The sequence below is a fragment of the Microbulbifer harenosus genome (assembly GCF_005771435.1).
Taxonomy (GTDB): domain Bacteria; phylum Pseudomonadota; class Gammaproteobacteria; order Pseudomonadales; family Cellvibrionaceae; genus Microbulbifer; species Microbulbifer harenosus.
Window position 1 is genome coordinate 1 of record NZ_VANI01000020.1, and the last position, 57,671, is coordinate 57,671.

44 protein-coding genes and 4 tRNA genes (1 of these 48 running past the window's edge) are annotated in these 57,671 nt (G+C 60.1%); 15 read left to right on the plus strand and 33 right to left on the minus strand.

The genetic code is table 11. The annotated features are described in order from the left end of the window. From FDY93_RS17005 to FDY93_RS17060, 12 genes are all read right to left on the minus strand, one after another. A partial coding sequence (locus FDY93_RS17005) for a GTP-binding protein (protein WP_246068627.1) occupies positions 1–218 on the minus strand: 218 nt, incomplete at its 3' end. Between the two features lie 169 nt (positions 219–387). Continuing rightward, positions 388–462: transfer RNA gene (locus tag FDY93_RS17010), tRNA-Thr, on the minus strand. 104 nt (positions 463–566) lie between these two features. Further along, positions 567–640, minus strand: a tRNA-Gly gene (locus FDY93_RS17015). 79 nt (positions 641–719) lie between these two features. Then, positions 720–803: transfer RNA gene (locus FDY93_RS17020), tRNA-Tyr, on the minus strand. Between the two features lie 108 nt (positions 804–911). After that, a tRNA-Thr gene (locus FDY93_RS17025) sits at positions 912–987 on the minus strand. 169 nt (positions 988–1,156) lie between these two features. After that, positions 1,157–1,879 carry an SPOR domain-containing protein gene (locus FDY93_RS17030; protein ID WP_138236954.1) on the minus strand — a complete coding sequence of 241 codons (723 nt, stop codon included), beginning with the start codon at positions 1,877–1,879 and terminating at the stop codon, positions 1,157–1,159. A gap of 205 nt (positions 1,880–2,084) precedes the next feature. After that, entirely contained in the window at positions 2,085–2,855 is a 771-nt protein-coding gene (locus tag FDY93_RS17035) for a type III pantothenate kinase (RefSeq protein ID WP_138236955.1), read from the minus strand. After that, positions 2,852–3,886, minus strand: a complete 1,035-nt coding sequence (birA, locus tag FDY93_RS17040) for a bifunctional biotin--[acetyl-CoA-carboxylase] ligase/biotin operon repressor BirA (protein WP_246068628.1) — start codon at positions 3,884–3,886, stop codon at positions 2,852–2,854. Before birA ends, FDY93_RS17035 begins: the two co-directional genes overlap by 4 nt. 33 nt (positions 3,887–3,919) lie before the next feature. Beyond that, the gene (gene alr / locus FDY93_RS17045) at positions 3,920–5,047 is read right to left on the minus strand and encodes an alanine racemase (RefSeq protein ID WP_138236956.1); all 1,128 of its coding nucleotides are present in this window, start codon (positions 5,045–5,047) and stop codon (positions 3,920–3,922) included. Positions 5,048–5,080: 33 nt separating this feature from the next. Next, positions 5,081–6,274, minus strand: a complete 1,194-nt coding sequence (locus FDY93_RS17050) for an ABC transporter permease (RefSeq protein ID WP_138236998.1) — start codon at positions 6,272–6,274, stop codon at positions 5,081–5,083. Between the two features lie 5 nt (positions 6,275–6,279). Further along, positions 6,280–7,035 (minus strand): ABC transporter ATP-binding protein, encoded by a 756-nt coding sequence (locus tag FDY93_RS17055; RefSeq protein WP_138236957.1) that lies wholly within the window; start codon positions 7,033–7,035, stop codon positions 6,280–6,282. Then, entirely contained in the window at positions 7,032–8,594 is a 1,563-nt protein-coding gene (locus tag FDY93_RS17060; protein ID WP_138236958.1) for an alpha/beta fold hydrolase, read from the minus strand. Before FDY93_RS17060 ends, FDY93_RS17055 begins: the two co-directional genes overlap by 4 nt. Positions 8,595–8,765: 171 nt before the next feature. Between FDY93_RS17060 and FDY93_RS17065 the strand changes: the two genes are divergently transcribed. Further along, on the plus strand, positions 8,766–9,722 hold the full coding sequence (locus FDY93_RS17065; protein WP_138236959.1) for a hypothetical protein: 957 nt from the start codon (positions 8,766–8,768) through the stop codon (positions 9,720–9,722). A 402-nt stretch (positions 9,723–10,124) separates the two neighbouring features. Here FDY93_RS17065 and FDY93_RS17070 read toward each other — a convergent pair whose 3' ends face one another. The 3 genes from FDY93_RS17070 to FDY93_RS17080 form a co-directional block, all read right to left on the minus strand. Beyond that, positions 10,125–11,039, minus strand: a complete 915-nt coding sequence (locus FDY93_RS17070) for an aldo/keto reductase (RefSeq protein WP_138236960.1) — start codon at positions 11,037–11,039, stop codon at positions 10,125–10,127. 94 nt (positions 11,040–11,133) lie between these two features. Further along, positions 11,134–13,068 carry a phytase gene (locus FDY93_RS17075; protein WP_171019026.1) on the minus strand — a complete coding sequence of 645 codons (1,935 nt, stop codon included), beginning with the start codon at positions 13,066–13,068 and terminating at the stop codon, positions 11,134–11,136. A gap of 182 nt (positions 13,069–13,250) precedes the next feature. Then, a complete protein-coding gene (locus FDY93_RS17080) occupies positions 13,251–15,404 on the minus strand; it encodes a TonB-dependent receptor plug domain-containing protein (protein ID WP_138236962.1) in 2,154 nt (717 codons plus the stop codon). Positions 15,405–15,608: 204 nt separating this feature from the next. Between FDY93_RS17080 and FDY93_RS17085 the strand changes: the two genes are divergently transcribed. Beyond that, a complete protein-coding gene (locus FDY93_RS17085) occupies positions 15,609–17,558 on the plus strand; it encodes a PhoX family protein (protein WP_138236963.1) in 1,950 nt (649 codons plus the stop codon). A 361-nt stretch (positions 17,559–17,919) separates the two neighbouring features. On the opposite strand, the gene msrQ is transcribed toward FDY93_RS17085, so the two are convergent. Beyond that, the gene (gene msrQ / locus FDY93_RS17090) at positions 17,920–18,534 is read right to left on the minus strand and encodes a protein-methionine-sulfoxide reductase heme-binding subunit MsrQ (protein ID WP_138236964.1); all 615 of its coding nucleotides are present in this window, start codon (positions 18,532–18,534) and stop codon (positions 17,920–17,922) included. Next, the gene (msrP, locus tag FDY93_RS17095; RefSeq protein WP_138236965.1) at positions 18,534–19,541 is read right to left on the minus strand and encodes a protein-methionine-sulfoxide reductase catalytic subunit MsrP; all 1,008 of its coding nucleotides are present in this window, start codon (positions 19,539–19,541) and stop codon (positions 18,534–18,536) included. The genes msrQ and msrP overlap by 1 nt, the downstream gene beginning before the upstream one ends. Positions 19,542–19,784: 243 nt before the next feature. Here msrP and FDY93_RS17100 point away from each other — a divergent pair, with 243 nt between their 5' ends. Next, positions 19,785–19,931, plus strand: coding sequence for a lmo0937 family membrane protein (locus FDY93_RS17100; RefSeq protein ID WP_138236966.1), 147 nt, complete (start codon positions 19,785–19,787; stop codon positions 19,929–19,931). A 9-nt stretch (positions 19,932–19,940) separates the two neighbouring features. On the opposite strand, the gene FDY93_RS17105 is transcribed toward FDY93_RS17100, so the two are convergent. The 3 genes from FDY93_RS17105 to FDY93_RS17115 all read right to left on the minus strand — a co-directional run bounded on the left by FDY93_RS17105 (position 19,941) and on the right by FDY93_RS17115 (position 24,103). Next, positions 19,941–21,587, minus strand: a complete 1,647-nt coding sequence (locus tag FDY93_RS17105; protein WP_138236999.1) for an MFS transporter — start codon at positions 21,585–21,587, stop codon at positions 19,941–19,943. A 109-nt stretch (positions 21,588–21,696) separates the two neighbouring features. Further along, on the minus strand, positions 21,697–23,439 hold the full coding sequence (locus tag FDY93_RS17110; RefSeq protein WP_246068629.1) for a cation:proton antiporter domain-containing protein: 1,743 nt from the start codon (positions 23,437–23,439) through the stop codon (positions 21,697–21,699). A gap of 55 nt (positions 23,440–23,494) precedes the next feature. Further along, entirely contained in the window at positions 23,495–24,103 is a 609-nt protein-coding gene (locus tag FDY93_RS17115) for a MarC family protein (RefSeq protein ID WP_138236967.1), read from the minus strand. Positions 24,104–24,164: 61 nt separating this feature from the next. Between FDY93_RS17115 and aceK the strand changes: the two genes are divergently transcribed. From aceK to FDY93_RS17130, 3 genes are all read left to right on the plus strand, one after another. Continuing rightward, a complete protein-coding gene (gene aceK, locus FDY93_RS17120) occupies positions 24,165–25,928 on the plus strand; it encodes a bifunctional isocitrate dehydrogenase kinase/phosphatase (RefSeq protein WP_138236968.1) in 1,764 nt (587 codons plus the stop codon). 130 nt (positions 25,929–26,058) lie between these two features. Continuing rightward, a complete protein-coding gene (locus FDY93_RS17125; RefSeq protein WP_138236969.1) occupies positions 26,059–27,111 on the plus strand; it encodes an AraC family transcriptional regulator in 1,053 nt (350 codons plus the stop codon). A 75-nt stretch (positions 27,112–27,186) separates the two neighbouring features. Next, entirely contained in the window at positions 27,187–27,696 is a 510-nt protein-coding gene (locus FDY93_RS17130; protein ID WP_138236970.1) for a hypothetical protein, read from the plus strand. A gap of 72 nt (positions 27,697–27,768) precedes the next feature. On the opposite strand, the gene ppk1 is transcribed toward FDY93_RS17130, so the two are convergent. Beyond that, positions 27,769–29,817, minus strand: coding sequence for a polyphosphate kinase 1 (gene ppk1, locus FDY93_RS17135; protein WP_138236971.1), 2,049 nt, complete (start codon positions 29,815–29,817; stop codon positions 27,769–27,771). Positions 29,818–29,991: 174 nt separating this feature from the next. On the opposite strand from ppk1, the gene FDY93_RS17140 reads away from it, so the two are divergent. Together FDY93_RS17140 and FDY93_RS17145 are read left to right on the plus strand one after the other, a co-directional pair. Beyond that, positions 29,992–31,482 carry a Ppx/GppA phosphatase family protein gene (locus FDY93_RS17140; RefSeq protein WP_246068630.1) on the plus strand — a complete coding sequence of 497 codons (1,491 nt, stop codon included), beginning with the start codon at positions 29,992–29,994 and terminating at the stop codon, positions 31,480–31,482. Then, positions 31,479–32,963: a protein adenylyltransferase SelO gene (locus FDY93_RS17145; RefSeq protein WP_246068631.1), complete on the plus strand. Its 1,485-nt coding sequence runs from the start codon at positions 31,479–31,481 to the stop codon at positions 32,961–32,963. The genes FDY93_RS17140 and FDY93_RS17145 overlap by 4 nt, the downstream gene beginning before the upstream one ends. Positions 32,964–33,328: 365 nt before the next feature. On the opposite strand, the gene FDY93_RS17150 is transcribed toward FDY93_RS17145, so the two are convergent. Continuing rightward, positions 33,329–34,531, minus strand: coding sequence for an endo-1,4-beta-xylanase (locus FDY93_RS17150; RefSeq protein WP_220446233.1), 1,203 nt, complete (start codon positions 34,529–34,531; stop codon positions 33,329–33,331). A gap of 200 nt (positions 34,532–34,731) precedes the next feature. Here FDY93_RS17150 and FDY93_RS17155 point away from each other — a divergent pair, with 200 nt between their 5' ends. Together FDY93_RS17155 and FDY93_RS17160 are read left to right on the plus strand one after the other, a co-directional pair. After that, the gene (locus FDY93_RS17155) at positions 34,732–36,117 is read left to right on the plus strand and encodes a glycoside-pentoside-hexuronide (GPH):cation symporter (RefSeq protein ID WP_138236972.1); all 1,386 of its coding nucleotides are present in this window, start codon (positions 34,732–34,734) and stop codon (positions 36,115–36,117) included. Positions 36,118–36,179: 62 nt separating this feature from the next. Then, positions 36,180–37,784 (plus strand): glycoside hydrolase family 43 protein, encoded by a 1,605-nt coding sequence (locus tag FDY93_RS17160; RefSeq protein WP_138236973.1) that lies wholly within the window; start codon positions 36,180–36,182, stop codon positions 37,782–37,784. 125 nt (positions 37,785–37,909) lie between these two features. Here FDY93_RS17160 and FDY93_RS17165 read toward each other — a convergent pair whose 3' ends face one another. Then, positions 37,910–38,587: an NUDIX hydrolase gene (locus FDY93_RS17165; protein ID WP_138236974.1), complete on the minus strand. Its 678-nt coding sequence runs from the start codon at positions 38,585–38,587 to the stop codon at positions 37,910–37,912. 243 nt (positions 38,588–38,830) lie between these two features. Here FDY93_RS17165 and FDY93_RS17170 point away from each other — a divergent pair, with 243 nt between their 5' ends. Further along, positions 38,831–39,256, plus strand: a complete 426-nt coding sequence (locus tag FDY93_RS17170) for a DUF2147 domain-containing protein (RefSeq protein ID WP_138236975.1) — start codon at positions 38,831–38,833, stop codon at positions 39,254–39,256. 321 nt (positions 39,257–39,577) lie between these two features. Here FDY93_RS17170 and FDY93_RS17175 read toward each other — a convergent pair whose 3' ends face one another. The 9 genes from FDY93_RS17175 to FDY93_RS17215 all read right to left on the minus strand — a co-directional run bounded on the left by FDY93_RS17175 (position 39,578) and on the right by FDY93_RS17215 (position 53,904). Continuing rightward, positions 39,578–41,101 (minus strand): DHA2 family efflux MFS transporter permease subunit, encoded by a 1,524-nt coding sequence (locus tag FDY93_RS17175; RefSeq protein WP_138236976.1) that lies wholly within the window; start codon positions 41,099–41,101, stop codon positions 39,578–39,580. Between the two features lie 15 nt (positions 41,102–41,116). Next, the gene (locus FDY93_RS17180) at positions 41,117–42,211 is read right to left on the minus strand and encodes an HlyD family secretion protein (protein WP_138236977.1); all 1,095 of its coding nucleotides are present in this window, start codon (positions 42,209–42,211) and stop codon (positions 41,117–41,119) included. Next, entirely contained in the window at positions 42,208–42,654 is a 447-nt protein-coding gene (locus FDY93_RS17185) for a MarR family winged helix-turn-helix transcriptional regulator (protein WP_138236978.1), read from the minus strand. Before FDY93_RS17185 ends, FDY93_RS17180 begins: the two co-directional genes overlap by 4 nt. 186 nt (positions 42,655–42,840) lie before the next feature. After that, entirely contained in the window at positions 42,841–44,223 is a 1,383-nt protein-coding gene (locus tag FDY93_RS19520; protein ID WP_171019027.1) for an Lcl C-terminal domain-containing protein, read from the minus strand. Between the two features lie 2 nt (positions 44,224–44,225). Continuing rightward, positions 44,226–45,470, minus strand: coding sequence for a DUF1552 domain-containing protein (locus tag FDY93_RS17195; protein WP_171019028.1), 1,245 nt, complete (start codon positions 45,468–45,470; stop codon positions 44,226–44,228). A gap of 51 nt (positions 45,471–45,521) precedes the next feature. Further along, on the minus strand, positions 45,522–49,526 hold the full coding sequence (locus FDY93_RS17200; RefSeq protein WP_138236979.1) for a cellulose binding domain-containing protein: 4,005 nt from the start codon (positions 49,524–49,526) through the stop codon (positions 45,522–45,524). A 373-nt stretch (positions 49,527–49,899) separates the two neighbouring features. After that, positions 49,900–50,292: a hypothetical protein gene (locus tag FDY93_RS17205; RefSeq protein ID WP_138236980.1), complete on the minus strand. Its 393-nt coding sequence runs from the start codon at positions 50,290–50,292 to the stop codon at positions 49,900–49,902. Positions 50,293–50,629: 337 nt separating this feature from the next. Continuing rightward, positions 50,630–52,879 (minus strand): DNA topoisomerase IV subunit A, encoded by a 2,250-nt coding sequence (gene parC, locus FDY93_RS17210; protein WP_138236981.1) that lies wholly within the window; start codon positions 52,877–52,879, stop codon positions 50,630–50,632. Between the two features lie 122 nt (positions 52,880–53,001). Beyond that, positions 53,002–53,904: a LysR family transcriptional regulator gene (locus tag FDY93_RS17215; protein ID WP_138236982.1), complete on the minus strand. Its 903-nt coding sequence runs from the start codon at positions 53,902–53,904 to the stop codon at positions 53,002–53,004. A 112-nt stretch (positions 53,905–54,016) separates the two neighbouring features. Here FDY93_RS17215 and FDY93_RS17220 point away from each other — a divergent pair, with 112 nt between their 5' ends. The 4 genes from FDY93_RS17220 to FDY93_RS17235 all read left to right on the plus strand — a co-directional run bounded on the left by FDY93_RS17220 (position 54,017) and on the right by FDY93_RS17235 (position 56,636). Beyond that, entirely contained in the window at positions 54,017–54,697 is a 681-nt protein-coding gene (locus FDY93_RS17220; protein ID WP_138236983.1) for an FMN-dependent NADH-azoreductase, read from the plus strand. A 76-nt stretch (positions 54,698–54,773) separates the two neighbouring features. Then, a complete protein-coding gene (locus tag FDY93_RS17225) occupies positions 54,774–55,226 on the plus strand; it encodes a DUF2214 family protein (RefSeq protein ID WP_220446234.1) in 453 nt (150 codons plus the stop codon). Positions 55,227–55,239: 13 nt separating this feature from the next. Further along, a complete protein-coding gene (locus FDY93_RS17230; RefSeq protein ID WP_138236985.1) occupies positions 55,240–55,845 on the plus strand; it encodes an ABC transporter ATP-binding protein in 606 nt (201 codons plus the stop codon). Then, the gene (locus tag FDY93_RS17235; RefSeq protein WP_138236986.1) at positions 55,842–56,636 is read left to right on the plus strand and encodes an ABC transporter permease; all 795 of its coding nucleotides are present in this window, start codon (positions 55,842–55,844) and stop codon (positions 56,634–56,636) included. The genes FDY93_RS17230 and FDY93_RS17235 overlap by 4 nt, the downstream gene beginning before the upstream one ends. A 51-nt stretch (positions 56,637–56,687) precedes the next feature. On the opposite strand, the gene FDY93_RS17240 is transcribed toward FDY93_RS17235, so the two are convergent. Beyond that, on the minus strand, positions 56,688–57,671 hold the 3' portion of the coding sequence (locus FDY93_RS17240; RefSeq protein ID WP_138236987.1) for an acyl-CoA dehydrogenase family protein. Its footprint extends 771 nt past the window's final position; the window shows 984 of its 1,755 coding nt (coding positions 772–1,755); its start codon lies beyond the right edge, outside the window; the stop codon is at positions 56,688–56,690.

Here is a 57,671-nt window from a genome sequence, read left to right on the forward strand (position 1 = left end):
GGGGACTCGTATTCCACGTGGGAAGTGGAGATGGTGATACCGCGCTCGCGCTCTTCCGGTGCGTTATCGATACCGTCGAAGGCAACGGCAGCGCCACCCCACACTTCGGAACATACGCGGGTCAGCGCAGCAGTCAGGGTGGTTTTACCGTGGTCAACGTGACCGATGGTGCCCACGTTTACGTGGGGCTTGGAACGTTCAAACTTTTCTTTTCCCATTGCGGGCCTCCCAATATAAGCGTGAGCCGAACTAGCGACCTTACCTTAGAACAGCTCCCGCGCATCCACTCCAAAGAGCCCACTCGGGAACCGACGCATCCGACCCGCAAAAGCATATAAGCCGGATACAAATAACCGCGGAGACACAGGTCACCGCGGCCACGAATAATGGAGCTCATGGGCGGATTTGAACCGCCGACCTCACCCTTACCAAGGGTGTGCTCTACCCCTGAGCTACATGAGCTTACTCCGAATACCAGCACTCAGTGCCGGAGCAGGCGGGGCAGCCTGCGCAGCGCGACAACCAAAAGGTCATCACACACAACCAACCAAGCTCCGCACTAAAAATGGAGCGGGCAGCGGGAATCGAACCCGCATCATCAGCTTGGAAGGCTGAGGTTCTACCATTGAACTATGCCCGCGCTATCGCGTGCGAAACCTCCAGACAAAAGAGCAAACCTCTCTTTCATCTTCGATGCCAGCACATAGGCATCTAAATAATGGTGCAGGGGGGTGGATTCGAACCACCGAAGCTTGCGCGTCAGATTTACAGTCTGATCCCTTTGGCCACTCGGGAACCCCTGCCTCAAGGTGGTGCGCATTCTCCACACCATCCTTTTCGCTGTCAACATTTTTTCTTTCAAATTCACACACTTACCTGAATTTGTCAGTGCACTGCGCGACGGAAAGAAATGGAGCTGGCGAGAGGAATCGAACCCCCGACCGGCTGATTACAAGTCAGCTGCTCTACCTACTGAGCTACGCCAGCCTTTTCCGTATCGGCTCTTTCAAACCGACTCTTCCACCGGGGTAGTTGACACCCCCTTAAGTGGAGGCGGGATTCTAGGGGAAGTGTTCTCGACACGCAACAGCCTGTTGTCGCTTTTCTTCACCTCGATTGCAGGCATCAAAAATTGCGCAAGGCTGAACCGCCCGGATCACTCGATTTCTTTCTCGCGAATCTCACTGCACAGATTCTGGCGGCGGCCGATGTCCGGATAATCCAGCTGAAGCTGCTGCCAGAATGCTTCGGCAACCTGGCTGACACCGGTACTTTCCACAACCACCCAGCGCTCGAGGTAAGTCTGCGGCTCCTCGCGATACTCCGCTGCGAATCCGCGCCCCTGCAGATCCCTGGCCAGCGAGCGGGCGCGCTCCTCCTCGGAGAAAATCCCGAATGAAATCCCATTTTCCAGGGACCCCTTGGGAATTACGTAACTGTCGATACCCGCGGCCTGCAACTCCCGCAGCTTGCGGAAAGCCTGCTGGGATGAATTCAAGGGCGCCAGGTATACCCAGTAGCGCATCTGCCCCTGCATCTCGATTTCCTTCATTGCAGCGGGCACCTGCAATGCCTGCAGCCGCCGCGCCACCTCCTCGCCCTGGTAGGCCTCATCAAATGGTCCCACGAGGCTGCACAGCTGCGCGGGCGGAGTATCCGCCCTCTCTGCCGGTGTATCGCTGGGCGCCGCCGCGGGCTTCTGCTTTCCGGCTCTCAACTGTGCCGGGTCGGCCTCGCTCAACAGTATGATGCTGCCGGCACCCTCCTCTTCCGCCAACGGCACACTCTTCGCTGTCGGCGCAGGCGCAGATGTCGTGGTTACAAACCAGGCGAGCAGGCCGAGATTCGCAGCCGCTAAAAATAAAAATATCCAACGCATAGCCGTCAGTCAGTGGTACCTGTCAATTTCGGGATTTTTGCCGTCGACCCGACGTTATTCACTACCGGGTTACCCAGAGTGTGCGGCGCTGACGCTCAACACGTATATCTCATCGCCACAGAATTCGGGAAGTGCGGATTCTAGCCTTACTCCAGCAGCGCTGGCAGCGACTGGCGCACAGTCGCAACTGCCGCGCAACCGATCATCAGGGGTTGGTGAGCGCCAACCCCTCCATCACCAGATCGTGAAGCAGCAGGTAAGGTTGCGGTAGGAAAGATGCCAGCAGCGCGCCGTCGCCGCCGGTCAATATCAGTCGGGATGCCGAAACCCCACCTGCTGCGCAATGCTGACGCAGGAAATCGAGAGCCCGGTCCACCGCACCGAGAACCATCAGCGGCAGTCCGCGATTGACCGCATCCGCGGTATTCCTCCCGGGGGCGAGGGACATACCCGGCGCAAAACACTCGGCCACTTTGACCGCGTCGGTATCACTGGACAATGCGCGGCGCATCAAGCCGAGACCCGGCAGGATATATCCGCCTAGATGCTCGCCACCGATACCCAGCAGGTCCAAGGTCACCGCGCTGCCGCAGTCCACTACCAGTGCCGGTGCGGGCGAGCGGTGGTGCGCAGCGAGTACCGCCAGCCAGCGGTCGACCCCAAGCCGTTCCACCTGTGAATAGGCGCAGCGCACACCGCCGCACTCAGCGGTTACCCGCGCGAATTCCGCCGCAATGCCCAGATCCAGCTGCAGGCGCGCACTGATTGCACGCTCCACCTCGCCACCTGCCACATTGGCGATGCGCACCCGCGTGGGGGCGCGCTCTATCCAGGCCGCCGGTAACGCCGCCTCCCGCCACCAAGGCCCAGGGGCGAAAGTGCCGCGAGCAACAACTTCAGCTTCCCCCGCGGCAGACTGATTGCGAATCAAGCGCCACTTGCCGCGGGTATTACCCTGATCCAACTCCAGAATCACGGCGCACGGCTCCCGGCGGGACGCAGGGAGAGCTCACCGCCATGAAAAGCCCGACATTCACCGTCGATGTCCAGCAGCAGCGCGCCGCTGCCATCTACGCCGCGCTCTATGCCGCACCAGCGCTGCTGCGCCGACTGCAAACACACTTCAGCGCCGGCGAACTGGTCCAGCGCCTGCCACGCCTCGCGCCAGGCGCCAAAGCCGGAATCGGGGTAGGCCGACAACATCGGCAGCAACTCATCCAGCATCGCCGCCACCAGCAGGTTGCGCGAAATCCCCGGGCGCACCTCGGCGAGATCGATCCAGGGCTGCTCTATCGCCTCTGCCACCGCGGCGGGCAGGCGCATATTCAGGCCGATGCCGATCACCACCGCGCAGCGGTCGGTGAGATCGCCACTCAGCTCCAGTAACACGCCCGCGAGTTTGCGCCCGCGGCACCACACATCATTGGGCCACTTGAGGCGAAGGTCCGGGACATCAAACCGCGCCAGTGCGCGCGCCAACGCCACGCCAACCGCGAGACTCAAGCCCTCCAGCAACTGCACACCGCCGCTGAAGCGCCAGCCGATAGAAATACTGATGCCGGATGCAAACGGACTCTGCCAGGCGCGCCCGCGACGACCGCGGCCGGCGGTCTGCTGCTCGGCGAGCAGCACCTGGCCATGGCCGGCGCCGGCATCCAGAGCCGCCAGCATGCGCGCATTGGTGGAGTCCACCTGATCTACAACCTGCAAGCCACAGAGCAGCGGCGCGACGTCGCGCGCAAGCTGCCCGCGAATAGTGTGTTCGTCCAGCAGATCCAGCCCGCCGCACAGGCGATAGCCGCGGCCTTTCTCCGATATCACCTGCAGCCCCAGGGATTCCAGCTTCTGCAACTGTTTCCACACCGCGGCGCGGCTCACCCCCAGCACGTCGCCGAGGGATTCCCCGGAATGCACTTCGCCGTCAGCCAGCAGATTGAGCAGCGGCCGCAGGCGCCCGCCGAGCAGGTCGGTGCTCGACACAGAAGGTTCGTCAGATTTGCGTGACACTCGGTTCTCCATCGGTAAAACAATCGCGAACATTCAGCGATAGCGGCGGCCGTAGCGCCGGCCGAGGGATGTGAGGATTTCATAGCCGATGGTGCCGGCGGCGGCCCCCATATCGTCCACCGTCCAGTCGTCGCCCAGCAGCTCGAAGACTTCCAGCTGCGCGCGCTGGGCGGCGCTGAGCGCGGAGATATCAAAGACACAGGTATCCATGGACACACGCCCGAGCATGGATACAGCAATTTTTTCATCGCCCGCGATCGCGATAGCGCGCCCGCGACCGCTCTGGGTGCGCAGCATGCCGTCGGCGTAACCGCCTCTCACCACCGCCAGCCAGCTGCCCGCGGCAGCGCTGCCTGTAGCACCGTAGCCCACTGCGCAATCGCGGGTGATCTCGCGCTGCTGCAGCACCGGCACACGCAGGTTAACCACCGGACGCAAGGGGTTGTCGCTGCCAGGCAGCGGATTGATGCCGTATAGGGCTGAGCCCGGGCGGGCCAGGTCAAAGTGATAGGCGTCGCCGAGACAGATACCGGAGGAGTTGGAGAAACTTGCCTGTACCGGTGGACTGATCCGACGCAACGCACTGACAAATTCATTGAACGCGGCGAGCTGGGCCGGATTCTGCGGGTGCTCTGGCTCATCGGCACAGGCCAGGTGACTCAGGATCAGCTGCACATTCGCGCGCGTGAGCAGTTCCGGCGTCTGCAGCAGGTGCACAAATTCATCGGCGCCCATACCGAGCCGGGTCATTCCGGTATCCACTTTGAGAGCACAGGGCGCCGCGCGGGTATCGGTACCCGTGTGTACACACCACTGACGCAGCTGTTCGGTGGAAACCAACACCGGGACCAGGTTGGCCGCCGCGCACCGCTGCTCGCAGCCGGGGCGAATGCCGGTCAACACATAGATGGTCGCATCCGCAGGCAACAGCGCGCGCAGTTCTTCGCCCTCTGCCAGCGTCGCCACAAAAAAGTCCCGGCAACCACTGCGATAGAGCGCCGGCGCCACCTGACTGACACCGAGACCGTAGGCATCCGCCTTGACCACCGCCGCGCAGCGACAGCCGTCCGCCAGGCGCGCGCACAGCCAGGTGTAGTTATCGGCGATTGCGCCAAGGTCGACAGTCAACAACCCCTCGTGCTCAAGTTCCAATACGCTCACGCTTACCCGCCTTACTTTCCGATCAACCCGGATTCAACTGGCTGACAACAGACTTTCCCGCTGCAACGCGCGGGCACCTACAAGAATCGCCATCACCACCAATACCAGGGTCACGGCCGAGCCCGCCAGCATCCACAGGGGTGACACCCAGTCGCCGACCAACAGCCCTTTGAGCCATTGCTGCTGGCCGATCAGCGGCAACAACTGCCAGCTGTCGGCCAGCTTGATCTGCGCCATGTCCAGCACCATCAACAGTACCACCGGCGCAATCTGCAAGATGCTCAGTTGGGTCTGGGCATCTTTGAACGACTGCGAGCGCAGCGCCAGCAAAATCTGCAAGACGGCCACCAGCAGCGCCAGCGGCAACAGCACCAGCCCCATGGCAACGACGCCGGCCACGGTAGTGGCCTGTTGTATCCCAAACTCCGCCAGTGGCATCAACGGCATCAGCAATACCAGCGCGCCGATCGCCAGCAGAGATCCGAGCCAGCCGAGACTCGCCACGGCCAGGGTCTTGGCGGTGATGATCTGCCAACCCGCCAGCGGCTGCACCAGTAGAGGCTCCAGGCTCAGGCGCTCGCGCTCGCCGGCGGAGCTGTCTACCGCGGTGGCGAGACAGGCGATAAACAGGGTCATGATCAAAAGGCCCGGTACCGTGGCCAGGATCAGCGCACCGCGGCTCGACGGTGTGCTCACATCGCGGGTCTCAAGCCGCCAGGGCGCCAGCAGCTGTGGCGCTACGCCCCGCGCAGACAGGCGCTGGGCCACCACCATCTGCTGCAGTGCGCCGAGGCGCTCCTGCAACGCGCGCTGTGCACGGCCGCTGCCGGTGTCGGAACTGTTCACATACAGGTACAGGCGCGGCGCGCGGAAGTCCTGATAGCGCTCGGCGAAGTCGTCGGTGACTTCCAATACCAGATCGTAGTCGCCGGCGAGCAATGCGCGCGGACTACCCTCCGCCAGCGCCTCCACGTCCAGTCCGGGCGAGCGCAACTGTTCAGCAATCAGCGGCGCGCGCTCGGCGCCGATCACGGCCAACCGGGTGACGTCCTCGCTCTGTTTCTTCACCATGAAGATGGTCCCGCCCGCCAGCGCCGCGGGAAACATCAGCGAAAAACACACCGCCATCAGAAGCGCGCGCCGGTCGCGCCAGGCTTCCAGCAATTCCTTGCGCAGCAGCGGTGCCATTTGTTGCAGGCCGACAATCACCGCCCGCGCACTCCACATCCTGTTCACGCCGGCTCTCCTTCTACCCGCGCCGCACTGGCACGCTGACCGTAAGCCAGGGCCACAAAACTGTCTTCCAAGGTGCTGCAGCCGGTCTCCGCCGCGAGCTGCTCGGGTGTGCCGGCACCGACGACCTGCCCCGCCGCCATCACCAGCACCCGGTCCGACAGCTCCGCCACTTCGGGCATAACATGACTGGAAAACAGGATAGTGGTACCCGCGGCACGCAGCCGCAAGAGCGTCTTGCGCAGCAGCCGTACCGCCAGCACATCGAGGCCGCGGGTGGGCTCATCGAGAATCAGGTGCTGCGGGCGATGCACCAGCGCGCGCGCCAGCGAGACCTTCATGCGCTCCCCCTGGGAAAACCCCTTGGTGCGCCGGTCCCACAGGGCGGCCAGCTCCAACTCCTCGCGCACCGCAGCGAGCGCCTCCGCCAGTGCCGTACCGCCCAGCCCCTGCATCCGCGCGAAGATCTCCAGATACTCACGCACCGTGAGCCGTTCATACAACCCCTCGCGGTCGCCCACCACCCCGAGCTGGCGGCGCGCACCCATGGGGTCGAGGGCCGGGTCGGCATCGCCTACCAGCACTCGGCCGGAATCCGCCTTCAGCAGGCCGCAGATAATGCGCAGGCAGCTGGTCTTGCCGGCGCCGTTGGCACCCAGCAGTGCCGTGATGCGCCCGTCGGGCACGTCAAAACTGAGGTTGCGCAACACCGGCGTGCCGGCAAATGACTTGCTGATATTCTCGACACGGATCACGGCGAGCCCCCCTCTACTTCACGCGCGACTTCCCGGCCGGCACTTTCTGATCCCGATTGCTGCTCCTCGGCGAGCCTCGAGTCGGCTTCCGGAACCCGCGGCAGCAGCGCGGGGCCGTAATTGCCAGCGGTAAAAGGCGGGCGCTGGATATCCGCCAGGCACTCCTGATCCAGAGGCACCTGCGGTTGATCGAGAAACTCGAGAATCAGGTCCGGTACGCAGCCGCGTGCGGAATTGATATGCCCACCGCCGCGTACCATCAGGTGTTGTTTGTGGTCCAGGTAGGCGAGCTGTTCGTCAGCATACTTCGGCGGCGTGATGGGGTCGGCGGAGCCTGAAATCAGCAGCACCGGGTGATGGCGCGGCTGCGGAGCCTCATAGGGCAGCGCCGGTACCGGCCACACCTTGCAGCCCTCGCGGAATACACGAATGAATCCATCGCCGATAAATGTGCCCGCCGCGTCGCTGGCGATCTCCTCCGCGCTGATGCGATTCATTTCCTCAGCACAGGCCACGGAGAAGGTAAGCCCCATGGGCATAGCGCCCTCCATTTCCGCAAACAAGCCGACAATCCCGGACAGCGGCGCATAGTTGCCGCGGCTCGCCTGAGCCACCGCAAACGGCAGCTGCGCCGCGGCGCCCGGGTCGTACAGCGCGGTGCGCACCGCGCCCGCCAGCATCCAGGCCTCAATGGGTTCGTCGACGGTTTTTCCAGTGAGCGGATCGGGGAAATTGCGCGCCTGCTCCTCGCTCCAACTGGCCAGCAGCGTATCCAATTGCGCGCGCCAGTCACCGAAGCCCGCGCACATCGGGTCGTCGCTGCAGGCCTGCTGCAACTCCACCAGTGCGGATTCCGCGGCGGAGGCGGCGAGGAAGACCTTGGTACCGATGGGTGCGACGCCGTCGAGCACCAGACTCTGCAGAGACTCCGGATACCACTGCTGATACAACAGCGCCGTACGCGTGCCCCAGGAGCCACCCCACAGGGAGATCTGCGAGTGCCCCAGTGCTTTGCGCACGGTTTCCAGGTCGTCCACCGTCTGCCGGCTGTTGATGGTCAACGGGCGCTCACCGGACGCTTGATAGCAGGTCGCAAGCTTACCGACAAACCGTTCAATACTGGCGGGGGTCTCCGCGCCCAGGCCACAGTCGAAGGCATCCGAGCGGCCGCCACCGCGGCGGTCCACCATCACGATGTCGCGCCCGCGGTTCAACTTGCGCAGGGGATTCAGGAGCCGTGCAAGGTCGCTGGCGGCCTGTCCGGGACCGCCAGCCAGCAGATACAGGGGCTCGCGCTGGCCGCCATTCACCGCCGGCGCCACCAGCACCGAGAGCGCGACCTCGCCATCGGCACTGACGGGAATACGATAGCAGCGCAGGGATTCGGACCAGCCATCGGCGTAGCAGGTCTCGGCGGCCGGGCCTGCAGACGCCGCCGGCTCGGCCTGCGCCCCCAGCGAAGTCGCAACAACCAACACCGCCGCCCCCGTTAGAAGCCGGGTGGCGGACCGTTTTCTCCCGCTCAATGCGCGCTCCTTTTTCACTCTGTTATCCGTCATATTAAAACCCGCCCAGTCTACCGGAGTTTTTCCGCGCCCGCCCAAGGCGCACCCTGTACGTCTGGCCGCGCACGGTGGGGAATATCCATGGCGCCGCAATGCGGGCAGTGGTAAGGTTTGCGGTCATTTGCCTATTCGAATGAATTTCAGTCAACGACACCCTGGCGAACAATGAGCTTTTCAGACCGAGAAAAACAATTAATAAGGGCGGCATTTGCCTGGGGGCAGATCACCCAGAAAGAAGGCTACACCCTGTCTGATCTGGAAATCGAAAAGTCGGTGCTGTTCCGCCGCCTGCTCGCCGGCCGCCCGCCCCTCGCCTTCCCCCCTCCCCTGCGCCACGGATTCCCCTGGTATGAGGTGATTGAGGGTCGCAGCGAACATGTGGTCAACGCCTCGGAAGCCTCTCCGGAACACAGCATCATCGCCCCCGGCAGCAAGCCGGGCGATACCTGCATCCTGATCGACGGGGCTTTCTGGCGCGTGGCGGAAACCCTGCGCGAGCGCGAGGAGTATCTGGTGGAGTGGGGCGAGTACCCGATGCAGTGGCGGTTGCAGAAGCACTGGGAAGTGAACTACGAGATGACCCAGCAGCTGCACAGTTTCCGCCAGGAAAATCCGGAGGCAAACGTAAATCTGGCGAGCCGCAACGGCCAGCGCGAGTACAGCGAGTTTCGCGTGGACGACGATCAGACGGTATGGCTGTCGGAATGGCACCTCACCCGTATCGGTCTGCCGGGTTGGGTATGGGTCGGTTATGAAGTGGCCGCGGAGCCCTCGGTACACAGCCTGGTTTCTCTCTGCCAGGATCAGCTGGGCCCGCTAGTGCTGGGTGTTACCGGTGCGGAACGCGGACCGGGCTGGCTGCGTATTGAGCAGGTCGGCGCCGAAGCGCGCTACATCAAGCTCGGCGATGAACTCGAATACAAAACCCTGATCGCCTCCGCAATGACCGAATTTGAGCGCCTGTTGCACGGCATCGCCGGTGACGACCTCGAAGTAATGGACCGCCGCGACAGCGAACTGCTGCGCTGCTACCGGGTACCCATGCAGCTCGCCCCACTGGAGCAGTTTGATCTCGGGGATGTGAATTACGATCTGGTGCCTGAGAACGCTTACGCCGGGTAATTCTGAGTCCGCAATTTTCCGCGCTCTGTTTTAAATCATGTGGCACTGGCGCACTGGGTATGGGTTTTTGAAACCGCTGTGGATACATCCCTGTACGCTGCGTCGGCGACGTCCCTGTCGCCGACGCTTTCAAAAACCCATACCCAGCACCCCAGCTTCAATTCAAGTTGCCGAGCGCTGTAAGCAACTTTCGACAACTCTCCTTTGACTCCTACCCGCCTCCTAACGAAGTGCACGCCTTTCGCGAAGGTGCTGACGCCGGGGATCTGTTCGCGAGACCTTCCGCGAGAGGGACCTCGCGGAAGAGCCCCCATGGACGGGTTCACGGCGTGTCTCGCGAACAGATCCCCGGCGGCAGCGCCGCCACCGGACTAACGAAAAATGGATACCACTGGAACCCAATCAATCCACATCCCGCCCACGCCCCGCACGCAGCAGCTCAAACCACTCTTCCCGATCCAATTCCATTTCCAACGCTGCCAACGCCGCTACCAAACGCGCAGGGTTACCACTCCCCAGCACCGGCACCATTCGCGATGGATGCCTCAGCAACCACGCCAGCGCCAGCTGCATGACGCCGTCATCCGCATTCAAGCCGCGCGCTTCGCACAGCTGCTGAAGACATTTCCGCACACGCACCGAGTCGGCATCATCCCCGGCAAACAAACGACCACCGGCGAACGGCGACCAAGCCATGGGAATGATTCTGTGCTGCTGGCAGTGATCCAGCTGGCCGTCGAACATCGGCTGGGAATGCAGCAGGGAAACCTCGATCTGGTTGGCCACCAGAGGCAATGACAGGCGCGACTGCAACAGATCGGTCTGGTGCGGCAGGAAATTCGAAACGCCCAGATGTTTTACCTTGCCCTCCGCCACCAGTTGCTCCAAGACTGCCGCCAGTGCATCCGCATCCATCAGCGGATCCGGGCGGTGCAGCAACAGCAGATCCATCTGCTCAATGCCCATATCCCGCAGACTGGTTTCAACGGATTTGCGCACGTGCGCAGCATCGGTGTCGTAGTGATTGATACGCGCGCCGGAGGCCGCACCCGCGAGGCGGATACTGCACTTGCTCACGATCTCCATGCGCGCGCGCAACTCAGGCTGCAGTTTTAGCCCCTCACCAAAAAACTGTTCGCAGCGGTAATCCCCGTAAATATCCGCCAGATCAAACGTGGTCACCCCCAGATCGAGCATCTGCTCGAACAGGTTCGCTCGCTCGCGCGGGGAATAATTCCAGTCCGTCAGGCGCCACAGGCCAAAGGCGATGCGGGAAAACGAGCACTCGGGAATGAGGTGGGAGGTAATACGCTGCATGAAAAAATCCGCCGGAACAAAGGAATTCGGCGGATTTTCGCATAGATTTACCGGGGATTACTCCACCCCGGCAGGGCTGGTTTCCAGGTACAGACTATTTCAGCTGGAGTTTCTCGGCGATATCCGCCCAGGACACCAACTTGAAGTTCTGGGTCTGACTCGGCATGCGGTTGCGGCCGTCCTGCACCACAAGCAGCCCCTGAGGGTACTGGCTGCCGAAAGAGGCACTGGAAACTTCCAGACCATCAGTTTCCGAGCTGCCGTCGAGGCTCTTGTCCAGGTTGATATCCACCTTGAAGTGGCCGACAAACTCGCTGCCATCGCGGCTGAACAGGGCGTAGCTGTTATTGCCTTGGCTCGACACCACCAGGTAGCTCCTGTCGCCCGCATGGTACAGACCCATGCCTTCCACATCCGCCGCCAGCCGCTCGCCATCCACCTGTGCAATCAGCTGCGGCCGGGCGCCGCTGGCGAGGAACGCGGCGATATCGAGGCGCCAGATACCCGCGTCTTCCTCGCCGAAGAACAGCATCTGTGTCTCGTCATCCACCACACAACCTTCCACTTGGCTGTCCACTTCGAGTTGCGCCACTTTCTGCAGGCGCCAGTCCACATTGCCCTCGCCCGGAACGATCTGCAGCAACTGCACCGCACCATCCTTGTCCGACACAAAGGCCATCAGGTCGGCGCCGCGGCGATAGACACACAGGCCGTAGGGGTCACCCATGTCCAGGTTGCGCAGCCCCAGGTCGTCCACCTTGCCGTCCGCGGAGATGCCGAACAGGCTGACACCGGGATCGGTGCGGTTACTGGCCGCGGCGATGGCGACATACTTGCCGTGCTGCATCGGGCGCAGGTCGACATTGTTGACGCGCCCGACGGGGAAGTGCTCAATCAGTTCCCCATTCAGGTTATACACGCTAAGGCCGCTTTTCTTGTCGGTGCCAAGAATCAGGCTCGCAGACGGGTTGGCCGGATTGACCCAGATGGCCGGGTCGTCGGCAGCGTCACCGCCGGAACTCACCGGCGCGGTCTGCCCACTGGCGCGCACCCGCGGGATTTCCACCGGGCCGCGGAAGGTCTGCATCTCCGCCGCCGGCTCCGGCAGCTTGACCGCAAACTGCAGCACTCTGTCGCTCTCTTCCTCCAGCGCCAACAATACGCCCTGCTGAATCGCGGCGGAGACCGGCTCCAGATCCGCCAGCGCGGTGACGAACTGCGGCCCCTGGCGCGGGTTGTTGATGTTGTAGGCATACACCTTGTCACCGGCGGTCAGCCACAGGTTGCCGCTGGCATCGTCCAGCCACAGGCCGCCGAAGTCGTCCGCCGCCAGTTCACCGGAAGCGGCGAACACTTCGCGCGCCTCGTCCATTTCCGCATCCGCATTCAGGCTCCAGATACCGAGCGGCGGCTGTGCCACCAGCAGCTTGCCACTGCGGTCGTCCACCACACAGGAAGAAACCTGTTCACCAAAGTAGAGCGGGCGCACACCGGTAAATTCCCACGCCTGCTCGCGCGGGTGCACCACGTATTCGTGCCCCAGTCCGTTTTCGTCGATGGCAAACAAATGGGTGCGGTCGGCCTGGCGGGAGAAGCACATGGCCACCTGCGGCGAGGTGGTGGCCATGGCGCCGAGATAGCGGATGCGCGGACTACCCTCGTACAGGTCCAGCTGGCGCAGCTGCAACTGGCCGCTGTCTTCGTCGTAAAGGGCAATCAGCCAGTTGTCGTCCGCCAGCTGGTGCAGTGCAAAACGCTCCACGGTGCCGCCGTCCAGCGCGAGCTTTTCCGTACCCTTTGCGTCCACCAGCACCAGACCGCGCGCCTCGCTGGCCAGCAGCAGGTAGTCGGTACTGCCCATGGTAAGTGGTGCCAGCTGGCTGGAGACCACATTGGTCAGTGCCAGCTCCTGTTGCGGGGCGATGGGTTTGGGACCGGATGCGGCCTGTTCGATTCGGGGGCCACAGGCGCTGACAAGACCGGCGATGGCCAGTGCGACAGCAGTTTTAAGCAAGTATTTACGCGCCATAATTCTTTCATTGATTGCGGGTTTGACCGGGGTTTCGACAGCGGTTCCGGCAACTTTACGCCGCTCGGATGACGAAACCGTGGCAAACAGATGACGGTGGAATTCCATGTAAAAAAATAGCAGATAGCCCACCGCCGGGCGTGACCGGCAGCGGGCTTTCTGCCCGTTGGAGCGAAAGCTCCTTAGAACGCGGAGCGCCAGGTTACGGTGTAGGTCGGGCTGCTTTCTTCGATCTGAATCTCGTTGACCGGCTCTCCGTAGTCGCGGATGTGCTCCACTTTCTCCTGGTCCAGCAGGTTGGTGCCACTGAAGCGCAGGACGGATTTCTCGGTGACATTCCACTCCACAAACATTTCCAGGTTGCCGTCGTACTCGGTGACCACATACTCCTCAAACTCGGTGGCGAGAGACTCGCTGCGCTTCTGATAAGAGATACCGGCGCCGCCAAAGCCCGGCAGATCCTGGGTCAGGCTGATGTTGTACACGGAATCCGGCTGGTTGCGGAAAGTGCGGGTGTCGCCAGTGAACGGGTCCTTGATCTCGGAATCGAGGTACGCGTAGTTGGCGTAGAAACCGGTGTTTTCCAGCCCCATGAACGCGAGCGGCATAGAAATGTCGAACTCGACGCCGCGGGAGGTGCCGCTGCCGATATTCATCGGCATGAACAGTGCGCCGCCGGCTTCGGTGTCGATTCCGGTATCGGTCAGTTCGATTACATCGTCGATGTCGCGGTAGAAGACGTTCACACCAACTATGCCGCGGCCCGGCAGGCGGTGCTCGTAACCGAGGTCGAAGCCCCAGGCCAGCTCGGATTCCAGATCCGGATTGCCGATGGTCACATCTTCGTCATCCGGAGTTTCCTCTTCCTCGAATGGGGAAACCAGATCAAACTCCGGGCGACGCAGGGTGCGCGCGACGGACGCGGTGATGCGGTTTTCACCGTCCATATCCCAGCGCAGGCTGATGGACGGCAGCAGCTCGTTGCTGTCGTGCTTGCCGCGACCGTCTTCGTTGGAAACTTCGCGCTCGTAGATATCGTAGCGCAGGCCGCCTTCCACACTCAGGTTGTCGGCGAGGGCATAGGTCAGCTTGGTGTAGGGGGCGATGCGGGTTTCCTCGATGTCCGCATCCACATCAAACAGGCCGGTTTGCAGGCCGCTGCGCTCACTCACGCCGTAGGACAGGCCGGTTTTCAGCTCGGTCTCGCCCCAATTCACGGTATAGCTGCCTTCCAGCGCGTAGTTCTCGTCTTCGATCGCGAGGGTTTCGTCGCCATCTTCCACACCCTGGGAGATGCCGTCTTCAAACTCTTCCTCGGTTTCAAAGTTAACGGTGTCTTCCTTGAAGCGCGACAGCGCTGCGGAAAGTTCAAGCTCGCCACCGGCTAGGCTGGTGGTGTAGAGGCCGTCGATGCCCCAGCTGGTCTGGTCGATCTGCTCTTCCTGGGTCTCGATTTTGACCAGATCGCCCTCGGTACGGCTCACCGCGGTACCTTCGTACTCGGTGACCACCTCATTTTCCTCACGGTCGGTGAACACGTAGTAGCCGTTGAAACGCAGCTCAGACAGCTCGTCCAGCTGGAAGCCTACGGAGCCATTCAGGGAGCTGTCGCGACCGTCGCGGGTGTCGTTTTCAAACGCGAAACCTTCAAGTTCCTCGTCGTCAAAGTACTCTTCCACCTTTCGCTTGGGGTTGTAGCGTTCCTGAATATTCGCGCCCAGCCAGAAGTCGTAGCTCTCGCCCGCCTGGGCGATAGCGGCGGACCCGATATTGCGGAACTCCTCGCTGTCGGCATAGTAGGTGCTGCCGAGACGGGTGGTGATACCGTCGAGCTTGGCGCCGTCTTTCAGGATCACGTTCAGCGTTCCGGCCACGCCCTGGGAGGTCATATCGGCAGACGGGGAGCGGATGATTTCAATGCGCTCCACCAGCTCGGAGGGGATACGGTCCACAAAGAAGGTGCGGTCCGCACCCTGCCCTGGAATCGGGCGGCCGTTGATCAATACTTCAGTGTATTCCGCGTTCATGCCGCGCAGCTGCACCGCATCGTACTCCAGTACGTCGGAAGTGAAGGTAACACCGGGCGTGCGCTTCAACATTTCACCCACGGTCAGCGGCTCGAAGCGCTGGAAGAAGTCGAGGTTGAACGACAGCGTCGGGTTGATATCGTCGGTGCGGTCGCGGTACACGTTGGTACCGGTCACCACGATTTCTTCCACCGCGCCAGTGCCAGCCATAGCGGTCATTTCAGCGGAAGTTTGCGCGCCGGCATTGACGCTGATGATGGCCGCCGCCAGTGGCGCAACCATGCTCAGATTGAATACAGACCTAGTCATGTTCCCCGTCCTTTGTAACGTTGGCGGTTATTTTGATGGGGCGCAGGCTAGTCTTGAGATATGAAAATTTGGTTACCGTTTTTTTAAATTTGTCATATTGCCCCGCTAACCTTGGTGCATCTTGAAGCGGACCGCAGACGACGTTTCCACAGCTACTGATGCCCGCCAGTGCGGCCGCAAATATTGCAGCCAGGTGAATAATTTATGACAGACAACAACCCACAGAACCCGCTCCCGGAACCAGAAAACCCCCGCCGCCGCTCCCTGTTCAAGGCAGTGGGCGCCGCCGGCATCGCCACCGCCGGCGCAAGCTTGTTACCCGGCTGCGGCCCGCGCATCGAAAAAGAACAGGCCAACCTGGGTTTTGCGGAAATTCCCCACCGCCTGGATCACCGCCATCATCTTCCCGACGATTACACCGCCGACCTGCTGTTGCGCTGGGGCGATCCGCTGGATGCCTTTGCCGACCGCTTCGTACCGGAAAAGCTCGATGCCGCCGAGCAGTCGCGCCGCTTCGGCTATAACAACGACTTTATTGCGTTCATGCCGCTGGACCCCGACGCCGGCCCCGGCGAGGGCGACCGACACTGCCGAAGCAGCAACAGCGAACGCGGCCTGCTGTGTGTCAATCACGAATACACCCAACCGCACCTGATGTTTGCCGGTTACAGCGAGGCCGCCTCCATTCGCGGCACCAGCGACCAGCACATCGCGGTGGAACAGCAGGCCTGCGGCCACAGCGTGGTGGAAATCGAGAAGACCAGTGGGGGCTGGCAGCCCGTGCTGGGTAGCCCCTATAACCGCCGTATTTCGCTCACTACGGAAATGGACATCGTCGGCGCCGCCGCCGGCGACACCCGCCTGCGGACCAATGAGGACCCGAGCGGCATGCGGGTATTTGGTACCGTCGGCAACTGTGCCGGCGGCAAAACCCCCTGGGGTACGGTGTTGATTGCGGAGGAAGGTTTTGGCGGCGCTTTCCAGGGCGACCCAAACAAGGTGGCGGACGAGGTGGAAGCACAGAATCACCAGGCTTTCGGTATCTCGCCGGAAAACCGCAACTGGGGCAACTACGACCGCCGCTTCGACATCTCGGTGGAACCACACGAGCCCAACCGTTTCGGCTGGATGGTGGAATACGATCCCTACGATCCCCAATCCAAACCGCGCAAACTGACCGGCCTCGGCCGCTTCGAGCACGAGGGTTTCACTCTGGTGAGCAAACCCGGCCAGCCCATCGTGGCCTATGGCGGCGACGACGACGAACACCAGTTTGTGTACCGGTTTGTTTCCAGCGGCATCTATCGCCCGGGGGAACCCGCGCACAACCGCGCGCTGCTGACCGAGGGCACGCTGTATGCCGGGCAGTTCCGCGAGGGGGGTGCCGGGGTGTGGTTGCCGCTGGTGTTCGGGCAGGGACCACTCACTGAGGAAAACGGTTTTCGCAATCAGGCGGATGTGCTGATCGATTGCCGGCGCGCGGCGAAACTGATCGGTGCGACGCCGATGGACCGGCCGGAAGACGTAGAGACGAATCCGGTGAACGATTGCACTTATGTGATGCTGACGAAGAACAGGAAGCGTGCGGAGGGTGATGAGAATGCAGCGAACCCCCGCGCGCGCAATTCAGCGGGGCATGTGCTGGAGATTGTGCCGCCGGGGCGCAGTGGGGAGCGGGATCATGTAAGTGATTCGTTCCGCTGGAATACGTTTTTGCTCGGGGGCAATCCGAATGCGGAGGACCCGGCGGAGCGCGGGGCTTACGGCCAGCAGGTTCCGGGTGCCATTTCCCCTCACGGTTGGTTTACGAATCCGGACAATGTGGCGTTCGATATGCGCGGCAATATGTGGATTGCGACCGACGGGTGTGAGAGTTTCGGTTTCCACGATGGACTTTGGGCGATGGCGACCGAGGGCGAATTGCGCGCGGCGCCGAAGCACTTTTTTGGCTGCCCGCAGGGTGGCGAGATTTGCGGACCGGAATTTACTCCGGACGGGACGACTTTATTTGTTTCGGTGCAACATCCGGCGGATGCCGATAACTCTACGTTTGATAATCCACTGCACCGGTGGCCGGACAATGATCCCGGATTGCCGCCTCGTCCTTCGGTGTTGGCGATTCGCCGTAAAGACGGGGGAGTGGTGGGTCGCTGATACCGCATTTGTTTGGGTTTTGAAGCTGGCGCGCTGGCGGCCAAGTGCCGGGTACGGGTTTTCAGGACCGCTGTGAACCCATCCCTGGGCGCTGCGGCGCAAACATCCTGTTTGCGACGCTCCTGAAAACCCGTACCCGGCACTTGGCCTTCAATTCAAACTTCTGCACTTCGAATCCAATGCGTTTTGTTCGGGCCGCAATGGTTGGGCTGAAGGTGCTGACGCCGGGGATCTGTTCGCGAGACCTTCTAAAACAGGGATGTTTTAGAAGAGCCCCCAGGGACGGGTCTACGGCGTGTCTCGCGAACAGATCCCCGGTGGCAGTACCGCCACTGCACCCGCTGCGAAACTTTCCCAACTCTCAGTTACGCAAAGACCTCACCCAGCGGCCAACGGAATCCCGCCGCCAAACCAACAACAAAAGCGCAACGGCAAAATAAATCGCCGGCTCAATCCAGCCACTTTTCACCGACCACCAGAAATGCCAGCAGGCGAGCAACACCACCACATACAAAAGCCCGTGCAGTTTTTTCCAATTGCGCCCCATTTTCCGGAGCACGGCCGGTATCGAGGTAACTGCCAGCGCGAACAGAATTACCCACGCAGAAAACCCCAGCAGGATATAAGTGCGCTTGACCAACTCCTCGCCAATCAATGACCAGTCGAGGCCGAGGTCCAGTGCCAGCCAGGCGCTGAAATGCAGGGTTGCCCAGGTAAAGCACCAAAGGCCCAGCGGTCGGCGCAGGCGGTTGAGTTGGCCGAAGTGCAGAAATTTCGCCAGTGGTGAAACCAGCAGCGTGAGCAGCAGCAGGCGGATGGTGCCCATGCCCAGGTAGTGGATCAGTTCCTTTACCGGATCGCCGCCGAGGCGGCCGTCGCTGATGGCGAAGAACAGCCACAGCAGTGGCGCCAGTGCGCCCAGATGTACGCCGATCTGCAACAGGATCGCTGCGTTCTTTTTCCAGCTCGCCGCCATCAATAGAACTTCCTCAGATCCATGTTTTTGTAGAGCGAAGCCACTTCATCTCCGTAGCCATTGAACGGAAGGGTTTCCTGGCGCTTGACCGAGAACAGGCCGCCGGGGCCGATATAGCGCTCACTGGCCTGGGACCAGCGCGGGTGATCGACATCCGGGTTGACGTTGGCGTAGAAGCCGTATTCATTGGGAGCGAGTTTGTTCCAGCTGGTGGGAGGCATTTTTTCCACCAGTTGGATTTTGACAATGGACTTGATGCCCTTGAAGCCATACTTCCACGGCACCACCAAGCGGATCGGCGCGCCGTTCTGGGGTGGCAGGGTTTTGCCATAGAGGCCGACGGACAGGATGGTGAGTGGGTGCATCGCTTCGTCCATGCGCAGCCCCTCCACATACGGATAGTCCACACCCCCACCGATATAGCGGTTGCGCTGGCCGGGTATCTGCTCCGGATCGTAGAGTGTCTGAAAGGCGACGTATTTGGCGCGGCTGGTGGGCTGGAAGCGCTGCAGGAATTTTCCCAGTTCGAAGCCGACCCAGGGGATGACCATGGACCAGGCTTCCACACAGCGCATGCGGTAGATGCGCTCCTCCAGGCCGATGTCGCTCATCAGTTTCCACACATCCACGGTACCCGGTTTTTCCACCTCCCCTTCCACGGTCAGGGTCCAGGGTTCGATTTTTAAGCCCTGGCTGTTCTCGGCGGGATCGGTCTTGCCGGTGCCGAACTCATAGAAGTTGTTGTGGTTGGTAACCTTTGCTTCCGGTGTAAGCACCAGATCCGGCGCCGGCTTTTGCGGGGAAAATTGCAGCGGTTTGCGCGGTGCGCTGCCCGACGCCTGTTTATCGCTGCCAAACAGGTCCATGCCGACAGCGCCGCCAGACATTAAAAGCCCACCGAGCCCAGCGCCGAGCCCGCGGATAACGCTGCGGCGGGAGACGTAAGCCGTCTCGGGAGTGGTCTGCGCTTCACTGAGGTCACTGCGGGCGGGTGTCTTGATCAGCATGGGCCGTCTCTCTGTTGGCGATTTTGTCCTATGCGATGCCATCGCACCGGCTCAGGATAATAAGAGCGCGCCAGTCCCATTTTGTTCACTTTAGTCTTGTTCAAAATAGTTCTGCGCGGACTTAGACCCAATCGAAATGTGGAACAGTTTTGCTGGTGGTGCGCTGGACGGCAGACTACTGTTCCACCAATGTAGTGGCTCACTTCCCGAGCCTCCACGGGCAACCCGAATGAGGTGGCTGATATGCTCGAGACAATTATCGTTATTCTGGTTGTGCTCTGGTTACTGGGGCTGGTGAGCTCCTATACCATGGGTGGCTTCCTGCACATACTGCTTATTATTGCTGTAATCCTGCTAATTCTGCGACTGGTGCGGGGACGAAGACCGTAATCTCCGCCTTCAGGCGGAGGCCTCTTCCGCGCCGGTGCCGCTTTCCAAGCGCGCGCCGGTGCGGCGTTTGCGCATTGCCAGTAGCTGCCCGATGTCTTCCAGGCGCAACCCGCGGGTATCGATGCCATTGCGCCACAGGCCGGCGGCCGCCGCCAACAGCGGCAGGGCAATCACCAGCGCGGCCAGCGCCATATTTTCAAACAATCCAAGCACACCCACCCCAGCGCCGAGGATGCCACCGGCCTTGGAGCTCGCCGCAACCAACCCCGCACCAGTGCCCCGCAAATGCACAGGGTAGATCTCCGCCGCGTAGGGAATCAACATGGCGATGACGCCGCTGGCGCTGACCAGCAGCAGTGCAGTCACCGCCGCGATGGTCCATAGGGCGTGGAAACCGAACCACAGACACAGACTGAATGCGAGCAGCGCGATGGCGGTGAAGGCAATAAAGGTCGCCAGGGTGTAAATACTGCTCCAGCGGTGGTAGAGCCAGATCACCAGCAATACGCCGGGCAGTGCGATGGTGGCGGAGCGCGCCAGCAGCGCATCGGCGTTCTCCGCAATGCCCAGTTCCCGCAGGTTGGTGGGCAGCCACAACAGGAAGCCAAAGTTGACCAGCCCCCAGGCGAGTCCCGCGGCAACAAGCCCCAGAGTGATCGCCCCGTAGGAACCACTTAGCAACTGCCTTATCCCGCCTGGCGCCTGCGCCGGCACGGTCTCTTCAACGACGTCAGCAGAAACCGCGGAGCCCCGTTGCCCGCCCTGTCCGGCAAATCTCGCCAATACCGCGCGCGCCTCACCCGCCATACCGCGCCCGGCCAGGTAGCGGGGAGACTCGGGAATATAGCGGTTGAGAAAAATGACCAGCAGGCCGGTGGGCAGGCCAAGCATCCACAGGATACGCCAGCTAAACATGGGTTCCAGCAGGGCCGCAGCCCCGGAGGCGAGCAGGTAGCCGCCTGCGGTACCCACACCGCCCAGCGCCACCAGCAGCCAGCCGCGGTGAGCGGCGGGAATAGTTTCCGCCATCAGGGCAAAGGTAATCGGCAACAGGCCGCCGGCAGACAAGCCCATCAGGAAGCACATGATGAGGTTCCACTCGAACGACGGCATGGCGCCACAGATGGCGGTACCGATGAACATCAGCGCTCCCAGCAACACTGCCGCGCGGCGGCCAAAACGGTCCGCCACCAGGCCCCACATCACCGAACCCAAGGTGGTTCCTGTCAGCGCTACCAGCGCGAGGGTGCCGGCACTTTTGGAGGTGATCTCGTACTCTTCCGTCATCCCCGGCATGACGAAACCCAGGGTTGCAGGTTTCATTACATCCACCGCCACCGTCACCACCAGTACCAACACCAGCTTCCAGTGTTCGCAGTTGAGCGGGAGGCGATCGGCCACATGAAACTGTACGTCGCCAGGGCTCACCAAATCGGACATACGCGGCATCAGACCATATGTGGCCAGCACAAGCCCGAGCGGAATCAACCCCATCCCCACCAGCATGGTGGTGTCCATGGGCATACCCGCCATGTGATAGTGCATGTGCGCGGCGTGCATGAACATGGGGATATGTGCCAATACACCGGCGGTAATGCCGGCGCATCCCAACCAGAAGGCGAAGGGATGATGGAAGGAAATACCTCGGGTACTCATCACGGGTTACTGCTCTCTATTATTATTCGTCTGTGAAAACAGACGGTTACCGCATGCTAACCGGCCTCTGCCGGCGAACCAAGCGTCTCCTGAGCGCAGCCGCGCCGAATCAGTGGTGGTCTTGCGTGGCGTCGCGAGCCGCGAGCAGTTCGATAGCGCTGTTGCTGATTCCACGCGCCAGCTCCTGCTCGCGCACGAATACCTGCGCGGCACCGTCGCGGGTTAGCAGGCGCGCATCTTCGTCGCCACTGGCCCGCGCGAGTATCTGGATATCCGGTTTCAGCAGGCGGGCGGTCTCCATCATCCGCCGGGTGCGCAGGGTATCGGGGATGGTGACAATCAGCAGGCGTGCACGCGCCACATGGGCCTGGATCAGCACCTCTGGCTCCGCCGCGTCGCCAGATACCGCCGCCAGGCCGCGCTCCCGCAGTTGCTCCACCAGCTCGCGGCTTTGCTCCGCCACCACCGAGGAAATTCCCGCGCTGGTGAGCGCCGTTACCACCCGCGATCCCACATCACCATAGCCCACGACCACGGCGTGTCCGGTCAGCTTGCGCAAGTCCGTGGACATGGGCAGCTCCGCCAGCGGGTCCGCCGAGCGCTCCATAAACCGCGCCAGTGACGAGCGCCCACGAATCCAGCGCTGCAGTGGCTCTAGCGCATTGAACAGCAGCGGGTTCAGCGCAATAGAAATCAGTGCGCCAGCGAGAATCAGGTTCTGCCCCTCGGCAGAAAGCAGCCCCAGGGAAATACCGAGGGCGGCGAGAATAAATGAGAACTCGCCGATCTGAGCCAGGCTCGCAGATACCGTAAGCGCGGTGTTAAGCGGATAGCGGAACAACAGCACCAGCGCAAACGCCGCCAGGGTTTTGCCAAACACGATGATCGCCACCACCGCCAGCACCTTCGACGGCGACTCGATCGGCATTTGCGGGTCAAACAGCATCCCCACTGAGACAAAGAACAACACTGCAAAGGCATCCCGCAGCGGCAGCGATTCCTCCGCAGCGCGGTGACTGAGTGCGGATTCCCGCAGCACCATGCCGGCAAAGAAGGCACCGAGGGCAAAAGACACGCCGAAAATGATGGACGAGAAGTAGGCAATCCCCATGGCGGTGGCAACCACCGACAAGGTAAACAGTTCTCGTGAGCCGGCGCGCGCCACTTGCCACAGCAGCCAGGGAAACAGCCGCCGGCCACCCGCCAGCATCAGCGCCACGAAGACCGCGACCTTGCCGAGCGTAATGGCGACGGCGAGCGCGAGACCGCCAGCGTCGGCATCGGCCCCGGCATCGACCGGCGTACCGCCCAGCCAGCCCGCTAGCGCCGGCAGTATCACCAGCACGAGCACCATCACCAGATCTTCCACCACCAGCCAGCCGACGGCGATGCGCCCGTTGGCGCTGTCCAGCAGGCCGCGCGCCTCCAGCCCCCGCAGCAGCACCACGGTACTGGCAACCGACAGCGCCAGCCCGAACACAAGGCTGGCGCCGATGTCCCAGCCCCACCAGCGCGCGACGCTGAACCCGAGCAGAGTGGCCACGGCAATCTGTGCCAGTGCGCCAACAATGGCAATGCGCCGCACCGCCATCAGGTCCGACAGGGAAAAATGCAGGCCGACACCGAACATCAGCAGGATCACGCCGATCTCCGCCAGTTGCTGCGACAGCGCCATATCGGCCACAAACCCCGGCGTGGCTGGGCCGATGATCACCCCGGCAATCATATAGCCGAGCAGCGCCGGCAATCGCACCCGTGCGGCCACAAAGCCGAGTACCAGCGCCAGCCCCAGCGCCACGGAAATCGTAGTAATCAGAGAAATATCGTGATGCACCCTTCCCCCAATGATCATTGATTGCCCGGCCACCGGAGCGCGAGCGCGCAACTACCGGTGCGGAAGCTCCGGATTACATCAGGAAAAACTGCTGTATGCCCAGCAGAACATTGGTGGTGGCCACAGAGGCGAGTATCAGCCCCATCACCCGACTGACGATACTAGCGCCGGCGTCACCAATCCAGCGATAGATCCAGTTGGCGGTAAGCAGAAGCGCGAGCACGATCGCCAATACTGCAAACATCGCGCTGGCGGTATTGATCTGGTGTATGGAGTCGAAACGGTGGTTATCCGTCAGCACCACCGCCGCCATCATCGCACCCGGAGAGGCAATGGACGGAATCGCCAGCGGAAAAATCGCGGTTTCATGTCCGCTGCGCACAATTTCAATCTCCTGTTCCGGCTTGCCCTCGCCAAAAATCATGGTCAGCGCAAACAGGAACAGCACAATGCCCCCCGCTACCTGAAACGCCGACAACGGCACACCGATGGCCTCCAACAGGTACTGGCCGGCAAACAGGAAAAACAGCAGGATGCCCGCCGCCACGATCACCGCGGTAAATGCAATCCGGCGCCGCTGCCATTCGCTGTGGCGGCTGGTGACGGCGATAAACACCGGCAGCGTGCCCACCGGGTCAATGACCGCGAAGAAAAAGACAAAGCTGCTGATCCAATCGTTCAAGTGACCCCCAGTGTGCCCGTGCTACCATCGGCTAGAGAGCATATCCAATTGAGTCTAGTGCATGACAAATCACTCCCCGACGGCCCGGCGTATCGCCAAAACCATTCTCAATGGCTTTGAGGCCTACTTCGCGGATTTCCAGAACATTACCCTGGGCGCCAAGGCGCGTTTTGAAACCGCAGCCTGGCCTGGGGTGCACGAGGCCAACAAGGAACGCATCGATCTGTACAAAGTGAAAGTGAATCAGGTGCTGAAACTGGTGCACTCCGTCACCAGTAAAGACACCACCCAGCTGGAATTGTGGGGGCAGGCCAAAGAAACCTACGCGCAATTGATCGCCAATAACAACAACTACGAAATCGCCGAGACGTTTTTCAACTCGGTGTTCTGCAGCCAGTTCCAGCACGCGCACATCCACGACAACCATATCTTCGTGAAATCCTCCCGCGCCCCGGACGAAAAGCCCCTGCGGGACTACAGCATCTATATCAGTTACAGCGGCCGTGATGGGATGCGGGCGATGATTGAGGATATTCTTGCCGACTACGGATTTTCGATTCCGTGGGAAGACCTGCAGCGCGATCTCGACCATATCTGCGACGCCCTGCGCACAGGCCCGCTGGCGGGAAAACTGGAAACAGAGGACGACGAGCAGCGGCTACGGGTAGACATGCTGGAATCCGTGTTCTACCGCAACAAAGCGGCCTACCTGGTGGGGCGCCTGATGTTTGCCGGTGAAGTGATCCCGCTGATCATGCCCTGCCTGAACAACGGCCGCGGCCAGGTGTTTGTTGACACCCTTATTTATGACAACGACTCGGCCAGTATCATCTTCAGTTTCACCCGTTCCTATTTCATGGTGGACGCGCCGATCCCTTCGCGCTTTGTGCGCTTCCTCTCCACCATCATGCCACTCAAGGAAAAGTCCGAGCTGTACAACTCCATCGGCTTCCACAAGCACGGCAAGACCGAGTTCTACCGCCATATCCTCGCGCACATGAAAGTGAGCAATGACAAGTTTGTGATTGCTCCCGGCATCAAGGGGATGGTCATGAGCGTGTTCACGCTTCCGTCCTATCCGGTGGTGTTCAAGGTGATCAAGGATCGCTTCGACGCACCGAAAACCGTCACCGAGGAAATCGTCAAGGAAAAATACAAATTCGTATCCCGCGCCGACCGGGTCGGACGTATGGCAGACACCCAGGAATACACCAACTTTATTTTTTATCGCAACCGTTTCAGCGACGAACTACTTGCGGAGCTGCAGAAGCTGGCGCCGAGCAAACTGCACCTGGACGACAAATGGGTGATCATCAAGCATTTATATGTAGAGCGGCGCATGGAACCACTCAACCTGTATCTCGACAAAGCGGACGACCAGCAGACGATCGAAGCAATGGAGGAATACGGCAACGCCATCAAACAGCTGGCGGCGGCCAATATTTTCCCCGGTGATATGCTGCTAAAAAACTTCGGCGTGACCCGCCACGGACGTGTGGTGTTTTACGATTACGACGAACTCTGCCCGCTTACCGAATGCAATTTCCGCAAGCTTCCCGAGCCGCAAAACGAGGAACAGGAGCTGGCGGACCGCCCCTGGTACACCGTGGCCGAAGCGGATGTATTCCCGGAGGAATTCCGCCTGTTTTTTTCCGGCAACCCCATTGCGCGCAAGGCGTTTGAAGACCAGCACAGCGACCTCTACGACTACCGTTACTGGCAGCGACTACAAGAGCGCATCCGCGCCGGTCGCGTGGAGAGCACCTTCCCCTACCGCCGCAAGGTGCGCTTCCGCCGTCTGCCAATCAAACGCACGTCACACTAAATACACCTACCGGCTTGTAGGCACGCCGGGGAATCAGTACAAATAGCGACACGGGTGGTTATCGCGCGCCATCAGCGCGCGTGATAACGCACTATTTTTCCCGGCAATAATAAAAATTCTGGGAGCCGTTATGGATTACGACACACGCCTTATTCCATTGCACCGCCATCCGCTCGGATTCATCGAGGTCTTCCGCGAACTCGGCGCCAGCGAGAGCACCCTGCTCCAGGGCACCGGAATCACATCCGCCCTGTTCGATCTGCAGGAGGCCCGCATCAGCTACAACCAATGGCGGGTACTGCTGCAAAATGGCGTGCGACAATGCGCTCACCCCCAGCTCGGATTGATCGTCGGCCTCAGATTTCACTGGAGTTTCTGGGGCCCGATGGGCTTCATGATCGAATGCAGTCCGAGTCTCAAGGATATTGCCGAATCCTTCCGCCGCTACATGGTCACGGTACAGCCTTTTTACGCACTGCACGCCGCACGCTCCAACAGTTATCTCGACCGCGGCAACCGCGTGGTGGAACCCATCAACTATTCCACATCGCAGGACGCCGATCCGGTATTGCGGGATTTCCTGCGCCAGTTCCGCCTCGCCACCACATTGCGCATCTGGGACGAGTGCGGCAACAAGTCGGTAGAAGACCCGGAAATCCACGTGCGCCTGGACCAGCCGCGCCCGGCCGCTTGCGAGTTTTACGACAGGCTTCCCTGCCAGTCCCTTGAGTTCGGCGGCAACACTTCCACCATTTCCGGCAGTATCGACCTGGTGTTCACGCCGTTCCGCCCCATGCGCCGGCGCACCTATGAACGCCTGCAGCGGGAGTGCGAGCAGGAGCTGGACCGCTTTGCCGAGCATTTCAGTTTCACCGAGCGGGTACGCTGGCACATGCGATCACACTTCAACCCGCGGCTGGAGCTACAGCAGGTCGCCGAGCAGTTGCAGGTTTCGCCGCGCGGCCTCTCACGCCGGCTGGCGGCCGATGGCGTCACCTTTCGCGGTCTGCTGCACGAGATCCGCATGGAAATCGCACTGCACCATCTGCGCAATTCCTGCCTGGCGGTGGAAGAAATTGCACGCTACACCGGCTTTTCCTGCGCCTCAAGCCTGCGCCGGGCGGTAAAAAACTGGAGCGGAAAGACCACCAGCGATCTAAGAGGCGACAGCATTGCGCTGTAAGCCCCGCTGCCCGCAGGCGGTTGCGCAACAGTGGCTATAGTTAGAAAAGCGGTTTGGTTCCGATGGAGGTTGCACGTGCGGTATTTCGCCTGGGGCGGGTTGTGTGTGACGCTGGTGCTATGGAGTCTGGCTCTGAGTGGTTGCGGTTATCTGCCCAGCGAGATGGAGGGCAAACCCAAAGATAACGATTCCAAACCCCCTGAAACTGCGGCAGGGGTAGCGCTGCATGCCGTTGGTTGCGACGTGCGCGCCAAAAATTTCAAGCTGCTGAAGTTTGACGATCTCTACACTTTCACCAACGACCCCAAGCACCCTTTCCAACCCGCCGCCAACCTGCCCGGCAAATACGATGTGCGCGCGTTTGTGTGGGGTTATGACAATTGCAAGGCGCGTGGAACCTGTCAGCACGGCGATCATTACTGGTTGATCAAACGCGGAGCGGAGGGCGATTTTACCACCTGGGTGGTCACCCCCCAGTTCCCTCGCATCACCATTGAATCCCGCTGCAAAGAGCGGCTGAAGGTTGGCGAGCGCTACCGCTTTTCGTTTGAGAACGGGAAGCTGGTGGGTTTCAGCAGGAACTAGCACGCAAAATAGTCCGAGACACTAGCGTTCCATAAAGGTATTGCTTGTAGCTCGCCGCCGGTTCTTCTCCGATCAAACCTCCCGCTTTTTTAAATACCGATAAATTGCATCCTGTGAGCGCACGTTGCGTTTGCTGTTGCGATTGGCAATCAGGCTGTTGCTCTGGTCCGCGTCCATCAACCGCGCTTTCTGGTTGTCCTGCCACTGCAATTCGAGAATATCCAACACGGTCTTGCGGTGCTCCGCCGACAGCAGCGGGAAGGTCACCTCCACCCGGTGGTCCAGGTTTCTCGTCATCAGATCGGCGGAGGACAGGTACACCCGTGGTTCCCCTGCGTTGTGGAACGCATATACCCGGGCATGCTCGAGAAACTTGTCCACCAGGCTGATCACTTCGATGTTGTCGGAAACGCCCGGGGTCTGGCACATCAGTGCGCACATACTGCGCACAATAATCCGCACGCGCACACCGGCGGCTCCCGCGCGATACAGACGCTCAATCACCTCCGAGTCCACCAGATTGTTGCACTTGATGAAGATGTCCGCCGGCTTGCCGGCCACCGCTGCGGAAATCTCGCGATCTATGGCCGCGAGCAGGTTTGGTCTGCTGGAGTGGGGTGAGACCCAGATATGGTGGTAATCCGGCTGCCGGTGAGACTGCTTAATGAAGTCGAATACCCGGTAGGCGTCCTCGCCCAGTTTGCTGTCGCCGGTGAGCAGGCTGAAATCACAGTAAAAACGCGCGGTACTCTCGTTGAAATTTCCGGTACCGAAGTGGCTGTAATAGCGGTCGCGGCCATCTTCTTCACGCACGATGGAAATGAGTTTGCAGTGCACCTTGAGACCGGGCACCCCATAGATCACTTCCACACCGGCATCGCTCAGCTCACTGGACCAGTGCAGGTTGGCCTGCTCGTCAAAGCGCGCCTGGAGTTCCACTACCGCGGTCACCTGCTTCTGGTTGCGCACGGCGTTGACCAGTGCGGCGACCACGCGGGAGTTTTTCGCCACCCGGTACAGGTTAATGCGGATTTCCCGCACCTTGGGGTCAATGGCTGCGGAGGCAAGCAATTTGGTGATTACGCGGAAGTCGTGATACGGGTAATAGCAGAGGCGATCGCGCTCGCGCAGCCAGGCGAAGATATTGGCACTGTCCGGCAGGGTGGGCAGCGGTGTGATACGGCGGTAGGTGTGCTGGCGGCTGTCTGCCGGGAAGCTCATGAAGTCTTTCGAATTATGGTAGCGACCGCCGGGAGTAAAGCTGTCGTAGCTGCCCATCTTGAGCTTTTTCTTGATCAGCTGCAGCAGCGCCTCGGACATAGTGGAGTCGTATACCAACCGCACCGGTTCCGCCTGCTTGCGTTTCTTCAGTGACTTCGCCACCCGGTCTACGATGTTCTGCGTCACGTGTTCGCCGAGTTCCAGTTCCGCGTCGCGGCTGATTTTGAAGGTGTAGGCGGACGCCTTGCTAATGGGCATTACATAGCGGAACACATCCACCAGACAGGCGCGGATCACGTTGTCGAGAACGATGTAGACTTTTTCGTGCTTTCTTTCCCGGTGCGGAATCGCGATAAACCGCGGCAGGATGTCCGTGGGAATCTCCAGCGCCGCAAAGCGCAGGCTGCCGTCTTCCAGCTCCAGATAAATACCAAAGTAAATACTCGCTTCGTTGAGAAGCGGCATGGTTTCACGATCATCAATGAAGAAGGGTTCAAGTTCCGGCAACACTTCGCGGTGGAAGAATTCCTCCACGTATACGCGTTGGTTGTCGGTAAGCTGGCGCTCGTTGATCAGATGGATATTGTGCCGCCCCAAATCTTTCAGCACCTTGCTGTAGGCATTGCCGAAGCGGGCCTGCAGGCGCAACACCTTTTCGTTGATGCTCCCGAGCAGCTCGCCAAAGCGCTCTTTCTGGCGACCGCCTTTGGCAAACGTGGCCAGGCGCCGTACATCGGCGACCCGAACGCGGTAGAATTCGTCGAGATTGTTGGAAAAGATGCCAAGAAAGCGCACCCGCTCGATGATGGGCACCCTCTCGTCCTCGACCTCCTGCAATACCCGGGCATTGAACGAGAGCCAGCTCAGCTCTTTGGGATACAGGGGGATGTCTTTTGCCATACTTTCCGGTGCTTCTTCTGCAAGTCGTTCGCCAGCCCCGGACTCAGCCGGGGATTCGACGCCAATTGGGAATGCGGCTTCTATCGTTTTCAAGTTTATATGGACACGCTAGTGACAAAGTGATGGCTGCGCAGTTTGCTACATTTTTGTTTCAGGTATTTGACAAGAAAAAACATGACAATGGATAACAACGCGGATGCGGGCAATGAGCGCTATGCAGCGCTGGATCTGGGCTCCAACAGCTTTCACCTGCTGTTGGCAGAATTCCGCGACCAGCGCATGGTGCGCCTGCACACGGACCGCGCCATGGTGCGCCTCGCCGAGGGGCTCGACAGCGAGCGCAACCTGGCGCCGGACGTCGCGGAACGCGCGCTGGAAGCACTGAGAAGGTTCGCGCCGGTAATTCGGGGGCTACCCGCCGACAATGTGCGCATCGTGGGCACCAACACCCTGCGCATCGCCAGCACCCAGGCGGATGGCTTCCTCGAGGCCGCGGAGGCCATTCTGGGCGCCCCCATTGAGATCATTTCCGGTATCGAGGAGGCGCGGCTGATCTATTCCGGCGTTATGGCCGCGGCCGAAGGTCCGCCGCGGCTGCGCTGTGTGGTGGATATCGGCGGCGGCTCCACGGAGTTTGTGCGCGGCGTGGAAAGTCCTCGACAACTGCAGAGCGTAAATGTCGGGTGCGTGGCATTCAACCGTCGCTTTTTTGACAGCGGCAAAATCGACCTGGGGAAACGCAACAGTTTCACGCGCGCCCGCCGCGCCGCCCAGGCGGAGTTGCAGGAGCTGCGACACATGGCCGACGAGGCCCTGGTCATCGGCGCCTCCGGGACCATCAAATCTGTCGCGCGGGTACTGAACGACGGCGAGCTGTTGCCGATTCACCGCCGCGATCTGGACAAGCTGGCGGACCGGGTGGCCAACTGCAAAACAGTGGCTGCCATCGATCTGCCTCACCTCGAACCACAGCGCCGCCCGGTATTCGCCGCCGGCCTTGCGATTCTGCACGGTATCTTTCGCGAACTGGACATTGAAGTCATGCACGTTTCGCCATTTGCCATCCGCGAGGGTATCGTCCACGATCTCGCGGGCCGCGCGCACGGCGGAGACCGTCGCGCGGACACCATTTCCAACCTGATGGAGAAGGGAGAAATCGACCGCAATCAGGCGAAGCGGGTGGCCAACACTGCGCTGCAGTTCTTCGGCCAGCTGAATCCGCACTCGGTGACAAGCCAGCGCCGCATGTTGCGCTGGGCGGCAGATCTGCACGAGATCGGTCTCGCGCTTTCCCACAGTAATTTCCGCAAGCTGGGCGCCTTTATGATCGAGCATGCGGACATGGCGGGGTTCAGTCGCAGCGAGCAGGAAAACCTGGCGTACCTGGTGCGCAACCAGCGCGGTGATATCAAGGCGGTGCAGGAGCACTACGGCTTTCATCCAAACAACGACCTGTTGTTGTGTCTGCGCCTCGCCTGCATCGTGCACCGGGATCATATGGACCGCCCCATCGACGGGCTCGCGCTGTCGGCCGATGGCCCGGGCTATCGGCTGGAAATCCCCTCCGACTGGCTGTACGACAATCCGGCAATCGAAGATCTTCTGGAACTCGAAGTAGAATGCTGGGCGGAAAAAAACATCAAACTGACTCTGGGTAGCTCGTGAGCAATTCCAATTTCCTGTCACTCGATCAATTGAAGCTGCAACACCACTACGCCGATCTCGGCCCGGTCTTCGGCACGCCACTTCCCCCTACCCCGCTGCAGAACCCGTACGTCATCCACGTCAATCCAACGGTGATGGAACTGATCGGAATCGACCCGCGCGAGGCCGCCAACCCGGACTGGGCGCTGCTTGGCAGCGGTGCAAAACTGTTCCCGGGCAGCGTGCCATTTTCAATGAAATACACCGGTCACCAGTTTGGCAGTTACAACCCCGAGCTTGGCGACGGGCGCGCGCTGTTACTGGGCGAAGTTGAGCGCAACGGCAAGCGCTGGGACCTGCATCTCAAGGGTGCCGGCCAGACGCCCTACTCCCGGTTTGGCGACGGCCGTGCGGTGTTGCGTTCAACCATCCGCGAGTATCTTGCCGGCGAAGCGCTGACGGCACTCGGCATCCGCAGCACCCGCGCGCTGTGTATGGTCGGTAGTCAGGAACCGGTGGCCCGGGAGAAACTGGAAACCGGTGCCGCGCTGATCCGCGTGGCGCGTTCCCATGTCCGCTTCGGCCATTTCGAGTATCTGTTCTACACCCGCCAGCTGGAGGCGCAGCACCGGCTGGTGGAGTTTGTGTGTGCGCAGTTTCTGCCAGAATTTGTGGATAAACCTGTGCAGGAGCAGGCGGAGGCGCTGTTGCGGTTTACCGTGAAGCGCAGTGCGGAGCTGGTTGCGGGCTGGCAGTCGGTGGGCTTTGCCCATGGGGTTTTGAATACGGACAATATGTCGATCATCGGGGATTCATTTGATTTCGGTCCCTACGGTTTCCTCGACGATTATGAGCCGGGTTTTATCTGCAACCATTCGGACCACACGGGCCGCTATGCGTTTGATGCGCAGCCGGGGGTGGTGCTGTGGAACCTGAATGCGCTGGCCCATGCGTTTTCTTCTCTATTGGATGTGGAGACATTGAAGGATTGTCTCGGCCAGTATCAACCTTTGCTGATTGAGTTTTATTCGGGGTTGATGCGACGGAAGCTTGGGCTGGCGATTGAGGATGAGGGCGATCAGCAGTTGTGTGCGGATCTGATGCAGTTGCTGGAATCGGGGCGGGTGGATTACTCGCTGTTTTTCCGGGCGCTCAGCCGTTACTGCGGGGAGCGGCCGGCTACTGCTTTAGAGGAGCTTGTTTCACCTTCGCAGCACGAGGCTTTGACGAGCTGGCTTTCCCGCTATGACCAACGGCTGCAGAAGGAGAGCCGCTCCCCGGAGCAGCGCAGCCGGGATATGTTGCGGACGAATCCGAAGTTTGTATTGCGGAATTATCTGGCGCAGCGGGTGATTGAAGCCGCTGAGGCCGGGGATTTTCAGCCTTTGCGGACGTTTTTTGATTTGTTGCAGACGCCGTTTGATGAGCATCCCGGGTTTGAATCTTGGGCGGCTGCTCCCACTGAGTTGGGTAAACATTTGCCCATCAGTTGTTCGTCCTGATTTTGGGGTCCGTTTTATTTTCGTTTGGTGGCGGTAGAGCACTGGGGATGCGTTTTTGAAACCGCCATGCATACATCCCTGTAGGCTGCGTCGGAAACGTCCCTGTTTCCGACGCTTTCAAAAACGCATCCCCAGCACTCCACCTTCGATTTGAAGTTCAAGTCTTCGTTAGTCAACAGCGAAAGTTCTTTTCGGGTTGTGTAGAAATCTGGACTATCCGCCGAGGCGCCGATACCGGGTGCTGCCTTGCCAGACCTTCCGCGAGAGGGACCTCGCGGAAGAGCCCCCAGGGATGGGTTCACGGCGTGTCTGGCAAGGCAGCACCCGGTAGCGGCGCCGCCACGCAGTAACTACGAAGCCCTGACTCAACTGGACTTAGCCGCAACTTTCAAACCCGCAACAGCGTAATACGCCTTCTTCGGCTCGCCATCCCGATCAAAAATCAGCGGGTAATTGGTCCGCCCAACCACAGGCCAATCATTTTTCCAGGATTCCGCATCCGTAGTGCCCCACAGAGTAACCCGACGAACCTTGTCCCGATGTTTCAGGAAAAGTTTGAACAGGGATTCATATCGCGCCGCCAGTTCATCGACGATTTTTTCCGGCAACTTCTCGGGGAAGGGATTGAGTTTTTCCGAGTAGGCAAAGTTGGTGGAAATCTCCGCACCCATGTAGTCGTAGGCTTGGGGCAACACATCCACATCCAGCTCGGTGATATGCACATCGAGACCGGCAGCGGCAATGGCCTCAATACTGGCTTCGATCTTGGCGATGGCGGGCTCACTCAAATGTACGTGCGCCTGCATACCCACACCGTGAACCGGCATACCCTGCTTGCGGAATTTTACGATCTGCTCCAGGGCAAAATCCCGTTTCGCCGGGATCGTCATGTTGTAGTCGTTGTACAGCAGCTCTGCATTGGGGTCGACCTCGCGGGCGAGGTGGAAGGCGCGGGAAAAGTAGTTCTCACCGAGGGTGTTGTACCAGTGGCTCTTGCGCCACTGGCCGTCGTCGGTGACCGCTTCGTTGACGACATCCCACGCCTGGATTTTGCCGCGGTAACGCCCTGCCAGTGCGGCAATGTGACTCTCCATGGTCTGCTCGATGTCGCTGCGCTTGCGCAACCGACCGTGGCCGTCGACGAAGACCGATTCCGGCATCTGCGAGTGCCACACCAGGGTGTGGCCGATGGTGTACATCTTATGGCGCTGACCGAAGTCTACGAAGTGGTCAGCACGCTGCCAGTCCCAAACATCCGCTTGCGGGTGCACCTCTTCCCATTTCATCGCATTTTCCGCGGTGATGGCGCTGAACTCGCGCGCCACCAGAGCTTCCAGACCAGGGTTTTGGGCCTGCAGGGTGTTGTTGGACAGCGCAGTGCCTACCTTGAAGTCACCGCCGAACAGGGCACCCAGCCCCGGTGCTGAAGCCCCGGATTGGCCGGCAAGTGCCTCCGCCAGCAGGCGTTTGGGGCTCGCGCTGCCCAGTACCAGGCCTATACCGGCGGCAGTGAAGGCGCTGCGCAGGAACAATCGCCGCTGCTGGTTCATCATCGTTGTTTTTTTCATTTTCCTACCTCTATTTCACCTTTTTATTCTTTTGTTTATTTTTTAGTCTGTACGGAGCGGTGTAGCAGCGGTCGCAAAAGGCTAGACAGCTCCTGATGCTGTGTTATAGTCACCGAGACTATTATGATTAAGCAACGAAATCCAGCGTAAGCACCAGAAAAGACAACGATAAAAAACAATAACGAGTGAGAGAAGTCGCCATGGGCACATCCAGTATCAGCATTCGCGAAAAAATCGGCTACGGCCTGGGCGATACCGCCAGCAACATCGTGTTCCAGGTGGTGATCAATTTCCTGCTGGTGTTCTACACCGATGTGTTCGGTATTTCCGCCGCTGCCGCGGGCACGCTGCTGCTGGTGGTGCGGATATTCGACGGCATCACCGATCCGCTGGTAGGGGGGATGGCAGACCGCACCCGCTCCCGCTGGGGACGCTACCGGCCCTATCTGCTGCTGATGGCACTGCCCTATGCGGGCCTTGCCGTACTGGCATTTACCACCCCGGATCTCGGCGAGAACGGCAAGCTGGTTTATGCGTACATTACCTATACCCTGTTGATGACTGTATATACCGCCATCAATATTCCCTATTCCGCCCTGGGCGGTGTGATTACCGAAGACACCACCGAGCGCGCGTCTATTCAGTCCTACCGTTTTGCCATGGCCATGGTGGGCGGTGCGCTGGTGTCCGCACTGACACTGCCGCTGGTGAATCTGCTCGGCCAGGGCGACAAGGCCTTTGGTTACCAGATGGCCATGGCGGTCATGGCCGCGATTGCGGCGCTGTGCTTTTTTATCTGCTTCTGGAGCACCCGCGAGCGGGTTGCGCCGGACACGGTGGCGGACTCGAAAGGCAATATTGCGAAGAACTTCGCCGGGGATTTTTTCAACCTGTTCCGCAACAGCCAGTGGGCGATCATCGCTGCGGCGACGTTTTTCCTGCTGGTGCTCGTCGCCATGCGCGGTGCGGTGACGCCCTTCTATGTGACCTATTACTTCCAGTCGGAAAACCTGGTCAGCATGTTCGTCACCCTGCCCATGCTCGCGGGTGTAGCCGGCGCGGTAAGCACCAACTTTCTCACCAAACGCTTCTGTAAGGCGCGCCTGTTCAACTGGGCAATGATCGGGGTGATTGTCACTCATGCCGCCCTGCTGCCGCTGGGAAGGGATCAGGTGTACCTGGCGCTGGCACTCGCCATGGCCGCAAACTTCGTACATATGATCGCTATTCCCCTGATCTTCTCCATGGTGCCAGACACCGTGGACTGGTTTGCCAGCAAAGGCCACCCGAAAAAAATGGCCATGGCCTACTCCGGACATTTAATGGCCTTGAAGCTTGGCCTCGCCTTCGGCGGTGCCAGTGCCGGCTGGCTGCTGGGTTATTTCGACTATGTGCCGAACGCCGAGCAGAGCGAGCGCACCCTCGACGGCATCGTGCTGATCTACGCCGCGGGCCCGGTGGTCTGCACCTTGATCACCATGGCGCTGTTCCGCAATTACCGGCTCACCAATGCGTTTATGGCAACTGGCATGCGCGCTGAAAACGCGACCAACTCTCCCGATACTGCAAGCGCAGTTTCCAACTAATCCCGTGTTCCGCCGCAAATGGCGATAACAGAATGTGACGTAAGAATGTGACGAAGGACGTGATGAACAATCCAATTTTAAAAGGTTTCAACCCAGACCCCTCCATCGTGCGGGTGGGCGACGACTATTACATCGCCACTTCCACTTTCGAGTGGTACCCCGGGGTGCAGATTCACCACTCCAAAGATCTGGTGAACTGGCGACTGGTCAGCCGCCCGCTCAACCGCGAGGCGCTGCTGGATATGCGCGGCAACCCGGATTCCTGCGGCATCTGGGCGCCCTGCCTGTCCTGGTGTGACGGATTGTTTTACCTGGTGTACACGGATGTAAAACGCTTCAATGGCAGCTTCAAAGACGCACACAACTACATCACCACCTGCGCCACCATCGACGGCGAGTGGAGTGATCCGGTGTATGTGAACAGCAGTGGCTTCGATCCATCCCTGTTCCATGACGACGACGGCCGCAAGTGGTTCACCAATATGGTGTGGGACCATCGCACCGGCAAGAATGCGTTCGGCGGTATCCTGCTGCAGGAGTATGACCCGACAGCGAAAAAACTCGTCGGCCCCATCACCAATATTTTCCTCGGCACCGACGCGGGCCTGACCGAAGCGCCGCACATCTACAAGCGCAACGGTTATTACTACCTGCTCACCGCCGAGGGCGGAACCGGTTACGAGCACCGTATGACGTTCGCGCGGTCAAAGAATCTCGAAGGGCCCTACGAACTGGACCCACACGGCTATTTCCTGACCTCGGTAGACAACCCGGATCTGGTGCTGCAGCGCTCCGGTCACGGAGACTTCGTGGAAACCCCGCAGGGCGAGATTTTCGCGGTGCATCTTGCCACCCGCCCGCTGCCCGGAATCAAACGCAGCCCACTGGGACGCGAAACCGCAATTCAGCGCGCGGAGTGGGGTGAAGACGGCTGGCTGCGGCTGGCGCACGGCAACAACCAGCCCCAGGCGAATGTCGACGCCCCGGACCTGCCGCCGCACCCGTGGCCGCAAGATCCTGCGCTGGATGAATTCGACAGTGCGCAGCTGCCAATGCACTACCAGTGGCTGCGCACCCCCTACCCGGAGAACTTTTACAGCCTGCAGGACCGTCCAGGTTTTCTGCGCCTGTACGGTAAACAATCCATCGGCAGCAGCTTTGAGCAAGCGCTGATCGCCCGCCGCCAGCAGGCTTTCTGCTTCACGGCCACCACAAAAGTGGAGTTTGTGCCGCAAACCTTCCAACAGATGGCGGGGCTGACCTGTTACTACAACGGCCAGAAATTCCACTATCTGTATATCTCCCACGACGATGAGCACGGCAAGCATCTCGGCATAATGAGTCACAGCGAAGGTGAGGTGACCGACCTGCACTTCCCGCTGGGAAATTATGGCTCGGGTTCAGAAAAAGTAGTGCCGCTGCCAGCGAGTACGCCAATTTACCTGCGCGCACAGGTGAACTACGAGAAACTGGATTTCTTGTGGTCAGTGGATGGGGAAAAATGGCAGCAAGTCGGGGAGACGCTGGACTACAGCATTGTCTCCGACGAGGCGGGTCGCGGCGAGGGCGCGAGCTTTACCGGCGCCTTCGTGGGCATGGCCTGCCAGGATATTTCCGGGGCGGATTGCCCGGCGGATTTTGATTTCTTTGAGTATCTCGAGCGTTAACCGATAGGCCGAAAACGCAAATCCTCACAGGATGTCCAGAAGTTGTAATGGTGAGTAGTCTCTCTCACAAACCCTTCGCCCGGCGTGCTTTACCCCGGGCTTTTTTTATTCAGCGGTAGTCGGCTTTAGACCTCAAATACAAAGCCCTGCTGAGTGAGTTCGCGGTATACCTTCAGGTCAAACCGGTACAGATTGGCGGCGCGGTAACTGACACCAGACTGCTTTTCATCCGTAGACACAAGCAGGTTCATCTTCATCATCTTGCGGCGAAAGTTGGGTTTGTCGAGGGTGATATCCAACACGGCTTCGTACAGCCGCTGCAGCTCAAATAGCGTGAATTTTTCCGGCAGTAAATTGAAGCCAATGGGCTCGTGGCGCACTTTGTGCTTGAGCCGTGCCAGGGCTTTACTGAGAATGCTGCCGTGATCAAAAATCAATTCCGGGGTTTCGCGCACATTGACCCAACGCGCATCCAGTTCGGATTTACCCACGGAAAGCACATGGGCATCTGAGCGCACCAGGGCGAAAAAGGCGACGGTGATGATACGCTCCCCCGGGTGTCGTTCCACCTCGCTGAAGGCGTGCAGCTGCTCGAGAAAAATATCCCGCACCCCGGTGCGGTCCAGCAGTACGCGACTGGCGGCCTGTTCCAGGGTTTCCCCTTCTTTCAACCAGTCTCCAGGCAGGCCCCAGCGGCCACGGCTCTCGCCCTCGCCGTGCTTGACGATCAGTACTTTCAGTTCGCCGTCGTCGAAGCCGAAAATGACGTTGTCTACGGTGAGTGCGTGTCTCGGGGTCTGCATAGTTCCGTTGTATGTCCGCTGCCGGCGCCCCCGGATTCTACCGCTATCCCCAGGGCCGGGTATTTTGTTTTGCGTTAAAGCTGCGGATTATTCCACAGAACGCGGTGTCCCGCAGCGCCAGTCCCTTCTTGCCTACCCGGTGTGCGGAATTACAGCATCTACACTAAAGTGAATCTTCCGATGCAGGAAGTGACCTAAAAAAATGATATGGTCACACCCTGTTTACCTGTGATGGACTCTTTTATGAAAAAGCTATTCCTTGCTGTCGCTGCCGTTTTCGCTTCTCTTTTGCTGTCTACCCAGCTGGCGTTTGCCGATGTGGTGGGACGCTGGAAGACCATTGATGATGAGACGGGCCAGCCGAAGTCGATTGTGGAGATTTACGAGCAGGGCGGAAAATACTACGGCCGCGTGGTGGATCTGTTGACGAAGCCGGACGATACGGTGTGCGATGCCTGCCCGGGGGCGCTGAAGGGCCAGAAAATAGTCGGTATGAATGTGATTACCGATATGGTGAAAAAGGGTGATGTGTACGAGGGCGGGAAAATTCTCGACCCAGCGAAGGGCAAGGTGTACGACTGCAAGATGTGGCTGGAAGGCGGCAATCTGATGGTGCGGGGTTATCTCGGGTTCTTCTACCGCACGCAGACGTGGTATCCGGCAAACTGAGTAAGCACTGAATTCAATTTCGTGGCGGTCTGGCACAGGGAGGCGGGTTTCCGGAACCGCTGTGAATACATCCCTGTACGCTGCGTCGGCGACGTCCATGTCGCCGACGCTTCCGGAAACCCGCCTCCCTGCACCAGCCCTTCAATTCTGAGTTCTGTGCACTTGGTCCCGACGCGAAAGCCTCTTGGTGGCCCTGTGCGGAACGATTGCCGATGAGGTTGTGGAGCACAGGGCCACCAAGAGGCTGCCACCCCACCCGCTACCGTGCCACCCGCTACCGTGCCACCCGCTACCCTGCCACCCGCTACCGAACCAAAAACCCTACCCCTTCCGATCCGGGTTCGACAATAAAAACACCAGCGGCATGGCCGCGATATTGATCCACATCAGCATCTGGAAGTCGTTCACATATGAGATCTCCGCCGCCTGCTGGGTAATGGTGTTCATCACTTCCGCCGGTAACGCAGCAATCTGGTCGGCGGAAGGCAGGCTCATGCTCGGCGGGATCTGCACCCGTTCGCCCAGCTGCTGCTGGTTTATCCACAGGTTGCGCGTGAGTGCGGCCATGACGATGGACACACCGATACTGCTGCCGAGGTTGCGCGAGAGGCTGAACAGCGCGGTGGCTTCGCCGCGCAGGCGCGGTTCGAGGGTGGCGTAGGCCAGGGTGGAGATGGGGACGAACACGAGGCCGAGCCCGAGCCCCTGCACCACGCCGCTGACGATCAGATCGTGTTGGCTCACCTGCAGATTGAAGCCGGTCATCTGCCACAGGGACAGGGAGATCAGTGCCATTCCCAAAAGGATCAACGCGCGCGCGTCGAAGTGCTGCATCAACCGGCTCACCAGCATCATCGAGATCATGGTGCCGATGCCCCGTGGCATCAGGATCAGGCCGGTGGTGACCACCGGGTAGCCTTTCCATTGCTGCAGGAAAGACGGCAGCAGGGCCATGGTGGCGAGCAGGGTAATGCCGACCACGAAAATGAACGCAACGCCCGACGCATAGTTTTTGTCGCGGAACAGCCCCGGTGACAGGAACGGGTTGCTGGTGGTGCGCGAGTGCACGATAAAAAGATACAGACCCAGCGCGGCGGCGATGGCGTAGAGCTGAATTTCCAGCGCTTCGAACCACTCTACCTGTTCGCCGCGGTCGAGCAGCATCTGCAGGGCGCCCACTGCCAGCGCGAGCATGGCGAAGCCGAAGGCGTCGAAGCGCTGCTTGCGGGTTTCGGTTTCCGGCACGAAGAAGTAGATCCCGAGCATCGAGAGGATGCCGAACGGCAGGTTGATGTAGAACACCCAGCGCCAGGAATAGTACTCGGTGAGCCAGCCACCCAGGGTCGGGCCGAGGATCGGGCCGATCATCACGCCCACGCCCCAGATGCCCATGGCGGACGCGTGTTTTTCCTTGGGGAAGGTATCGAGCAGGGTGGCCTGGGACAGCGGTACCAGGGAGGCGCCGAACACGCCCTGTAGCAGCCGCCACAGGATCATTTCATTCAGGCTGCCGGCCTGGCCGCACAGCATGGAGGTGACGGTGAAGCCTCCCACCGACCACAGGAACAGTTGGCGGCGGCCGAAGCGCTGGGCGAGATATCCCACCGGCGCGGTCATGATCGCGGCGGCGACGATATAGGAGGTGAGTACCCAGGTGATCTGGTCGCTGCTGGCGCCGAGGCTGCCCTGCATATGCGGCAGGGCCACGTTGGCGATGGTGGTGTCGAGCACCTGGATGATGGTGGCGAGCATCACGCTGAGCGCGATCAGCAGCTCGCTGCCACCCGCTCTGCTCTGCGTGCCCGGCGCGGACAGAGCGCCTGCTGGCTGTGCCGTGTGACTCATAACCGCCGCGCCCGCTTAGAGTACGACGCGGCTGTCACTGCCATTGGCAGCGCGGGCGGAGACCAGTTTCTTGTCTTCGGTAGTGTCGATGACGACTTCCGCACTCATACCAGCGCGCAGTACCGGGGCCTGGCTGTCAGCAATATGGTCCACAGGCAACAGGCGCAGGCGCACCGGTACCCGCTGCACTACTTTCACCCAGTTGCCACTGGCGTTCTGCGCCGGAATCAGTGCAAATTCACTGCCGGCGGCGCCACTCAGGCTTTCCACCAGCGCCTGGAATTTCACTCCGGGGTAGGCGTCCACGGTAATTTCCGCCTGCTGCCCCGCCTGCACATGCTCCAACTGGGTTTCTTTCAGGTTGGCCTCAACCCACATGTCGTCACTGCTCAGCAGTGTCACTACAGACATGCCGGTTACCGCCAGCTCGCCCACCTGCGGGACCTCGTTGGCGACCACGCCGGAAACCGGCGCGACGATGCGGGTACGGGAAAGCTGGTAGCGGGCCTTGTCGAGCTGCGCCTGGGCCACCATCACATCCGCCTGCTGCTCCAGCGGCACCTGCGAGTTGCCGCCGAGTTCCGCGCGCAGGCTGGCAAGCTTTTCCGAGTTGATGGCGATTTTTGCTTTGGCCTGATCCAGTTTCTGGCGGGATTCATCCAGCTGGGCTTCCGACAGCGCCACCTTGCCGAGCTTTTCATTGCGATCCAGCTGCCGGCGGTAAAACTCCGCATCGGTCTGGGCCTGTTGCAACTCCGCTTCCGCCTCGGCGTAATCCGCCTGGCGCGCGTGCACCTGGTTTTTCACCTGCGCCAGATGGGCTTCCGCCTCCGCCACCGCGAGGCGGAAGCTGGTGTCATCCAGCTGCACCAGCAGATCGCCCTTGTTGACGTGCTGGTTGGCCTTGATCGGCACCTCGGCGACGATGCCGCTCACTTCCAGGGAGAGGGCGAGCTTGTCGGCCTTCACGTAGGCGTTGTCTGTGTGCACGCTACCGCCGCCGCCCCAAATACACCAGGCCGCCACCGCACCGGCCACGGCGATACCGAGCCCTAAAGCCAAACGGCGGGATCTGGATTTATTCACAACCTCACTTACAACCTCAGTCACTCAACAGTCTCCTCTCGGCTCAGGTTTTCACGTACCCGGCTCAGTAAATGCATCAGTTGCCGCTGCTCCTCCGCGGTAATACCGGCCAGGGCCTGGGCGCGGGCCTCTACGGCGAGGCCGTGCAGGGTGTCCAGCACCGGCGCCGCCGCATCGGTGAGAAAGATCCGATAGCAGCGCCGATCCTGCGGATCCTGGCGGCGCTCGACCAACCCCTCGGCCTGCAACAGGTCAATCTGGCGGGCCAGGCTGATCGGCGCCACATCCATACGCTCCGCCAGTTCCGCCTGCTTCATGCCCTGTTCCTTGTTCAGGATCCACAGCACCTGCCAACGGGCGCGAGTAAGACCGTGGGACTTGGCCCGACGGTCGAAATTACGTTTCAGCAGGCGTGCGGCGGTATGCAGCTCAAAACCGAGCTGGGCCGCGCTATCGGTATTATTCATGGGCACTCAGAAGTTGGCGCGAGGAGATAGGTACTCAAGGCCGCGAATTATAAGCATGCTTATGAATATTGCAAACCCACCGCACTCTCCAGGTCGGGGGACCACCGGTACCTTCCCTACAAAAAGAAAAGGCCACCCGCTTGGATGGCCTTTAGTGTCTTGTTGCATTGCGGACAGGGCGGTTTTTTATCGGGCGTCGCGCACCAGGCGGATGGCTTTGGGTTTTTCCCGTTCGCCGTAGGTGAGTGCGCCGGTGGCGAAATCCACATACCAGGAATAGTGGGTATGGAAATTGGCCGGCGACGAGGACCAGACGTCCGTTGAGGCGGCGCTGGAGAAAAGCACGCGGTTGATCGCCGGTCCCGCGCATTGCAGTTCGAGCAGGCTGCCCAGCTCGCGGATATTCGGCAGGCGCCAATCACCGTCGCCGGTGGCGGCACCCTTCCTGTCGAGTGCCGCCACATAGGTCAAAGCCTCAGCCCAGTTGAGCGCCAGGGGTTCGCCCCGGTCGCAGGCCGCTCCCGCGGACCCTTCCAGGCAGGCGCGCCAGATCAGGCCCGTTTCGGTGTCGGCAACAGAACCGTCGTCCTGTTGTCGATAGCGGGAGGCGGGTGCCGAGGCCGGGATCTGTTCGCTGTTGCAGCCCTGAGCGGCCGGCGCCGGGGCCGGGGCCGCCGACAGCGGCGGTACCGAAGCCGGGTTGGGGTCGCTTTTCCCGGGCCCGCCCGCCCAATCCCTGACCAGCCTGATATGGCGACCGTTGCCCCGTGGCATGGGCGCGGAGTAGCCGAACTGAAAGTTGACCGCCCACGCCCTCTGTTGCAATCCGGCGTCCGGCGAATGGCTCCAGTAAAAACCGTCTTTGGTGTTGGGAAAATAAGTGGTGTCGATGGCGGGGGCGCTGCGTCCGAAGTTCACCAGGCCGGAGAGTTCATCCATTGTCGGTACACGCCAGTCGTTGAAGCCGCACAGACCGCGGCGGTTGGTTCGGCTGACGAATTCCTCGATATTGCAATAGGTGGCTGGCTGGCCTTCGACATAGCCGGTGCACTGCGCGTAGCGGCTGTTCCAGTCGCCGATGGCGCCGCCGTTGGCACTTTTGTCCGGGTTGTACCAGGTAAATACATCGTCGGCGTCGTGGCGTCCGCGGTTGCCGTAGATGCCGTCGCCCGGCTGTTTGACCTCCCACGCCAGGCCGGTGGTTTCATCCAGTACGCACTGCCAGCTCTGCGCGTCCCCGGGGAGCAGCTCGCCTTTGGCATCGACCTTGCGATAGGCAAAGCCGGCGGCGCCATCGGCGCGCCCTTCACCGGCGATGTCCCGGCCGTGATTACAGTCCTGCTGGCTGAGGATATCGCCCACCATGGATTCCCCATCGGGCAACCGCTCGAGGTCAATGATTGCGGTGCAATCGCTATTGACGCCCCTGGGATAATTGGCGCCCCAGGTGATGCCGGTATCGTTGAGCCGTGCCTGTGGCGAGGATTCCCGCCCGGATTCCGAGCATCCGTTCAGGTAGGTGATTGCCAAAGCCAGCGCAATGACCTTCGCAGTTTTATCCCCGAACATATTCAGGTCAAAACCCCCGGAATCACTTCGCTCTGATAGCCCTGGTAGAGTGGGTGCTGGTGGGCCTGCAAAGCTACCGCCGCCGTGTGTATCTGATGCAGCGGCGTATACGAAGCGCCGCCGGCATTGGATACGCCGCGCTGTATGGCGCCACCGCCGCCGGCCATGATCAGCGGAATGTCGCTGTTGCTGTGGGCGTCGCCGTTGCCCATATCGGTGACCTCGCAGACGATGGTGCTGTCGAGTATGCCGCGGTCCCGCAGGCGGCCGATCAGTGAAGCCGACAGGCTGCTCAGGTGGGCCCGCGTCTCCCGGTAGTGAGGGTAAGTCGGATCGCCGCCGTTGCCGCCATGGATGGATGAGTGATAGGTGTTCTGGAAATCCAGATACGGCAGAGTGAACTCGGCACCGTCGTTGCCCAGCGCCAGGGAGCAGGAGGCGGTGAAGTTGCACTCCAGCGCCAGGGCGATGATATCCGCCTGCAATTCCGCCTGTTGTTGAAAGGTGGAAAATTCAATCGGAAACTCGGCCGGCGGGCTGGCGGCCGTGCAGGACATGCCACCACCGCCCAGATCCTGCAGGCGCCGCTGGGTTTCCTCGATCGCCGTCAAATGAGAATCGAGGCGCTGTTGTTCGTAAGTGCCCAGTTTTGTTTTCAGGGCGTTGACCGCATCCAGGTGCGCGTCCACTGCGTTCAGCTTGGGGTCGCCGCCACCGCCGGCCTGCAGATTCCCGAACAGCCGGTTGAAGGCGTTGAAGGGATTGTCTTCAAACGGCACATCCGAGCCATTGTCCTTGGTCAGAACGCCATTGCCGTTGCTGTGCACGCCCAGGTTGACGTAGGTGAACGGCAGGTTCTCGCCAAGGATTCTGCCCATGTTCACGTCGAAACTGTCACCGCCCCAACTGTTGTTGATGATGGTGGGCATGACGCCGTGGCCGCCGCGGTGGTGCCCCATGCTTCTGAGAAAGTTGCACTCGCTGGCGACGGTGCTGTAGGGCTGGGACATGGCCCCGAAACTGGTCAGGTCGCCATTTGGGTACCAGTGTTCCGGCAGGGCGCCGTCGGGCACGTAGATCACCACCGATTTGTTGGGGCCCGTCTGCGCCTCGGCCAGGCGGGAGGCCATCATGCCCCCGACCAGCGGCGAGGCCCGCAGCAGTCCCTTGCCAATACCCGCGGCGGCCAAGATTTTCAGTAAATCCCTGCGTCTTTTATCAAACACATTCTTGTATGGCTTTTTCATAACTTGCGCCCTTATTCTGTTTATATGGCTGATCGGCTGGGTCCGGCTGCCTCAGCGCTGCCACTCTTTGCGGTAACGCACCGCATCCAGAGTGCTCATGTTTTCGAGCATCGCCCGGGGGCTCTGCTGCACCAGGGTGTCGGTCATATCTTTTACCGTGCAGGCGTAACCCTCCTCCTCGACCGGATCCAGTGCCCGCCCTTCCGGGTTGGAGTTGTCGATGCTGTCGTGCCCCACCCCGAGCATAAAGCGGAACATATTCTGCGATACGCAAGACTGCGCAGCGGGCAGGGTCGCCAGTAGCTGGCCCAGGCCGCGCGAACCCTCGAACGCGATCGACTCGCCGCGGTTGCTCAGCACATCCGGTGCGTACAACGCGCCGCTGGCATCTATCAGATTGCCGTTAAGGTCGACGCTGCGAGGGTTGCCCACCGCATCGAAGTCTTCCATGCCGCCGCCGAGGGGGTTGATCCACTCCTGGTGACAGTTCAGACAGGGCGCCACGGAAGTGAGCGCTTCGTACTTCATGCGGTTGGTGGTGGCCGGATCGGCGATCAGGTCCGCCAACTCCTCAAGTCGCTCGGCGCGGCTTTCCGTGATACCGGCGGGCGGATCCGGCTGGTCCTGGCACAGCATGCGGCGGCGCACGCGCACCGAACGCCGGATCGGCGAGGTTTCGGTCAGCTCCGCCCAGCGCGCCATAAAAGCGCCGCTGGTGAGGATGCCGCCGCGATCACTGGTGGTGACCTGCTGGAAGTCGTCGCCGGAGACGCCGCCAATACCGTAGTGCTGCGCCAGGGGTCCATTGACGAAGGTCCAGTTGGCGTCATAGAGGGAGGCGAAAGACTCGTTGCCGTTCAGCATCACCTCGGCGAAGACTTCGCGGATTTCCCGCTCCATATGCGGGGCCACATTCTCGAAACCGGGCCACACTGCCGTATCCTTGGGCGCTTTTTCCAGGCTATCGGTGCCCAGCCAGCTTCCGACGAAGTCACCCATGGTGTCCCGGGCCTCGGCCAGATCCAGCAGCCGCTGCGCCTCTTGGGTAATCTGCGCCGGGTCGCGCAACTGGTCGTTGGCCGCCTTCTGCAGGGAGATGTCATCCGGGGTGGAACCGGCGAACGAGTAGCTCAGCCAGGTGGCCATTTCGTGGGAGGTCAACTCGAAGGCGTCCATGTCTATTGCACTGTTGGCCGGATTCGATTCACCCAATTCGTGGCGATACAGGAACTGCGGTGAGGACAGCATGGTCATCAGCGCGAGCTGCATACCCGCCTGTACATCACCTTCGGTAAAGGTGCCATTGGCCAGTTCCGAGTAGGTGGCCACTTCCTGGGTGTCCAGTGGTCGCCGGAAGAGTTTCGGCGCAAAGTCGCCGATAAACTGATCCACGCAGCTCTGGTTGAAGGAACCGCAGTTCAGCGCCGGCGAGAAGTCGCGCGCCGCCGACCAGGCCGCTATTTCCTCGGCCGCCGTCAGGTAGCGATCGTAGGTGCTGGTCACCATCGAGGCGTGGGCGTTGTTGATGAAGTAGCCCACCTGGCTGTCTTCAGCCAGGCTCTCGGCAGCGGCGAAATTCACCCCCAGCAGATCCTCGACCGTGTTCTGGTACTCGGCACGGGTCAGGATCTTCAACTGGCGGGCGCCGTAACGGACCATCTCGCAATTCAGCGGCTGCTGGTCTTCCCAGAAGGTATCGGCGATATAGTTGCCCACCTTGTCCGCGCAGTCCGCGCCGCAGACCTGTGGTTGATCCTGGGGCATGGTGTCCTCGATAAACCCGATCATGAAATCCAGGTCCTGAGGCGTGGTCAGCGGAATGCCGATGGAACCGCCGTCGCCGGCGAAGCCGTGACAGTGGGCGCAGTAGGCCGCATAGATCTCGCCGCCGGTCATATTGCCGGTGCCGCCGCTGCTGGACGAGGAACTGGAGCTGCCTGACGAAGAGCTGGAGCTGCCGGACGAGGAACTGGAGCCGCCTGACGAGCTCGAACTGCTGCTCGACGAGCCGCCGGATCCGTGGCAATCGGGTGGGTCAAAGCTGCCGTCATGGTCGCCCTGGAAGCCGAACTTGACGCTGTCTCCAGGGGAGAGATCACCATTCCAGCCGACGTCGCGGGCGCTGGCGGTGTTGCCCGAAACCGCCAGGTCCACATTCCAGTAGCCCGTGACCTGCGGCGCCTCGCTGAACTGCAGCGCAATCTCCCAGCCGCTCACCGCGCTGGTGCCAGCGTTGCTCACGGTGACGTCCAATTGGTAACCGCTATCCCAGACATTCTCGTAGGTGACTTCGCAGGAGACGCCGTCACCACCGCTACCGCCACTGGACGAAGAGCCACTGGACGAAGAACCGCTTGAGCTGGAACCGCTTGAGCTGGAACCGCTTGAGCTGGAACCGCTTGAACTGGAGCCGCTTGAACTGGAGCTGCTGGAGCCGCCCGAGCTGGAGCTGCTTGAGCTGGTGCCGCCATCCCCGATGATCCGGTGCAGAGTGCCACCGATGATATCCACCAGATAGATTTCACCGCTGTTGGATTCACCGAATGATGAAACCCCCAGATCCGTATCCACCAGTTGGTACATGGCATCGGTATAGGCCCAGACCCTGCCACTGACGTAGTCGCCGAAAATATAGGCGCCGTTCATGCCCGCGATCTGCGAGCCGCGATAGACGTAACCACCGGTAACCGACTGCCCCTGCCCGTGATCGTATTCGAACACTGGATCGTCGTAAGGGCCGCTGGAGTTGCAGTTGTTGGAGGTGGTGTGAAAGCCCTCCCGACAGCGCCAGCCGTAGTTGCCGCCGCTTTCGATCACATTGATTTCCTCATACCCGGACTGGCCCACATCCGCCAGCCAAAGATCGCCGCTGGCCTTGTCAAAGCTCCAGCGCCAGGGGTTTCTGAGGCCGTAGGCGTAGATCTCCGGCAGGCCGCCGCCGTTCGCAAAAGGGTTGTCCGCGGGAACAGCGTAGGGAGAGCCGCTGTCCACATCGATCCTGAGCATGGCGCCGTGCCAGTTGCTGGTGTCCTGGCCGTTGGCCTCTGGATCGTTGGCGGAACCGCCGTCACCGAAACCGATATACAGGTAGCCGTCGGGCCCGAAAGCGATGTGACCGCCGTTGTGGTTGGCGTAGGGCTGCGGCAGGGTGAGGATATCCTGGCGCGAGCCGGCGTTCAGGCTGGCACCGCCCGCGCTTTCCGTAAAGCGCGCGATCACCGAGGTCATCGGCTCCGAAGCCGGCGTGGTGAACGACAGGAACACCTGGCCATTGCTCTGGTAGTCCGGATGGAAGGCCATCCCCAGCACACCGCCCTCGACCGCGGTATCCACCAGACCAGACAGATCCAGGTAGGTGTTCTTGGTGGCCGTGGAGTTGTCGTTGGCATCGATCCAATAGACGGTGCCGGTTTTTTCCAGCACGTACCAGCGGGAATCGTCCCCCGGCGCCTGCATCAGGCCCAGCGGCTGGCTGAAGGTCAGGTTCGGGAACGCCCGCTCCAACTCCACCGCCGGGGGTGGCCCGCTGGGGCCGCCGCTGGAGGAACTGGAACTACCGGAAGAGCCGGAGCTGCCGGAAGAGCTGGAGCTGCCGGAAGAACTTGAAGAGCTGGAGCTCGACGAACTGGAACTTGAGCCCGAACCGCTGCTGGACGAGCTTGAACTGGAACTGCTCCCTCCCTCACAAACGGAACCGGTTATAGTCGGCACCGAAGCACTGCCGGCACCGTTGCTGACCTGCAGGCCGAATTCGGCAAGCTGATCCGGCTGGAGATTGCCGTTCCAGGAAATACTGTTCGCGGTATAGGGGTTGTCGCCGGAGATTTCGGCATTCCAGCTATCGGTCACCACGGTGCCGTCGCTGTACTCCCAACTCACTTCCCAGCCGTTGATGGGGCTGGTGCCGTTGTTGGTGATTCGGATACTCGTCTGTGCGCCGGAGCCCCAGTCGTTGACCACGACGTACTCGCAGGTCGCAGCGATCGCCGCTGACGTGGAACAGCATGCGCACAAGAGCAGCAATAATGATGAGATTTTCTGGATGGGACTTTTCATTATTATTTCCTGCACCGTTGCAATGTAAACGGATGCCACCGTATTGCGGCGGCGCGTCTACTGTTTAGCCCCCGGAGTTTACCGGCGACTTGAAGTGGAACGCAGAGACGACCGGCGGATACCGGCGACGCTTCGCTCTACCAGCGTGAGGTGTGGAAATAGAATTGGATATGCCTGGCCGATAGGATCAGCCGGATACCTTCTTATTAATATTTTTTTATTTTTTATATATTCTCAGGCCACTTTTCATTTCATCTCATTAGGCCCGTTGCATATCGGTATCGAAGGCTCAGGCTTGCGACCGCCGATCTAGACTCACAGCAATGTAATCGTTCCCATTATGACCCACAAGAAACGAAGAACAGGTTAGCGCCTATTTCATTTTGCGTTGGCAATAGTTTGCGCCGGTGCTCAGTTGGTGGTTGATTGAGGCGATACTTCTGTCCTCTGTGTCCACCACCTGGCAGCCCGGGTTGCTGGAATAGGTATAGTGGCCGTAGCTGCCGTTGTAGTAGACGAGAGCGTGGCCAGTTGCCCGACGCCGAATTCGGTATCGTTCAGCGCCGTCCTTGAGGAACAGAGAGTGGCCGCCAAAGCGCGAACCGTGCGCGAAGAACACGCCGAACGCGTCCGGATAATAAATATAGGTGTCCCGTGGCGGCTCCTCTGTTGGGCGCTCGGTGGTCACATGTGGCGGGAAGCGGCCACAAGTGCGATCCAGATTGCGAAAATTGTCCTTGTCCAGAACTGTGGAGAGCGAAGGCATACCATGGTGTCGTCCCTGTGATTATTTCCGAGCACCGGCGATTGCCGGTAACAGAGAAAAGTCTGCGCATAAACAGTAGTACAGTGCGGAGGCTTCGCCCTGCATAGTGGAATTGAGGCTGAAAAATCAACGAGTGGCTCGTGACGGAGAATTCATAAACGGCGTGTAGGAGCCTGCTTGCAGGCGAACGGAAAAGAACTCCGCAAATGTTCGCCTGCAAGCAGGCTCCTACAGGTGACAGCCGCGATTGGCGCTCTGTAACGGGTGCAAAAAAAAAGCGGCCCCGTTTCCGGGGCCGCTTTTTTATCTGAAGCGCGAATAACGTATTTCAGATTAATTACTTTCTCTGCACTTCTACTTTATCCACCTTCTGGAACCCGCGCGGCAGTTTATTACCGCGACGGCCGCGCTCGCCCTGGTAGTGTTCCAGTTCCGAGACCTTGATCTTGGTGTGGCGCTTGCCAGCGTGGATTACCAACTGGTCGTCGCCTTCCAGCACCGCGATACCGACGAGGATTTCTTCGCGGCTGGCGGCGCGCGCCGACGGGATATTGATGATCTTGTTGCCCTTGCCTTTCGCCAGTTCCGGCAGTTCGGCGACCGGGAACACCAGCATGCGTCCCTCGCTGGACACTGCCGCCAGCAGTGCCTTCTCCGGATTACTGATTTCCTGAGGTGGCAACACGCGAGCGTTCTGCGGCAGGCTCAGCATGGCCTTGCCGGCCTTGTTGCGCGATTGCAGATCGGCGTACCGGGCAATGAAGCCGTAGCCGGCATCAGACGCCAGCAACACCTGCTGATCGTCATTGCCCATCAGCAGGCCTTCGAAGGTGGCGCCTGAAGGCGGATTGATGCGCCCGGACAGCGGTTCCCCCTGGCCCCGCGCCGATGGCAGCGTGTGAGAGGCAATGGAGTAACTGCGCCCGGTGCTGTCGAGCAGCAGCGCCATCTGGTTGCTCTTGCCGTGGGCGGCGAACTTGAAGCTGTCGCCCGCTTTGTAACTGAGCGAGGTGGGGTCGATATCGTGGCCCTTGGCCTGGCGGATCCAGCCCTTGTCGGACAGCACTACAGTGATCGGATCGCTGGTGAGAAGGTCGGTCTCGCTGAAAGCCTTGGCTTCCTCGCGCTCGACGATGGGCGAACGGCGCTCATCGCCGAACTCGTTCGCCGCTTCCAGCAGTTCCTTCTTGATCAGGGTTTTGAGGCGGCGCTCGCTCTCCAGCGTTTTGGTGAGCATATCGCGCTCTTTTTCCAGCTCCGCCTGTTCGCCGCGGATCTTCATTTCCTCAAGGCGCGCCAACTGGCGTAACTTGGTTTCGAGTACGTATTCCGCCTGCACATCACTCAGCTCGAAGCGGCGCATCAGCTCCTGCTTCGGCTCATCGTGGGTGCGGATGATCTCGATTACCTCGTCGATGTTGAGGAAGGCGATCAACAAACCGGCCAACAGGTGCAGGCGCTTCTCGACCTTGTCGAGGCGGAACTGCAGACGCCGGCGCGTGGTGACCGTGCGGAAACTCAGCCACTCGGACAGGATCTTGTCCAGGGACTTCACCTGCGGGCGGCCGTCGATGCCAATCATGTTCAGGTTGACCCGGTAGCTCTTCTCCAGGTCGGTAGTGGCAAACAGGTGGTTCATCACCTGTTCCAGATCCACCCGGTTGGATTTAGGCACGATGACCAGCCGCGTGGGATTCTCGTGGTCGGACTCGTCGCGCAGGTCGCTGACCATCGGCAGTTTCTTCGCCTGCATCTGCGCGGCGATCTGCTCCAGCACCTTGGAGCCACTGGCCTGGTAGGGCAATGCGGTGATGACGATATCGCCATCCTCCTTGGTCCACACCGCGCGCATTTTTACCGAGCCCTTGCCGGTCTCGTACATTTTTTGCAGATCGCTGCGCGGCGAGATGATCTCCGCCTCGGTAGGCATATCAGGGCCGAGGATGTACTCGCACAGCTCGCTGACCGTGGCCTTGGGGTTTTCCAGCATATGCACGGTGGCATTCACCACTTCGCGCAGGTTGTGCGGCGGGATATCCGTGGCCATGCCCACGGCGATACCGGTAGTGCCGTTCAGCAGGATATTGGGAACTCGTGCCGGCAGTACCGCCGGTTCGTCCATGGTGCCGTCGAAGTTCGGCTGCCAGTCCACCGTGCCCTGCCCCAGCTCCGACAGCAGTACCTCCGCGTACTTGCCCATGCGGGATTCGGTGTAACGCATGGCGGCGAACGACTTGGGATCGTCCGGCGAACCCCAGTTACCCTGGCCGTCCACCAGCGGGTAGCGGTAGCTGAAGGGCTGCGCCATCAGCACCATGGCCTCGTACACGGCGCTGTCGCCATGCGGATGGTACTTACCGATCACGTCGCCCACGGTGCGCGCGGACTTCTTGTACTTGGCGGAGTTCTTCAGCCCCAGCTCGCTCATGGCGTAGACAATACGGCGCTGCACCGGCTTCAGACCGTCGCCGATATTGGGCAGGGCGCGGTCGAGGATCACGTACATGGAGTAATCCAGGTACGCCTTCTCGGTGTAAGCCGCCAGGTGCTGGCGCTCGGAGGCGTCGTAGACGGAAGGCTCGGTCATACTGCGAGAGTCTCGTTATTCTGCGGAAAGAGCTGGATTATGGCGGAGTGGCGCAGCGGGTTCAAAGGGCGTTCGCCGCTCGCGATGCGGGGCCGCATTTTCCGGCTGTTTTTTGTACTGAATCATTTCGTCTCGATAGCAGCTTGTCTCGATAGCTGCCCTGGGCTCAGCGCCTGATCTTTTAACCAAGCGCAGAACTGCTGAACCGTTGTCCGCGGCTGCGCGCCGCAGAGAACGTGATAGCCGAACCCCGGTAAACAGCATTCTGCCCTATATGGTTGCAGCCATCCGTGCTGCACCGCGGATTCCACCAACAGATTACTTACAAACGCCAGCCCCTGGCCTGCCAGTGCCGCCTGAATTACATGCAACTCCTGGTCGTACCCCTGAATCCCGCCATGTTTCCATTTGGGCGCAAAACGACGCAGCCAAGCCTGCACAGGCACTGCCGGCAACTCAGGGTTTTTCCATTGGGTTTCAAACAGGGGCAAGGCTTCGCCGCTTTCAGCCCTCGCTATATTGTCGCTTGTTCCGAACAGCCCGAACTCTTCACACAACAGCAACTCGGCCCCCTCGGCGGTGCTGCCATAGCGTAGAGCTACATCCACACGCCGATCACGCTGCAGATCCACCAATTGTTCATCGCTTTGCACCACCACCTTTAATTCGGGGTAGCGTTGATAGAAAGCCTGCAACCGCGGAACCAGCCAAAGAGAAGCGAACGCGTTGGTGGTGCTGATGGTCAACACCTCGGGCTGACCGGATATTTTCTCCACCGCCTCGGCCAGCGTCTGCAAAGAAAGCCGGGCAGCATCGGCCAGCTCCCGCCCTGCATCGGTAAGAAAAACCGCACGTGTACGCCGCTCAAATAATGCCGCGCCCAATTGGCTCTCGAGGTTGCGTATCTGGTGGGACACAGCAGTTGGAGTGAGGTGTAACTCTTTCGCTGCCCCCTTGAAGCTGCCCAAACGCGCTGCGGCTTCAAACACGCGGATACTATTCAAGTTGCTCAGACGACTGTACATACCACACCAACAAGTGAATTTTGTTCACCTATAAGTGAAAAAAGACCCTTTGTCAACGGCGACAGCAAACACGATATTTACTCCACACCCACCCTGAAACCTGGAGTACAGCATGACAAAGATCCTTAAATTAGATGCCAGCGCGCGATTGGTAGATCACGAGGTAGCGGCATATCGCTCGCTCTCCAAACTTCTGTCTCAGCACTTCCTGGATCGCTGGCATGCGAATAACAAAGAAGTTTCAATCACCTGTAGGGATCTGGGTCTGGAACCGCCAGGGTTTGTCAGCCAGGATTGGATCGCAGCCGTGTTCACGCCGGAAGAACGCCGCAGCCCAGAGCAACATGCCATGCTGGCACTTTCCGACCAGTTGATCGAGGAAGTCGCAAAAGCGGATGTGATTCTGATTTCCTCACCCATGTACAACTACGGAATGCCCGCCTGCCTGAAGGCCTGGTTTGATCAGGTGGTGCGGGTCAACAAAACCTTTAGTTTCGATCTGGCGCGCGGCGACTTCCCATTGCAGCCAATCTTTTCCGGTAAGACGCTGGTACTACTGTCATCTTGCGGTGAATTCGGGTTTGGCCCCGGCGGTATACGCGAGAACATGAACCACCTGGGTCCACATATTCGAACACTGGGCCACTACCTGGGGGCGGATGCGTATCATGAGATTCGAATTGAATATCAGGAGTTTGGCGACGAGCGACATCAAGACTCCATTGAGCGCGCGTACCGGGAAACAGAACAATTGGTAGATACTCTGGCGCACCGATTACATGTAGCCGCTTGATGCTTAACCATTAAACACAAACACCCACAACCTGTGATAACGTCTCCCGGGTCTACCAACACCCGGGGGAATGGTTATGCCCGCACTCTTTGCTTTCCTGCACCACTTGGCCTTCCTGTCTATGACGGCTGTCCTCACTATGCAATTGATTCTATTGGGGCAAAGTTTCACCCTGCAAAATGCCCGCAAGATACGTATCGCAGACCGTATTCTGGGCATATCTGCAGTACTGCTACTGGTCGTCGGTTTTTTGCGTGTGTTTTTCTTTGAGAAAGGTGCGAGCTACTACTTTCACAATGGGGCGTTTCACGCGAAGTTGACGCTGTTTGTCATCGCCGCCCTGCTCTCCATTTATCCCACCATCCAGTTTCTACGCTGGGGCAAGAGCCTCAGCCAGGGAGAAGTGCCGGAAATTGGCGACCGCAAACGCCGCTGGATGCGTATCATCGTGCATGCCGAACTCACCGCCATTGTCGGCATGGCCCTATGCGCCGCGCTGATGGCCAAAGGGATTGGTTATTTCGGCTAAGACGGACTCGGCATTGGCAACACTCACACTCAAAAGTCTCGCCATTGGCGGCCTGAAAAGTATCGACCTGCAAGTGGCTGCGGGAGAAATCGTGTGCCTGTCTGGCGCGTCCGGTTCCGGCAAAAGCCGGCTGCTGCGCGCCATTGCCGATCTGGATCGGCACAGTGGCAATGTGCACCTGGGGGACACCAGCCAGAGCGATGTGCCAGGCCACAGCTGGCGCGGCATGGTGATGCTGGTGCCGGCGGAAAGTGCCTGGTGGTACGACACCGTGGGCGAACACTTTTCCGAACACCCGGAGGAAACACTGCAACAACTCGGCCTGGACGCGGACGCGTTCAACTGGCCGGTAGCCCGCCTCTCCTCCGGAGAAAAGCAGCGCCTCGCGCTGGCCCGTGCCCTCGCCCGCAAACCGGCGGCGCTGCTGCTGGACGAACCCACCGCAAACCTGGACAAAGACAGCACCGAGCGGGTGGAAAGCTGGCTGCGAGACCGCATTCGCCAGCAACAGCTCCCCACTATTTGGGTCGCTCACCACGAAGACCAGATCGCGCGTGTGGCCGACCGCCACTTTCATATTGTGGATAACGGGATCGAAGAACAGGAGATGACCGCGTGAACGTTATCGAACTCTCCTGGTGGCAGCTGGCACTGGCGGCATTGCTGGTCATCGCCCTGGCGGCATGTACCTTCTTCGCGCGCCTGGGCGTGGGCAAAAGTTTGCTGATTGCCGCCGCCCGCACCGCGATTCAGCTCGCCCTCGTCGGCCTGGTACTGGAAGCCCTGTTTTCCGTCGGCAGCCTGCACTGGGTGGCATTGATGGGGATCGGCATGCTGCTGCTCGCCGGGCGCGAGGTGGTGGCACGGCAGAAATACAATCTGCGCGGCGGCTGGGGTTTTGGTATCGGCACCCTGTCGATGTTTATCTCCGCCTTTGCCGTCACCGTGCTTACCCTGGTGGCAGTAATCAGCCCCACACCCTGGTACACACCACAATACGCCATCCCCCTGCTGGGCATGCTGCTCGGCAATACCATGACCGGCGTCTCCCTGTCTCTGGACCGGCTGACAGAGAGCGCCCGGCGCTCCCGCGCCGTTATCGAAAACCGGCTGATGCTGGGGGAAACCGCGCAGCAGGCACTGAGCGAGTTCCGCCGCGACGCCATGCGCGCAGGCCTCACCCCAATCATCAACGCCATGGCCGCCGCGGGTATCGTCTCCCTGCCGGGCATGATGACCGGCCAGATACTCGCCGGCACTTCGCCGGCACTGGCGGTGAAATACCAGATTCTGATTATGTTCACCATCGCCGCCGGCACCGGCTTTGGCACCTTTGCGGCGGTGGCGCTGTGTGCGCGCCGGTTGTTCGACGGACGGGAACGGCTGCGGCTGGACCGGTTACGCAGCTAGACGCTCCCGGCACCGTCGAGAAAAGAAATTAAGCTTCTTGGAAGCACATCATTATTGATGAGCTGCATTATTAGCGTGGTGACGCTGGTACCAACTTATGTAGTCTTCCCCTGAAATTGGGGTTTTCAGCCCCGTTTCTTCAACCCCAAACCAATCTATGATTTCGCCGACATCGCCCTGCTTTTCACGTAGTAAATCTTCTCTTCTTCTGAGTAGGTTCGTTACGCTGTCTACATTTTTGATCTTTGACGTCAATATAGACGGTGCGATTTTTTTGAGTTTTTCCAGTAAGAACAATTCCAATATCCAAGAATCCCTTCCATCGTCAATGAAACTGCTTGCCGCCGCTGCCGCGCACAGCGTCCCATACACATCAAGCATTTCCATCATTTTTTCTGAGTACTGATTCCATTTTGAAAAATAGTCTGCTTTATCTTCAGCTCTAAGCCCAAGCTGAACTTCCTTGTGCAGACTTAACGCAAATGCGTGAAAAACCTGAAGAATAGATTGCACAGATGGCGAGCAGTCCGGGACCGAAAATGGAAGTAATGATCGCAGGTAGTCTCTGGCTGCTTTCTGCATAATGACGACATTGTCGCCTTCTGCAGTGATACAACCATTTGTCATGGCATAGTAGTTGGAAAATTTGTTGGCAGAAAACATACCCTGCGCCCCACACAGCTCCCTGCAACCGACTATGACCTCCCTGGATTCCCAGGTAACCAAAGATTTCGCTAACGCAATTTCATTTTTCAGCTCTTCGGGCATGCCTTTACTGCTGCTTTCTTCGCGATGCGCTCTATCACCAAGATCCCTGATCCATAATGACTGAACAACGAGAGCGGCAGTATAAATGGTCAGAGGCTGAGAAAATGAGCTGTGGCTGATCAACGGAACATCGCCTACTACCGAAAAAGTTTCTCTCTGCTTCCCATAATTTTTTGTAATATACAATGACGCTTTCGCTGCTGCGGCAGCCCCAGCAGCCATGCATATTTTTCCGAACTGAACACGCTGCATAGATTGAAGAAACCG

Excerpts from the sequence above, each read along its gene's own strand:
- FDY93_RS17030 (WP_138236954.1), bottom strand. The coding sequence starts at position 1,879 with ATGCGTTGGATATTTTTATTTTTAGCGGCTGCGAATCTCGGCCTGCTC.
- FDY93_RS17050 (WP_138236998.1), bottom strand. The coding sequence starts at position 6,274 with ATGTGGAGTGCGCGGGCGGTGATTGTCGGCCTGCAACAAATGGCACCG.
- FDY93_RS17060 (WP_138236958.1), bottom strand. The coding sequence starts at position 8,594 with ATGACGGATAACAGAGTGAAAAAGGAGCGCGCATTGAGCGGGAGAAAA.
- FDY93_RS17065 (WP_138236959.1), top strand. The coding sequence starts at position 8,766 with ATGAGCTTTTCAGACCGAGAAAAACAATTAATAAGGGCGGCATTTGCC.
- FDY93_RS17070 (WP_138236960.1), bottom strand. The coding sequence starts at position 11,039 with ATGCAGCGTATTACCTCCCACCTCATTCCCGAGTGCTCGTTTTCCCGC.
- FDY93_RS17075 (WP_171019026.1), bottom strand. The coding sequence starts at position 13,068 with ATGGCGCGTAAATACTTGCTTAAAACTGCTGTCGCACTGGCCATCGCC.
- FDY93_RS17080 (WP_138236962.1), bottom strand. The coding sequence starts at position 15,404 with ATGACTAGGTCTGTATTCAATCTGAGCATGGTTGCGCCACTGGCGGCG.
- FDY93_RS17085 (WP_138236963.1), top strand. The coding sequence starts at position 15,609 with ATGACAGACAACAACCCACAGAACCCGCTCCCGGAACCAGAAAACCCC.
- msrQ (WP_138236964.1), bottom strand. The coding sequence starts at position 18,534 with ATGGCGGCGAGCTGGAAAAAGAACGCAGCGATCCTGTTGCAGATCGGC.
- msrP (WP_138236965.1), bottom strand. The coding sequence starts at position 19,541 with ATGCTGATCAAGACACCCGCCCGCAGTGACCTCAGTGAAGCGCAGACC.
- FDY93_RS17100 (WP_138236966.1), top strand. The coding sequence starts at position 19,785 with ATGCTCGAGACAATTATCGTTATTCTGGTTGTGCTCTGGTTACTGGGG.
- FDY93_RS17105 (WP_138236999.1), bottom strand. The coding sequence starts at position 21,587 with ATGAGTACCCGAGGTATTTCCTTCCATCATCCCTTCGCCTTCTGGTTG.
- FDY93_RS17110 (WP_246068629.1), bottom strand. The coding sequence starts at position 23,439 with ATGATCATTGGGGGAAGGGTGCATCACGATATTTCTCTGATTACTACG.
- aceK (WP_138236968.1), top strand. The coding sequence starts at position 24,165 with ATGACAAATCACTCCCCGACGGCCCGGCGTATCGCCAAAACCATTCTC.
- FDY93_RS17125 (WP_138236969.1), top strand. The coding sequence starts at position 26,059 with ATGGATTACGACACACGCCTTATTCCATTGCACCGCCATCCGCTCGGA.
- ppk1 (WP_138236971.1), bottom strand. The coding sequence starts at position 29,817 with ATGGCAAAAGACATCCCCCTGTATCCCAAAGAGCTGAGCTGGCTCTCG.
- FDY93_RS17140 (WP_246068630.1), top strand. The coding sequence starts at position 29,992 with ATGACAATGGATAACAACGCGGATGCGGGCAATGAGCGCTATGCAGCG.
- FDY93_RS17150 (WP_220446233.1), bottom strand. The coding sequence starts at position 34,531 with ATGAAAAAAACAACGATGATGAACCAGCAGCGGCGATTGTTCCTGCGC.
- FDY93_RS17155 (WP_138236972.1), top strand. The coding sequence starts at position 34,732 with ATGGGCACATCCAGTATCAGCATTCGCGAAAAAATCGGCTACGGCCTG.
- FDY93_RS17160 (WP_138236973.1), top strand. The coding sequence starts at position 36,180 with ATGAACAATCCAATTTTAAAAGGTTTCAACCCAGACCCCTCCATCGTG.
- FDY93_RS17165 (WP_138236974.1), bottom strand. The coding sequence starts at position 38,587 with ATGCAGACCCCGAGACACGCACTCACCGTAGACAACGTCATTTTCGGC.
- FDY93_RS17170 (WP_138236975.1), top strand. The coding sequence starts at position 38,831 with ATGAAAAAGCTATTCCTTGCTGTCGCTGCCGTTTTCGCTTCTCTTTTG.
- FDY93_RS17175 (WP_138236976.1), bottom strand. The coding sequence starts at position 41,101 with ATGAGTCACACGGCACAGCCAGCAGGCGCTCTGTCCGCGCCGGGCACG.
- FDY93_RS17185 (WP_138236978.1), bottom strand. The coding sequence starts at position 42,654 with ATGAATAATACCGATAGCGCGGCCCAGCTCGGTTTTGAGCTGCATACC.
- FDY93_RS19520 (WP_171019027.1), bottom strand. The coding sequence starts at position 44,223 with ATGTTCGGGGATAAAACTGCGAAGGTCATTGCGCTGGCTTTGGCAATC.
- FDY93_RS17195 (WP_171019028.1), bottom strand. The coding sequence starts at position 45,470 with ATGAAAAAGCCATACAAGAATGTGTTTGATAAAAGACGCAGGGATTTA.
- FDY93_RS17200 (WP_138236979.1), bottom strand. The coding sequence starts at position 49,526 with ATGAAAAGTCCCATCCAGAAAATCTCATCATTATTGCTGCTCTTGTGC.
- FDY93_RS17205 (WP_138236980.1), bottom strand. The coding sequence starts at position 50,292 with ATGCCTTCGCTCTCCACAGTTCTGGACAAGGACAATTTTCGCAATCTG.
- parC (WP_138236981.1), bottom strand. The coding sequence starts at position 52,879 with ATGACCGAGCCTTCCGTCTACGACGCCTCCGAGCGCCAGCACCTGGCG.
- FDY93_RS17215 (WP_138236982.1), bottom strand. The coding sequence starts at position 53,904 with ATGTACAGTCGTCTGAGCAACTTGAATAGTATCCGCGTGTTTGAAGCC.
- FDY93_RS17220 (WP_138236983.1), top strand. The coding sequence starts at position 54,017 with ATGACAAAGATCCTTAAATTAGATGCCAGCGCGCGATTGGTAGATCAC.
- FDY93_RS17225 (WP_220446234.1), top strand. The coding sequence starts at position 54,774 with ATGCCCGCACTCTTTGCTTTCCTGCACCACTTGGCCTTCCTGTCTATG.